This window comes from Paractinoplanes toevensis, assembly GCF_018332695.1.
Classification (GTDB): Bacteria; Actinomycetota; Actinomycetes; order Mycobacteriales; family Micromonosporaceae; genus Actinoplanes; species Actinoplanes toevensis.
Genome location: NZ_BOQN01000021.1, coordinates 1 through 56059, shown reverse-complemented (window position 1 = coordinate 56059; position 56059 = coordinate 1). Strand labels below are relative to the sequence as shown.

General features: G+C 70.2%; 49 protein-coding genes and 2 pseudogenes (1 of these 51 cut by a window edge). 35 read left to right on the top strand and 16 right to left on the bottom strand.

Annotated elements, in window-relative coordinates:
* Positions 1-486, bottom strand: the beginning of a protein-coding gene (locus tag Ato02nite_RS08480) for a sensor histidine kinase (RefSeq protein ID WP_213005858.1). 792 nt of this gene lie to the left of the window's left edge; 486 of the gene's 1278 nt are visible here — the first part of the coding sequence; it begins with the start codon at positions 484-486; its stop codon lies off the left edge, out of view.
* A 209-nt stretch (positions 487-695) separates the two neighbouring features.
* Here Ato02nite_RS08480 and Ato02nite_RS08475 point away from each other — a divergent pair, with 209 nt between their 5' ends.
* Both Ato02nite_RS08475 and Ato02nite_RS08470 read left to right on the top strand, forming a co-directional pair.
* Complete coding sequence (locus Ato02nite_RS08475) at positions 696-1460, top strand: histidine phosphatase family protein (protein ID WP_213005857.1); 765 nt, start codon at positions 696-698, stop codon at positions 1458-1460.
* Positions 1444-2292, top strand: coding sequence for an NAD(P)H-hydrate dehydratase (locus Ato02nite_RS08470; protein WP_213005856.1), 849 nt, complete (start codon positions 1444-1446; stop codon positions 2290-2292). The genes Ato02nite_RS08475 and Ato02nite_RS08470 overlap by 17 nt, the downstream gene beginning before the upstream one ends.
* On the opposite strand, the gene Ato02nite_RS08465 is transcribed toward Ato02nite_RS08470, so the two are convergent.
* From Ato02nite_RS08465 to Ato02nite_RS08455, 3 genes and pseudogenes are all read right to left on the bottom strand, one after another.
* Positions 2282-3973 (bottom strand): ThuA domain-containing protein, encoded by a 1692-nt coding sequence (locus Ato02nite_RS08465; protein ID WP_213005855.1) that lies wholly within the window; start codon positions 3971-3973, stop codon positions 2282-2284. The two genes, Ato02nite_RS08470 and Ato02nite_RS08465, sit on opposite strands and share 11 nt — an antisense overlap.
* Positions 3974-3993: 20 nt before the next feature.
* Positions 3994-6734 (bottom strand): annotated as a pseudogene (locus tag Ato02nite_RS08460) (PQQ-dependent sugar dehydrogenase).
* A 250-nt stretch (positions 6735-6984) separates the two neighbouring features.
* On the bottom strand, positions 6985-8724 hold the full coding sequence (locus tag Ato02nite_RS08455; protein ID WP_213005854.1) for a helix-turn-helix domain-containing protein: 1740 nt from the start codon (positions 8722-8724) through the stop codon (positions 6985-6987).
* A 155-nt stretch (positions 8725-8879) separates the two neighbouring features.
* Between Ato02nite_RS08455 and Ato02nite_RS08450 the strand changes: the two genes are divergently transcribed.
* The 16 genes and pseudogenes from Ato02nite_RS08450 (at position 8880) to Ato02nite_RS08370 (ending at position 25948) form a co-directional block, all read left to right on the top strand.
* Positions 8880-9914: a sugar ABC transporter substrate-binding protein gene (locus Ato02nite_RS08450; protein WP_213005853.1), complete on the top strand. Its 1035-nt coding sequence runs from the start codon at positions 8880-8882 to the stop codon at positions 9912-9914.
* Complete coding sequence (locus Ato02nite_RS08445; RefSeq protein ID WP_213005852.1) at positions 9911-11437, top strand: sugar ABC transporter ATP-binding protein; 1527 nt, start codon at positions 9911-9913, stop codon at positions 11435-11437. The genes Ato02nite_RS08450 and Ato02nite_RS08445 overlap by 4 nt, the downstream gene beginning before the upstream one ends.
* Positions 11438-11442: 5 nt before the next feature.
* Positions 11443-12423 (top strand): ABC transporter permease, encoded by a 981-nt coding sequence (locus Ato02nite_RS08440; RefSeq protein ID WP_213005851.1) that lies wholly within the window; start codon positions 11443-11445, stop codon positions 12421-12423.
* Entirely contained in the window at positions 12420-13418 is a 999-nt protein-coding gene (locus tag Ato02nite_RS08435) for an ABC transporter permease (RefSeq protein ID WP_213005850.1), read from the top strand. The genes Ato02nite_RS08440 and Ato02nite_RS08435 overlap by 4 nt, the downstream gene beginning before the upstream one ends.
* Positions 13419-13428: 10 nt before the next feature.
* Positions 13429-14271, top strand: a complete 843-nt coding sequence (locus Ato02nite_RS08430) for an SMP-30/gluconolactonase/LRE family protein (protein ID WP_213005849.1) — start codon at positions 13429-13431, stop codon at positions 14269-14271.
* Positions 14271-15893, top strand: coding sequence for a long-chain fatty acid--CoA ligase (locus Ato02nite_RS08425; RefSeq protein ID WP_213005848.1), 1623 nt, complete (start codon positions 14271-14273; stop codon positions 15891-15893). Before Ato02nite_RS08430 ends, Ato02nite_RS08425 begins: the two co-directional genes overlap by 1 nt.
* A gap of 19 nt (positions 15894-15912) precedes the next feature.
* On the top strand, positions 15913-16458 hold the full coding sequence (locus tag Ato02nite_RS08420) for a cupin domain-containing protein (RefSeq protein ID WP_213005847.1): 546 nt from the start codon (positions 15913-15915) through the stop codon (positions 16456-16458).
* Between the two features lie 158 nt (positions 16459-16616).
* Complete coding sequence (locus Ato02nite_RS08415; protein WP_213005846.1) at positions 16617-18248, top strand: tannase/feruloyl esterase family alpha/beta hydrolase; 1632 nt, start codon at positions 16617-16619, stop codon at positions 18246-18248.
* Positions 18245-19009 (top strand): ABC transporter ATP-binding protein, encoded by a 765-nt coding sequence (locus tag Ato02nite_RS08410; RefSeq protein WP_246606294.1) that lies wholly within the window; start codon positions 18245-18247, stop codon positions 19007-19009. The genes Ato02nite_RS08415 and Ato02nite_RS08410 overlap by 4 nt, the downstream gene beginning before the upstream one ends.
* Positions 19002-19694 carry an ABC transporter ATP-binding protein gene (locus tag Ato02nite_RS08405; protein ID WP_213005845.1) on the top strand — a complete coding sequence of 231 codons (693 nt, stop codon included), beginning with the start codon at positions 19002-19004 and terminating at the stop codon, positions 19692-19694. The genes Ato02nite_RS08410 and Ato02nite_RS08405 overlap by 8 nt, the downstream gene beginning before the upstream one ends.
* Before the next feature lie 19 nt (positions 19695-19713).
* Positions 19714-20964: an ABC transporter substrate-binding protein gene (locus Ato02nite_RS08400; RefSeq protein WP_213005844.1), complete on the top strand. Its 1251-nt coding sequence runs from the start codon at positions 19714-19716 to the stop codon at positions 20962-20964.
* Entirely contained in the window at positions 20961-21833 is an 873-nt protein-coding gene (locus Ato02nite_RS08395) for a branched-chain amino acid ABC transporter permease (protein WP_213005843.1), read from the top strand. Before Ato02nite_RS08400 ends, Ato02nite_RS08395 begins: the two co-directional genes overlap by 4 nt.
* A complete protein-coding gene (locus tag Ato02nite_RS08390) occupies positions 21830-22849 on the top strand; it encodes a branched-chain amino acid ABC transporter permease (protein WP_213005842.1) in 1020 nt (339 codons plus the stop codon). The genes Ato02nite_RS08395 and Ato02nite_RS08390 overlap by 4 nt, the downstream gene beginning before the upstream one ends.
* Positions 22850-22906: 57 nt before the next feature.
* The gene (locus tag Ato02nite_RS08385; RefSeq protein ID WP_213005841.1) at positions 22907-23587 is read left to right on the top strand and encodes a TetR/AcrR family transcriptional regulator; all 681 of its coding nucleotides are present in this window, start codon (positions 22907-22909) and stop codon (positions 23585-23587) included.
* A 72-nt stretch (positions 23588-23659) separates the two neighbouring features.
* Positions 23660-25021, top strand: a complete 1362-nt coding sequence (locus Ato02nite_RS08380) for a DNA polymerase IV (protein ID WP_213005840.1) — start codon at positions 23660-23662, stop codon at positions 25019-25021.
* A 76-nt stretch (positions 25022-25097) separates the two neighbouring features.
* Positions 25098-25948 (top strand): annotated as a pseudogene (locus tag Ato02nite_RS08370) (LLM class flavin-dependent oxidoreductase).
* Here the strand turns inward: Ato02nite_RS08370 and Ato02nite_RS08365 are convergent.
* Entirely contained in the window at positions 25941-27263 is a 1323-nt protein-coding gene (locus Ato02nite_RS08365) for a PLP-dependent cysteine synthase family protein (protein WP_213005837.1), read from the bottom strand. The pseudogene Ato02nite_RS08370 and the gene Ato02nite_RS08365 overlap by 8 nt on opposite strands.
* A gap of 35 nt (positions 27264-27298) precedes the next feature.
* Complete coding sequence (locus Ato02nite_RS08360; protein WP_246606293.1) at positions 27299-27676, bottom strand: winged helix-turn-helix transcriptional regulator; 378 nt, start codon at positions 27674-27676, stop codon at positions 27299-27301.
* A gap of 95 nt (positions 27677-27771) precedes the next feature.
* Here Ato02nite_RS08360 and Ato02nite_RS08355 point away from each other — a divergent pair, with 95 nt between their 5' ends.
* The 3 genes from Ato02nite_RS08355 (at position 27772) to Ato02nite_RS08345 (ending at position 29994) form a co-directional block, all read left to right on the top strand.
* Positions 27772-28563, top strand: coding sequence for an alpha/beta fold hydrolase (locus Ato02nite_RS08355; protein ID WP_213005836.1), 792 nt, complete (start codon positions 27772-27774; stop codon positions 28561-28563).
* 67 nt (positions 28564-28630) lie between these two features.
* Positions 28631-28978 (top strand): PadR family transcriptional regulator, encoded by a 348-nt coding sequence (locus Ato02nite_RS08350; RefSeq protein WP_213005835.1) that lies wholly within the window; start codon positions 28631-28633, stop codon positions 28976-28978.
* The gene (locus Ato02nite_RS08345; RefSeq protein ID WP_213005834.1) at positions 28975-29994 is read left to right on the top strand and encodes a hypothetical protein; all 1020 of its coding nucleotides are present in this window, start codon (positions 28975-28977) and stop codon (positions 29992-29994) included. The genes Ato02nite_RS08350 and Ato02nite_RS08345 overlap by 4 nt, the downstream gene beginning before the upstream one ends.
* Positions 29995-30001: 7 nt before the next feature.
* Here the strand turns inward: Ato02nite_RS08345 and Ato02nite_RS08340 are convergent, their stop codons facing one another.
* Positions 30002-32095 (bottom strand): sensor histidine kinase, encoded by a 2094-nt coding sequence (locus tag Ato02nite_RS08340; RefSeq protein ID WP_213005833.1) that lies wholly within the window; start codon positions 32093-32095, stop codon positions 30002-30004.
* Between the two features lie 419 nt (positions 32096-32514).
* On the opposite strand from Ato02nite_RS08340, the gene Ato02nite_RS08335 reads away from it, so the two are divergent.
* Positions 32515-34374, top strand: coding sequence for a PHB depolymerase family esterase (locus Ato02nite_RS08335; protein WP_213005832.1), 1860 nt, complete (start codon positions 32515-32517; stop codon positions 34372-34374).
* Between the two features lie 26 nt (positions 34375-34400).
* On the opposite strand, the gene Ato02nite_RS08330 is transcribed toward Ato02nite_RS08335, so the two are convergent.
* Complete coding sequence (locus Ato02nite_RS08330; protein ID WP_213005831.1) at positions 34401-35276, bottom strand: helix-turn-helix transcriptional regulator; 876 nt, start codon at positions 35274-35276, stop codon at positions 34401-34403.
* A gap of 133 nt (positions 35277-35409) precedes the next feature.
* Between Ato02nite_RS08330 and Ato02nite_RS08325 the strand changes: the two genes are divergently transcribed.
* The 5 genes from Ato02nite_RS08325 (at position 35410) to Ato02nite_RS08305 (ending at position 40483) form a co-directional block, all read left to right on the top strand.
* Entirely contained in the window at positions 35410-36363 is a 954-nt protein-coding gene (locus Ato02nite_RS08325) for a quinone oxidoreductase family protein (RefSeq protein ID WP_213005830.1), read from the top strand.
* Between the two features lie 131 nt (positions 36364-36494).
* Positions 36495-38123, top strand: a complete 1629-nt coding sequence (locus tag Ato02nite_RS08320) for a methyl-accepting chemotaxis protein (protein WP_438873024.1) — start codon at positions 36495-36497, stop codon at positions 38121-38123.
* A 38-nt stretch (positions 38124-38161) separates the two neighbouring features.
* Complete coding sequence (locus tag Ato02nite_RS08315; RefSeq protein WP_213005828.1) at positions 38162-38560, top strand: hypothetical protein; 399 nt, start codon at positions 38162-38164, stop codon at positions 38558-38560.
* A 172-nt stretch (positions 38561-38732) separates the two neighbouring features.
* Positions 38733-40268 carry a cellulase family glycosylhydrolase gene (locus Ato02nite_RS08310; RefSeq protein WP_213005827.1) on the top strand — a complete coding sequence of 512 codons (1536 nt, stop codon included), beginning with the start codon at positions 38733-38735 and terminating at the stop codon, positions 40266-40268.
* A 53-nt stretch (positions 40269-40321) separates the two neighbouring features.
* Entirely contained in the window at positions 40322-40483 is a 162-nt protein-coding gene (locus Ato02nite_RS08305; RefSeq protein ID WP_213005826.1) for a hypothetical protein, read from the top strand.
* Here Ato02nite_RS08305 and Ato02nite_RS08300 read toward each other — a convergent pair.
* Genes Ato02nite_RS08300 through Ato02nite_RS08290 form a run of 3 tightly spaced genes read right to left on the bottom strand, consistent with a single transcriptional unit; the run spans position 40468 to position 41899 of the window.
* Entirely contained in the window at positions 40468-40788 is a 321-nt protein-coding gene (locus Ato02nite_RS08300) for a TraR/DksA family transcriptional regulator (protein WP_213005825.1), read from the bottom strand. The two genes, Ato02nite_RS08305 and Ato02nite_RS08300, sit on opposite strands and share 16 nt — an antisense overlap.
* Before the next feature lie 32 nt (positions 40789-40820).
* A complete protein-coding gene (locus tag Ato02nite_RS08295) occupies positions 40821-41654 on the bottom strand; it encodes a CBS domain-containing protein (protein ID WP_213005824.1) in 834 nt (277 codons plus the stop codon).
* A complete protein-coding gene (locus Ato02nite_RS08290; protein WP_213005823.1) occupies positions 41651-41899 on the bottom strand; it encodes a hypothetical protein in 249 nt (82 codons plus the stop codon). Before Ato02nite_RS08290 ends, Ato02nite_RS08295 begins: the two co-directional genes overlap by 4 nt.
* Positions 41900-42050: 151 nt before the next feature.
* Here Ato02nite_RS08290 and Ato02nite_RS08285 point away from each other — a divergent pair, with 151 nt between their 5' ends.
* Both Ato02nite_RS08285 and Ato02nite_RS08280 read left to right on the top strand, forming a co-directional pair.
* Entirely contained in the window at positions 42051-43295 is a 1245-nt protein-coding gene (locus Ato02nite_RS08285; RefSeq protein WP_213005822.1) for a PucR family transcriptional regulator, read from the top strand.
* Between the two features lie 144 nt (positions 43296-43439).
* Complete coding sequence (locus tag Ato02nite_RS08280) at positions 43440-44108, top strand: CBS domain-containing protein (RefSeq protein WP_213005821.1); 669 nt, start codon at positions 43440-43442, stop codon at positions 44106-44108.
* Between the two features lie 109 nt (positions 44109-44217).
* Here the strand turns inward: Ato02nite_RS08280 and Ato02nite_RS08275 are convergent, their stop codons facing one another.
* The gene (locus tag Ato02nite_RS08275; RefSeq protein ID WP_213005820.1) at positions 44218-44664 is read right to left on the bottom strand and encodes a MarR family winged helix-turn-helix transcriptional regulator; all 447 of its coding nucleotides are present in this window, start codon (positions 44662-44664) and stop codon (positions 44218-44220) included.
* An 86-nt stretch (positions 44665-44750) separates the two neighbouring features.
* Between Ato02nite_RS08275 and Ato02nite_RS08270 the strand changes: the two genes are divergently transcribed.
* The 4 genes from Ato02nite_RS08270 (at position 44751) to Ato02nite_RS08255 (ending at position 49357) form a co-directional block, all read left to right on the top strand.
* Positions 44751-45467, top strand: a complete 717-nt coding sequence (locus tag Ato02nite_RS08270; protein WP_213005819.1) for an SDR family NAD(P)-dependent oxidoreductase — start codon at positions 44751-44753, stop codon at positions 45465-45467.
* 5 nt (positions 45468-45472) lie between these two features.
* Positions 45473-46090 carry an NAD(P)H-binding protein gene (locus Ato02nite_RS08265; protein WP_213005818.1) on the top strand — a complete coding sequence of 206 codons (618 nt, stop codon included), beginning with the start codon at positions 45473-45475 and terminating at the stop codon, positions 46088-46090.
* Between the two features lie 148 nt (positions 46091-46238).
* On the top strand, positions 46239-46700 hold the full coding sequence (locus Ato02nite_RS08260) for a hypothetical protein (RefSeq protein ID WP_213005817.1): 462 nt from the start codon (positions 46239-46241) through the stop codon (positions 46698-46700).
* A gap of 26 nt (positions 46701-46726) precedes the next feature.
* On the top strand, positions 46727-49357 hold the full coding sequence (locus tag Ato02nite_RS08255; RefSeq protein WP_213005816.1) for a M48 family metallopeptidase: 2631 nt from the start codon (positions 46727-46729) through the stop codon (positions 49355-49357).
* A 72-nt stretch (positions 49358-49429) separates the two neighbouring features.
* On the opposite strand, the gene Ato02nite_RS08250 is transcribed toward Ato02nite_RS08255, so the two are convergent.
* Together Ato02nite_RS08250 and Ato02nite_RS08245 are read right to left on the bottom strand one after the other, a co-directional pair.
* Positions 49430-50647, bottom strand: a complete 1218-nt coding sequence (locus Ato02nite_RS08250) for a pectate lyase family protein (RefSeq protein WP_213005815.1) — start codon at positions 50645-50647, stop codon at positions 49430-49432.
* A gap of 224 nt (positions 50648-50871) precedes the next feature.
* Positions 50872-52461, bottom strand: a complete 1590-nt coding sequence (locus Ato02nite_RS08245) for a tannase/feruloyl esterase family alpha/beta hydrolase (RefSeq protein WP_213005814.1) — start codon at positions 52459-52461, stop codon at positions 50872-50874.
* Between the two features lie 382 nt (positions 52462-52843).
* On the opposite strand from Ato02nite_RS08245, the gene Ato02nite_RS52455 reads away from it, so the two are divergent.
* The gene (locus tag Ato02nite_RS52455; RefSeq protein ID WP_281419707.1) at positions 52844-52966 is read left to right on the top strand and encodes a hypothetical protein; all 123 of its coding nucleotides are present in this window, start codon (positions 52844-52846) and stop codon (positions 52964-52966) included.
* A gap of 21 nt (positions 52967-52987) precedes the next feature.
* Here Ato02nite_RS52455 and Ato02nite_RS08240 read toward each other — a convergent pair whose 3' ends face one another.
* Together Ato02nite_RS08240 and Ato02nite_RS08235 are read right to left on the bottom strand one after the other, a co-directional pair.
* Entirely contained in the window at positions 52988-54496 is a 1509-nt protein-coding gene (locus Ato02nite_RS08240) for a hypothetical protein (RefSeq protein ID WP_213005813.1), read from the bottom strand.
* 86 nt (positions 54497-54582) lie between these two features.
* Positions 54583-55497 carry an EamA family transporter gene (locus tag Ato02nite_RS08235; RefSeq protein WP_213005812.1) on the bottom strand — a complete coding sequence of 305 codons (915 nt, stop codon included), beginning with the start codon at positions 55495-55497 and terminating at the stop codon, positions 54583-54585.
* A 69-nt stretch (positions 55498-55566) separates the two neighbouring features.
* Between Ato02nite_RS08235 and Ato02nite_RS08230 the strand changes: the two genes are divergently transcribed.
* Positions 55567-56059: LysR family transcriptional regulator (locus Ato02nite_RS08230; protein ID WP_213005811.1), on the top strand; the 493-nt coding region annotated here is incomplete at its 3' end.

Below are 56059 nucleotides of genomic sequence, written 5' to 3'. Positions count from 1 at the left end.
CGGCAGCTCACCGGAGGCGCCCGGATGCCGGCCGGCCATGATCTCATCGTGCGACATCACGAACGCGACGTTGAGCCAGAGGAACATCGCCGCGATGATCCCCAGGCGCAGGACGCGGGAGCGGCGCCGGTTCCGGCCCCAGGCGCCGAGGGTGTAGATGGCGGCGAAGAGCGCACCGGAGGCGATCTGCTGCTCCTGGGCCAGCCGGAGCTGCCCGCCGATGAAGGCGAGGGCGACCACGACGGCCACCAGCTCGGGGTGTTTGCGGCGCCAGGCGAGCGGCAGGGTGGTGGCGATCGACCACGCGATCTGCTCGGCGACGCCGGGAGCCCGCTCGGTCGCCAGCACGCCCGCGCTGCGGGTGACGACGACGTTGAGCATGGCAACGGCGACCACGCCGAGACCGATCCAGAGGTCCGCCCGGCGCTGCTCGGCCGTCGGCCTGGGCCGTTCCCATTCCTCCGCGTTCATGGTTGGACGGGTCATGCGCTGAGGAAAGCACGGCCGGACGACCCTTGTCAGTCCTGGGGTGCGGCCGGCGATCGATGCGGCGAGCACCCGAGCGAACACTTTCGTGGCGGGGTCACGGGCCATGGTCAGTTTGTGGGGAAACGAGATGGGCAATGTCTGGCGGACCCTACTTCGTGAGGAGTGAATTTCCGTGGCTGCCATGATTCGCGGGACCGGTGATCGCCATGCGACCTGATCAGAAGCTTGCGGGCGCTCCGATCCAGGACCCGCTGAGGTGGCTGGCCGTGGTGCGGCACGGGCAGAGCACCGGAAACGTGGCCGCTGAGGCCGCGGAGGCCGCCGGCGCCGAGCTGATCGACATCCCGGAGCGGGACGCCGACGTGCCGCTGTCCGACACGGGTCGCGAGCAGGCGACGGCGTTGAAGGGCTACTTCGACCGGATGCTGGCCGACCGCCGCCCCACCATCGCCGTGCTGTCGCCCTACCTGCGGGCCCGCGAGACCGCGCAGATCGCGCTGGCCGACCTGCCGGTCCAGGTGCGCGTCGACGAGCGGTTGCGCGACCGGGAACTCGGCGTTCTCGACCTGCTGACGGCCCGCGGCGTCGCGGCCCGGCTGCCGGACGAGGCTCGGCGGCGGGCCCGGCTCGGCAAGTTCTACTACCGGCCGCCGGGCGGCGAGTCCTGGTCCGATGTGCTGCTGCGGCTCCGCTCGCTGTTGCGTGATCTGCGCGCGGATCAGCCGGACGGCCGGGTGGTGCTGTTCGCCCACGACGCGCTCGTGATGCTGACCAGATACCTGGTGGAGGATCTGGACGAGGCCGCACTGATGGCCATCGCCCGCGAGGTCACCATCGCCAACTGCTCGGTGAGCACGTGGCGGCGGACCGAGGGCAAGCTGATGCCGGAGACCTTCAACGACATCCGGCATCTGGTCGTCGAGGACGCACCGGTGACCCGGCAGGAGGCCGTCGATGCCCGGCGTCACTGACGAGCAGGTGATCACGCCGCACCTGCTGCGGCGCTGGCCGCTGCCCGAGCCGGGCGGCGACAAGCAGTCCCGCGGCACCGTCCTGGTGGTGGGCGGCTCCCGGTTCAACCCGGGCGCCGTCCTGCTGGCCGGGGTGGCCGCACTGCGGGCCGGCGCCGGCCGCCTGCAACTCGTGGTGGCCGACGAGAGCGCCGTCCCGCTGAGCATCGCCGTACCGGAAGCCCGGGTCCTCGGCCTGCCGGCCGAGGACGACGGGCCGCCCGAGGAGGTGCTGGAGCTGGCCCGCGACGCCGACGTCGTCGCGATCGGTCCGGGCCTGGACGACATCGGGCAGACCACCGAACTGATGCGGACGATCCTGGGCGCGGCGGGGGAGGACGCGGCGGTCGTGCTGGACGCGTACGCGCTCGGCGCCCTGAGCAAGGAGCCCGGCCTGCTCCGGCAGCGCCGGGCGGTGCTCACCCCGAACGTGACCGAGGCGGCCCACCTGCTCGGCCGCGACCCCGGCGACGACCTGGCCGCGGCCGCCCGGGAGCTGGCCGGTCGGTACCGGGCGGTGGTCTCGCTTTACGGCCACATCGCGGACCCGGACGGCTCGGCCTGGCGCGAGGAGAGCGGCGACGCCGGGCTGGGCACCTCGGGCAGCGGGGACGCCAGGGCCGGCATCGTCGCCGGCCTGCTCGGCCGCGGCGCCGACCCGGCTCAGGCCGCCTGCTGGGGCGCCTACACGCACGCCGTCAGCGGTCAGCGACTGGCGCCCCGTTTCGGCCGCACCGGCTTCCTCGCCCGCGAACTGGTCGGCGAGGTGGCCTACACGATCGCTACGGTCTGACCGCCGACGGTGGTGGAGACCACTTCTGGTTGGCGGCGCCCAGGCAGTCCCAGATGTGGATCTGCTGGCCGTCGGTGGATTTGACCTCGGAGACGTCCAGGCATCGTCCGGAGCGGGGGTTCTGGACGGTGCCGTCGGCTTGGGCGGTCCAGTTCTGGGCGGCGCTGCCGTTGCAGGTCCACAGCTGGGCCTTGGTGCCGTTGGCGGTGCCGCCGCCGGCGACGTCCAGGCACTTGCCGGAGCTGGGGTTGCGCCACACCTGCCCGCTGACCGACCACCGCTGGGCGCCGGTGTTGTTGCAGGTCCACAGCTGGATCTTGGTGCCGTCGGCGGTGCCGGCCCCGTTCACGTCCAGGCACTTGCCGGCAAAACCGACCACTGGTCCGGCGCCGGTCAGCTCCTTGATCCGCACGTTGCGGAACGACACGTGGTCGGCGTCGCCGTGGTTCTGGAGGCCCACGTAACCGGCCAATGAGCGTACCGGATCGGGGTTGGTGAAATCGTTGATCTTCGATCCGTTGAGGAAAACTTGCAAGTGCTCGCCCTCGACCCGGATCTCGTAGGCGTTCCACTCGCCGGGCGGATTGAGCGCGGCGTCGCGGGCGGCGATGTCGGCGGCCTGGAACCCGTAGATCGAACCGGTGGTGTGGTCCGGGGTGTCGGTCGCGTCGATCTGGATCTCGTAGCCGTTGTCGACCGCCGACCACGGATCGGTAGAGGCGGGGAAGCCGACGTAGACGCCCGAGTTGTCGTCGCCGGTCATCTTCCAGTCCAGCTTGAGCGAGTAGTCGGTGAACTGCCGGGCGCTGTACCAGAACAGGCCCATCCCGCCGGTGGAGGACAAGGTGGCGTCGGCGTTGGTGAAGCTGCCCGGACCGGCCTGCGACCAGCCCGCGGTCGAGCCGTTGTAGAGCGGTGCGTAGCCGGTCTCGGGCCGGCAGTCGGCGTGCGAGCGGCCGGCCGCGTACCGGATGCCGCCCAGCAGCATGCGGCGGAAACCGTCATCGGCGTACGACTCGATGGTGTGACCGGCGCCGGTGTAGAAGGAGCGGCCGGAGTCCAGGGTCTTGCACCAGATGTGCGGATGGTCGGTGCCCATGCCGCCGCCGGAGTACGACGACTCGTCGAGGGTGGCCAGCACGTGCGCGGTGTCGCGGACGTTGGTGCGGAAGTTGTACCACTCGTCGGTGCGGTTCCAGGTCTGTGGCAGATGGGCGGTGGCCGCGGTGGCCCGGTCCTCGATCCGGACCGCGGCCGGCTGGATGGCCGGATGCGAGGCGAACCACGCTCCGACGAGTTGGCCGTAGAACGGCCAGTCGTATTCGGTGTCGGCGGCGGCGTGCACACCGGCAAAACCACCCCCATTCCGGATGTACGCCTCGAAGGCCGTCTGCTGCGTGGCGTCGAGCACGTCGCCGGTGGTGTTGAGGAAGACGACCGCCTCGTACTGGTTCAGACCGGCCGTGGTGAAGGCGGCGGCGTCCTCGGTGGCGGTCACGGTGAAGTTGCCGGCGGCGCCGAGCTCGCGTACGGCCTGGATGCCGGCCGCGATCGAATCGTGCCGGAAGCCGGCGGTCCGGCTGAAGACGAGTACGTCGTAGGCCTGGTCGGCGGCCGACGCGGGAGTGGCGGGGACGATCATGGCGAGGGCGATGAGAGCGGTGCCCAGAAGTTTGCGCATGCGGCGCTCCTCACGGGGGATCACGGCAAGATCCACTTTTGGTTGGCGGCGCCCAGGCAGTCCCAGATGTGGATCTGCTGACCGTCGGTGGATTTGACCTCGGAGACGTCCAGGCATCGCCCGGATGGGGGGTTCTTGACCGTGCCGTCGGCCTGGGCCACCCAGTTCTGGGCGGCGCTGCCGTTGCAGGTCCACAGCTGGGCCTTGGTGCCGTTGGCGGTGCCGCCGCCGGCGACGTCCAGGCACTTGCCGGAGCTGGGGTTGCGCCAGACCTGGCCGCTGATCGTCCAGTTCTGCGCGGCCGTGCTGTTGCAGGTGTACAGCTGGATCTTGGTGCCGTCGGTGGCGCCGCCGCCGGCGATGTCCAGGCACTTACCGGCGAAGCCGGCCACGGAACCGGTGCCCGTGGTGGTGAACGTGAACGCGTCCACGTCGAACAGTGCCCCGGCGCCGCCGGCGAAGGTCAGGTACAGCGTCTGGGTGCCGCCGGGCGGCGCGCTCATCGCACCGCTGACGTCGGTGAACACCTCCCACGAGCCGGTCACCGGCACGGTCGCCGAGCCGAGCACGGTGCCGGTCGGTGAGCCGGCGCGAATCTGGATGGTGCCGCCGGCCCCGGCCGAGGAGACGCGGGCACTGAACCCGGTCGCGTTGACCAGCTGGTACGGATCGAACGAGATCCAGTCGCCGTTGTCGATGTTGCCGACCGTCCGGCCGCCCTCGGCCGGCGCCTTGGCGAAGGTGGCGATGCCGGACGAAGCCTTGAAGTGCTCGGCCTGCCGGTGCCGCGGCTGCAACGTGTGCTGGGTGTGGGTGATCAGGCCGCCGGAATCGGTGTACTCGGCGTCGAAGATCGCGAAGATGTTCGCGGCCGCGTCGTGCTCCCCGTCGACCGGGATGGTGATCGACCCGGTGCAACCGGTGGCCGAGGTGATCTGGTGGCCGTGCTGGTCGTGACCGAGCACGTAGGTCATCTTGACCCGGGTGCAGTCGATCGTCGTGTCCTCCGGGTCGCTCACCACGATCGTGTAGGGCACGGTGTCGCCGAAGCTCACCAGCCGGCCGTTGCCGGGGGTGGTGATCCGTACCGTCGGTGCGGTGTTGCCGACACCGATCTGCACCCCGCCCGTCCCGGTCGCGCCCTGCGGGTCGGTCACGGTCAAGGTCACGGTGTACGCCCCATCGGCGGTGAAAGTGTGCGACGGGTTCGCCGCGGTCGACGTCGAACCGTCGCCGAAGTTCCAGGCGTAGGTCAGCGCCCCGCCCTCGGGGTCGCTGGACCCGGCGGACGAGAACGCCACCGTCAGCGGCGCCTGGCCGGACGTCACGCTCGCACCGGCCACCGCGGTCGGACTGCGGTTGCCGCCGCCGACGTAGTCGTAGCGGTACAGCGCCGAGTTGGCGTCGCCGTTGAAGTAGCCGGTGCCGTAGTCGAGCACGTACAGCGAGCCGTCCGGTCCGAACGCCATGTCCATGACCTGCTTGCCGTTCCACGGGAAGTCGGCGATCTCCTGGATCGAGCCGTTCGCGTTCAGATGGATCGGCTTGATCCAGCCGCGGCCGAACTCGCCGGCGAAGAAGTGCCCGTCGAGTGACTGCGGGAACTTGGTGCCGGCCGGGTTGGCGGCGTCGTAGTGGTAGACCGGGCCGGCCATCGGCGACTCCGACCCGCCGCCGAACTCGGGCGGGCTGCCGGCGTCCCCGGCGTAGCGGATCCAGGCGGGCTGGGCCGGTGGGAGCGTGGCCAGGCCGGTGTTGCGGAACGAGTTGTTGGTGGGGCCGCCCGCGCAGTCGTACTTGGCGCCGGCGGTGTTGCCGGCGAAGTTCCATTCGGCGTACGTCTCGGCGCTGGTGTTGGTGCCGGTGCAGTAGGGCCAGCCGAAGTTGCCGGGTGCGGTGATCCGGTTGAACTCGACCTGCCCGGACGGTCCGCGCCCGGAGCTCGCACCCGCGTCCGGGCCGTAGTCGCCGACGTAGACGGTGCCGGTCGCCCGGTCGACGCTCATCCGGAACGGGTTGCGGAAGCCCATGGCGTAGATCTCGGGGCGGGTCCGGGCGGTGCCGGGCGCGAACAGGTTGCCGGCCGGCACCGCGTACGTTCCGTCGGTGTCGACTTTGATCCTGAGGATCTTGCCGCGCAGATCGTTGGTGTTGCCTGCGCTGCGCTGGGCGTCGAAGGCCGGGTTGCGGTCGGTGCGTTCGTCGATCGGGGAGTACCCGTCGGACTGGAAGGGTTGCTGTCGTCGCCGGTGGACAGGTACAGATTGCCGGCCGCGTCGAAGTCGATGTCGCCGCCGACGTGGCAGCAGATGCCGCGGCTGGCGGGCACGTCGAGGATGGTCTTCTCGGCGCTGAGCTTCCAGTCCGCGGTCAGGGTGAAGCGGGACAGCCGGTTGACGCCCTGCCAGGCCGAGAAGTCGGCGGCGCTGTCCGGCGAGTCACCGGCCGGCGTGCTCAGCGGCGGCGCGTAATAGAGGTAGATGAACCGGTTGGTGGCGAACCCGGGGTCGACCCCGACGCCCTGCAGGCCCTCCTCGTCGTGGTTGTAGACCGGGAGCGTGCCGACGACGCCGGTGGTGCCGGCGGCGTCGGTGCGGCGCAGCGTGCCGTTGCGGGCGGTGTGCAGCACCGACCGGTCGGGCAGCACCGCGAGGCTCATCGGCTCGCCGACCTCCGGCTCGCCTTTGGCCAGCGTGACCTGCTGAAAGTCGCCGGCGTTGATCTCGTGGGCGGCCGCCGGGGCGGCCATGAACACCGACATCGTGACGATCGCCGCCGCGGTGGCGGCAACGGCTTCTCGAAGGACAAACACGATTGTGGAACCCCTTCCTGACTGGGAGAGAAGTCAGGCGGGGCGCGCGCCGTCGCGCCCGCTTCCACCCCGGACCGCACGGCGACGAGTCCGAGATGGATAGACCAAGGTGTATGCACACCGTATGACCTACGCCACATGCTGTCGATATCTTTTGAAGATTCAGTAAGAACTTTTGCCCTGAGGAACAAAAGCCCGCTTACTGGCCCAGTTGAGCGCGCAGATCGTGGAGCCGGAGTGCCACCTGCAGCTGCAGGGCCCGATCGGGATCGCGCCAGCCCTTTCCGAGGATGTTGTCGACCCGGTCGAGTCTCTTGAGCAGGGTGTTCACGTGCACGTGGAGCGAGGCGGCGGTCCGGGTGACGTTGCCGGCGTTGCCGAAGTAGGCCGACAGGGTGGCCACCAGTTGCGTCGACCGTCGGGTGTCGTGGGTCAGGAGCGGTTCCAGCGCGTTGTCGAGGAACCGGTGCAGGTCCGTCGCGCGCTCGGTGTCGAACAGCAGGGCGAACATCGCGTACGACTCGGTCGTGGCCCCCTGGTCGGTCACGCCCAGGATCCGCATGAGGTCACAGCATTTGCCGGCGATGTCGAACGCCGGTCCCCAATGGTGGCCGGTGACCGCCTCGGCCACGACTCGTACCGGCGATCCGAGCTCCCGGCGAAGGCGACCGTGCACCGTTTCGGCGAGCCGGGCCGGATCCGAAGCCGTGGCGAGCAGTGCGGCGCGGCCGAGATGTTCGCCGGCCAGCCCCTTCCATTCCGCGGACAGGGCGTAGAGGCGACGGCTGACCTCCGGCACGGTCCTCGTCTCGGACTGCGCGACGACGATGACGTTCAGCGCGGTGAGGTCGATGCCGCGGGCGTGCGCCCGGGCGCGCTGGGCGGGCGTCACCGGTGGCGCGGAGACGAGCAGTTCGGTCAGCAGCTCGCCGCTGACCCGTTCCTCGGCTTCCGCGACGGCGGTCTCCTTGAGGATGAGCAGGCCCATGATCTGAGCCGCGCGCTCGAGGGTGCGGGTGTCGACCGGGCTGGGCTCCTGGCGCCGGGTGAGCAGGAGCGCGCCGAGGTGGGTGTCGCCGGCCTGGATCGCCGCCGCGCTGTGCCAGAGGCCGGTGCTGTCGGTGGTGGTCGCCCACCGGCCGGACTGACGGGCCTGCTCGACCGCGTCCGGTGACGGCCGCTGCGCGGTGTTCCCGGTTTCCGGGTCGAGCGAGCATCGGGCGGTGACGGCGCCGGCCCGGTCGAAGACCGTGACCGCACCCCGCAGGTGGTCGACCAGCAGCCGGGCGATGTCGTCGGCGCCGCCCCCGGTCAGCACCACCCGGGTGAGCGATTCGTGAACGGCCTGGGCTCGCTCCATCATCGCCACCTGGCGCTCGATGGTGCGAAACGCCGCCCGGCTCTCGTCGTACAGCCGGGCGTTGTTCAAGGCGATGGCCGCGTGGTCGGCGAAGGCGCTGAAGAGCGCGACCTCGTCGGGTTCGAAGGGCCGTTCGGTGCGGTCGGCGGCGAACAGGACGCCGATCACCTCCTCACCGACCAGCAGGGGTACGCCGAGCAGCGCGACCATGCCTTCCGGAATGACCAGGCCGTCGAACGTCCGGTCGTGCGGTACGTCGCCGGCCTCGAGGTAGTTGCTGACCCAGGCCGGGGCGCCGGTGGCGATGACCAGACCGCCGACGCCGGTTCCGGACGGGACGCGGGCATGGTTGAACGCCGAGGAGATGGTGCCCTCCGACGCCTTCAGCGTCAGCTCGCCGTCCGTCCCGAGCAGCGAGAGGTACGTGAAATCGGTGCCGATCAGCTCGTGGGCCTGGTGAACGATCGAGTCCAGGACGGCGTCCAGTTCCCCGAGGGCGGTCAGTGACCGGGCGGTCGCATACAACGAGCTGAGCTCGCGCTCCCGGCGGATCCGGTAGGACGTGAGATCGACGTTCATCGTCGGCCTTCCCCTCTTGGGGTGGATGCCTACCCCACCGATTTGCTCCGAACAGTGTGATGATCTTCCCTCACTGGCGAGTCGCCGCCCTCTTAAGGTTCCCGGAACGGAGGTGTGACAGGCCTCACAAGTAAGGCGCGAATCGGGAGTCGCTCATGATTCATTCAGATTTGATACGTCGCCTGCCGGCCTCGATGAAGCTCGCCGCGGCTCTGGCCGTTGTCCTGCTCGTCACCGCTGCCTGCGGCGGCGGCAGCTCCTCCGGCGGCGGCGACACCGCCGGAGCGGCGGGGCTCGAGGGCAAGACCGTCAACTTCGTCGGCTACGGCAAGGACAACCCCTGGGGCGCCTATTTCAACGGCGTGTTCGTCCCCAAGCTCGAGTCCCAGGGCGTGAAGGTCGTCGACCTCACGACGATGGACCCCGGCACCGCGGTGACCAACTTCAACCAGGCCATCTCCAACAAGCCCGACCTGATCGTCGCCGCTCTCCTCGACACGTCGTCGACGGTGGTGCCGATCAAGAAGGCCAAGCAGGCCGGCATTCCGGTGCTCGTCTTCGACGGGCGTCCGGACCCCTCGGTCGACGCGGACGTCATGCAGGTCCTCTCGGACAGCGAGGCGCTCGGCACGGCCGCCGCGCAGAACCTGGTCGAGGGTCTGAAAGCGCAGGGCCGGAACTCCGGCAACCTCATCGCGATCACCGGCACCAAGTCCGGCTTCGCGGCCCAGGACCGGATGAAGGGCTTCGACGCCGAGTTGGCGAAGACGCCGGAATACAAGGTGGTGGACATCCAGGACGGCAACTGGGACCCGACGCTGTCCGGCAAGATCGCCACGCAGCTCTTCGCCAAGTACGGCTGCTCGGGCATCCAGGGTGCCTACGGCATGGCGGACTACCAGGCGCTTCCGATCGTCGCGGCGGCCAAGCAGGCCGGCTGCCCGGTGGGCGGCAAGACCGGCCTCGTCGTCACCGGCAGCAACTGCTTCAAGGTCGGCATCGACGCGATCAAGGCCGGCACGCTCTACGGCACCGCGACCGAGGACCCGGGCACCATCGCCGAGCAGACCGCCGACTACGTGATCCGGTACTTCAACCAGCAGAACCCTCCCGCGAAGGAACTCGTCAAGGAGGAGCGGGTGACCGCCGAGAACGTCGCGCAGTTCGCGGAACAGTGCAGCAAGGCATGAGTGCGACCGGCGAGGAGCTGGTCCGCGTGGACGACCTCACCAAGAGCTTCGGCAGCACGCGGGCCGTGCACGGGGCGTCGTTCGGCATCGCCGCCGGCGAGATCCACGCGCTGTGCGGGCACAACGGCGCCGGCAAGAGCACGGTCGTCAAGATGCTGTCCGGCCAGGAGACGCCGGACGCGGGGGCGATCCGGATCGGAGGCGACCGGCTCGACCTGCACAGCCGGCAGGTGGCGCAGCGCAGCGGAGTCGCCCTGGTCGACCAGGAACTGAGCGTCGTGGCGTCGCTCACCGTCGCCGAGAACCTCATGCTCGGAGACCTCCGGGCGGGCTGGCTCAACCGGCGGCGTGCCGCCGGCCCCCGGTTGCGCGCGCTGCTCGACAACGTCGGGCTGGGCCACGTCGACCTCGATCAGCCACTGTCCGAGCTCGGCATCGGCGAGCGCCAGCTCGTCGAGATCGCCCGGGCGCTCGGCCAGGACGCCCGGCTGCTCATCCTCGACGAACCGACGGCCACGCTCAGCGACGTCGAGAGTGAGTACGTCTACGCGGCGGTCCGCGCCGTGGCCGCTACCGGCCGCGCCATCCTCTTCGTCTCGCACCGGCTCGGCGAGGTGCTCGGTCTCTGCGACCGGGTCACCGTCATGCGCGACGGCGCGGTGGTGGCGACCACCGCGGTGGCCGGCCTGACCATCGACTCCCTCATCGTCCAGATGCTCGGCGAAGCGCCGCACCGCCTCCGCAAGCGAACCGGACGGGAGGCCGAGGGGCCGGCCGAGGTGCTGAACGTCAGCGGGTTGTCGGTTGCCGGCCGGGTCGACGACTTCAGCATCGGGCTCCGGCCGGGCCGGGTGTACGCCCTGGCCGGCCAGCTCGGGTCCGGAGCCTCCGAGGTGCTGCGCGCGATCGCGGGCCTCGTCCCGGCGGCGACCGGCGACATCGAGGTCGACGGGGTCACGGTTCGTCCCGGCCACCCGATCGCCGCGACCCGGGCCGGCATCGCGTTCGTCTCCAACGACCGCAAGTCCGAAGGGCTGTTCCTCGACAAACCGATCAGCTGGAACCTGCTCGCCACCCGCTTGCCGGCGGTGACCCGGTGGGGCGTGATCGACCGGCAACGATGGTCGACCGCACTGACCCGTCTCGTCGGTCTGTGCGGTCTCGACGGCAAGCGGTCCGCCGACAGCGTGCGTTCGTTGAGCGGCGGCAACCAGCAGAAGGTCTTCGTCGGGCGCGGTCTCGGCCGCTCCGACGTCCGCGTGCTGCTGCTCGACGACCCGACCCGCGGCGTCGACGTCGGCGGCCGCGCCGCGATCCACGTGCTGCTGCGTGACGCCGCCGACCGGGGCATGACCGTGCTGTTCAGCTCGACCGAGCTGGAGGAGCTGCTCGACCTCGCCGACGTCGTGATCACCATGCACAAGGGCGTGGTCGTGCGGCGGCACGACGGCGACGTGGCCGGCCCCGTCCTGCTGCGGGAGATGACGCACGGCGCCGCGACCCCGGCCGAGGAACGACGGTGAACGTCATGTCCGCCCCGCCCCGTTCCGATGCGCCGATCCGCCGGCCCGGACGGTCCCGGTCGCGGGCCGAGCTCGTCATCGACGCGGTCCTTCTCCTCGCCGTGCTGGCGGCGATCGTGCTGGCCCTGACCACCCACCGGTTCGCGACGGTGGCCAACGCCAAGGCCATCCTCACCTCGGCCAGCCTGGTCGGCATCGCGGCACTCGGGCTGACCCTGATCACCATCGGCGGATCCGCGGTCTCGCTGGCCATCTCGCCCAGCGTGGCCGCCGTCGGGATGATCTTCCTGTCGGCGCAGTCGTTCGGCCTGGTTCCGGCCCTGGCCCTCGCCGTGCTGTGCGGAATTCTGATCACCGGCGTCCAGGGCGCCATCGTCGGCTACGCCGCGGCGAACCCGGTGGTGCTGACCATCGCGGCCAGCTTCGCCATCACCGGCATCGCGACCGGCGTCAGCGGCGGCTCGACGGTCTCGCCCACCGGAGGCGGGTACGACCGGCTGAACGCGACGCCCGGCGGCGTGGCGCTCAGCGTCTACGTCCTGATCGGGCTGGCCCTGATCGTGCAGTGGACGCTGCGGCGGACCGGCTTCGGGCGATCGCTCTACCTCATCGGGGAGAACCGCCGCGCCGCCCGGGCCGCCGGCCTGCCGGTCGGCCGGACGACCGCGGTGGCCTGGCTCGCCGCGGGTGCGTTGTTCGCCGTCACCGCGGCGTTCACCGCCGCCTTCAACACCTCCGCGAACGTGAACCTCGGCGGCACGCTCACCTTCGACGCCATCGCGGCGGTCCTGGCCGGCGGTACGCCGATCGCCGGTGGGCGTGGCTCCGCGCTGCGCACGCTCGCGGGCGCGGTCCTCATCGCCGCCGCGTCCGACATCCTGCTGCTGCGCGGCTCTTCGACCGGCGTCCAGATCCTGGTCAAGGGAGTCATCGTCCTGGTCGTGGTCGTCCTCGTGCACCTGCGTACCGAAGGGAGTCGCGCATGAAACCACCGTCCTTCCGGCGGCCCGAGGCCTCGCTGCCGGTGGCCGCGCTGGTCCTCACGATCATCGCGTTCGTGCTGATCCCGACGTACACCGACACGGCCCTCAGCTCGTTCGACGTCTACAACACACTGCAGATCTTCGCCCGGCTGGGCCTGCTCACCCTCGCGCTGGGGCTGACGATGATCGCCGGCGAGTTCGACCTGTCGGTGGTCGGAACGTACGCGCTCGGCGGGATGCTGACCGTGCAGGCGGGCCAGCAGCACTGGGCGTGGGGGCTGCTGGCGGCGCTGGGTGCCGGCGCGGCCGTCGGCCTGCTCCAGGGCGGGTTGATCGCACGCCTGAAGATCCCGTCGATGCCGGTGACGCTGGCGACCTACATCGCGCTGCTGGGGCTCACCAGCGCCCTGTCCGGCGGACTCACCAAGACCTACGCCAACGTGACGGTGACCCTCTGGGTCGACCAGCCCGTCCTCACGTACTTCTCGCCGCGGAGCCTGATCACGCTGGGCCTGTTCGCCGCCGCGGCGGCCGTCCTGTCGCTGAGCCGCTGGGGCCGCGAACTGCGCGCGATCGGCGGCGACCGGCGGGCCGGTCGCGTCGCCGGGGTCCGGGTCGACCGGCTGATCGTGGGCACCTTCGCGGCCTCCGGCGTGTTGTCCGCGCTCGGCGGGTCGCTGCTGAGCTTCAGCCTCGGATCGGCGAACCCCGATCCCGGCGTCCAGCCACTGATCGTGGCGGCCGCCGCGGCCCTGCTCGGCGGCGTCTCCCTGGCCGGTGGCCGGGGCCACCCGCTGGGACTGCTCGGCGGGATCCTGGCCGTCGCGTTGCTCGCCGAGATCGTGGCGGTCGCCGCTGTACCGCAGTACGTATCGCAGCTCTTCTTCGCGGGCCTGCTCGGGATCATCGTCGTCATCGACGCCCCTGATCTGCACAGCGCGCTCGTCCGGCAACGAACCCGCCTGCGGCCGTCCCACCACCCTCGTACCTCGATCTAAGAGAGCGCCGATGTCCGAACTCACCCTGCTCTACTCCGACCTACGGTTCCCCGAGGGCGCCCGCTGGCACGACGGCCGCCTCTGGTTCTCCGACATGCACACCGGGCAGGTCTTCCGGGCCGACCCGGCCGCGCGGACGCTCGAGGAGGTGACGGTCGTCGCGGACCAGCCCTCCGGGCTCGGCTGGTTACCGGACGGCTCCCTGCTGGTGAGCTGCATGATCGACCGCAAGGTCCGCCGGCTGGACCCGGACGGGAAGCTCAGCGTCTTCGCCGACGTCTCGGATCTCACCGACGCACCCGTCAACGATCTGGTCACCGACGACCGGGGCCGCACCTTTCTGGGCGGCTTCGGGTACGACCTCTACGGCGACGCGCTGCAGCGACCCGGTCCGATCTTCCGGATCGACGCCGGCGGCCGAGTGACCCGGGTCGAGAACGACATGGTCTTCCCGAACGGCATGGTCGTTCTGCCGGGCACCTCGACCCTGGTGGTGGCCGAGACCTGGGCGGCCCGGCTGACCGCGTTCGACGTCGGCGAGCACGGCGAGCTGACCGGCAAACGCACGTGGGCCGACCTGCCGCCCGGGTCGACACCCGACGGGATCTGCGTGGACCGGACCGGGGCGATCTGGGTCTCCTCCATCGCGACCGCGCAGTTCCTGCGGGTCGAGGCGGGCGGCCGGGTCACCCGGACGATCGACGTCGGGGGGCGGTGCGCCACCGACTGCGTGCTCGGCGGACCGGACGGGACGACGCTCTTCCTCCTCACCTCGAACAGCTGGCAACCGTCCGAGACCACCGGGCGGGCGGGGCGGATCGAGGCGGTCGAGACCGGCGGGGAGCTTTCCTGATGCGCGGGCTGATGCAGGATCGCCCACTGACCATCCCGACGCTGCTGTCGCGGGTCGAGACCCAGTTCGGCCACAAGCGGATCATCACCGGCGGCACCACCGAGACGGTGGCGACGTGGCGTGCGGTGGCGCCGCGCGTCCGCCGGCTGGTGCGAGCCCTGGAGAGCCTGGGGGTGCCGGCCGGGGCGTGCGTCGGCACCTTCGCCTGGAACAGCCAGCGTCACGTCGAGCTCTACCTGGGGATTCCCAGCTCGGGACGGATCCTGCACACGGTCAACCACCGGCTCTACCGCGAGCAGATCAGGTTCATCGTCAATGACGCCGCCGACGACGTGCTGTTCGTCGACCGGACGATCCTGCCGGTGATCTGGCCGTTGGTCGCGTCGTTCGACTCGGTGCGGCACGTCATCGTCATGGACGACGGCGGCGACATGCCGCTGCCGGACGACCCGCGCGTGCTCGACTACGAGGAACTCCTGGCCGGGCAGGCCGACGGCCCGCTGGAGACGGTGATCGAGGACGAGAACCTCGCCGCCTCGCTCTGCTACACCTCGGGAACGACGGGTGATCCCAAGGGCGTCCTCTACAGCCACCGTTCGATCGTGCTGCACAGCCTGCTGCTGCTCGGCGCGGACGTCTTCGCGCTGAGCGAACGGGACGTGGTGGCGCCGATCGTGCCGATGTTCCACGTGAACGCGTGGGGACTTCCGTACGCCGCCATGCAGAGCGGTTCCGACCTGGTGCTGCCCGGACCGCTGCGGGCTCCGGAGGAATTGGTCTCGCTCCTGTCCCGGCACCGGGTCACGTTCAGCGCGGGCGTCGCGACCGTGTGGCGCGATCTGGTCCCGGTGCTGGGCGGCCACGACCTCAGCAGCCTGCGCCACATCGCGTGCGGGGGCGGCGCGGTCGACGACGCGCTGTCCGGCGCCTACCAGCGAGCGGTCGGGATACCGCTGATCAACGCGTGGGGGATGACCGAGACCAGTCCCGTCGTCACCACCTCCCGGCTGGCGACCCACCACGACGGGCTCGACGGTGAGGCGCGCCGGCTGTTGCTCGGCAGCCCGGGCCCGGCCGTGCCGCTGACCGAGATCCGGGTCGTCGCCGACGACGGCGTGGAGCAGCCCCGGGACGGGCAGAGCCAGGGCGAGCTCCAGGTCGCCGGGCCGACGATCGCCAGTGCCTACGTGGGCTCGGACGCCGGGGCGGACGCGTTCACCGCGGACGGGTGGCTGCGGACCGGAGACGTGGCGACGATCGACGCCTGGGGCTACCTGCGGATCGTGGATCGCTCCAAGGACCTGGTGAAGTCCGGCGGTGAGTGGATCTCCTCGGTCGCGCTCGAGAACGCGGTCCTGTCCGACCCGCGGGTCAGGGAGGCGGCCGTGATCGGCGTGACCCACCCACGGTGGGGGGAGCGGCCGGTGGCCTGCGTCGTGCCGTCCGAAGGAGTGAATCTGACCCCGGACGACGTACGGGCCTATCTGCGCGGCCGTGTCGCGTCGTGGTGGATCCCCGAACGCGTCGAAATGATGACCGAGATCCCCAAGACCGCCACCGGCAAGTGGTCGAAACAGAAGCTCCGTCAACGGTTCGCCGACACGGCGACCGAAGAGGACTGAACCATCGAAAGGATCCGCGATGCCCATCGAACCGCGCCTGATCGTGACGGGCCACAACCGCGCCGGCGAGGCGGTCTTCGTCGAGGACCGCCACCCGGACCCGGTGAACGTCCAGGCTCTGCCGGGAGCCGACTTCTATCTCCTCTGGGGAACCCCGGACGGGGAGGCGAGGGTCGGCGAGCGGGACGCCGAGCCCGTCCTGCGGCCCTACTTTCCCGGCCTCGGCGGCAGCCGGGCCCTGTTCCTCCGATGGGCGGCACACTCGTCCGAGCCGCAGCCGATGCCGGACCCCGTCCGCGTCGCCGATGAGGTCGCTGAGAAGCTGCCCGGGCTGACCGACCCGTTCGAGGAAAAGGGGGACGGCATGCACACGACGGACACCGTCGACTACGCCATCTGTCTGGAAGGCGAGCTGTGCCTCGAGCTCGACAACGGGGCGGAGGTGACCCTGACGCCCGGCACGTGCGTGGTGCAGCTCGGCACCCGGCACGCGTGGAAGAACCGGTCCGATCAGCCGGCGCTGATGTGTTACGTGCAGATCGGAGCCGCACGCACCGCCGGCTAGTCCAGGTCCCCGGCGGTTGGCCAAGATCGTCTGTCCATTGCGGACATTTCCTTGGCGTTTCCCTTGCGAGTCCATTGTGACCCATGGCACAGTCGGTGGCACTCAGTGCCGCTCATCAATCTCTTGGTGGCACAGCGTGCTCGTCTGGAGGTTCGCAAATGGGTCGAATACTGGCGTTCGCGACCGCGTTGGTGAGTGCGGGGGTGGTCTTCGGGCCTGGTCCGGCCGCAGCCGCGGTGAGCACCGCCCCGAGATGCGCGGAGCTGGCCGGAACGACGATTCCGGCCTCGGCGATCAGCCTGCCGACCCGGGGCGGCCGGGTCGAGTCGGCATCCCGGCTGACGCAGGTGGTGAGCGGCCGGACCGTGGAGTACTGCAGTGTCCGCGCGTCGCTCTTCCCGAAGGACCCGTCCGCCCCGGACATCCGGCTGCAGCTCGGGATGCCCACCGGCTGGAACCGCGACACGATGATGTTCGGTGGCGGCGGCTACAACGGGACGATCCCCGACATCACCCAGAACGTGCCGTTCGGCCGTCCCGACTCGCCGGCGCCGCTGGCTCGGGGATATGCGACGTACGCCAGCGATTCCGGCCATCAGGCCGGGCCCGCCGGGTCCCTGGACGGGTCCTTCGGCCAGAACGACGAGGCCCTGCGGAACTTCGCCGCCGGCGATGCGCTCCGGAAGACCCACGACGCCGCCCTGTACCTCGTCCGCCGTGGCTACGGCACCGGACCCGGCCGGACGTACTTCGCGGGCGGCTCGACCGGCGGCCGCGAGGCTCTGGTCGTCGCGCAGCGGTGGCCGGACGCGTTCGACGGCGTCATCTCCGCCTACCCCGCCTGGAACAACATGGCCGAAGCCCTGGACCTGGGGTACCTGGCACAGGTGATGTCCCGGCCCGGCGCGTTCCCCGGGCCGGCTGAGCAGACTCTGCTCTACAACAGCGTCATGGCGGCCTGCGACGGGCGCGACGGCGTCGAGGACCGGATCATCTCGGATGTCGGCGGCTGCCACTTCGACCCCCGGGTGCTCCGCTGCCCGGCCGGCGCCGACACCGGGCCGACCTGCCTCTCCGACCCGCAGATCGCCTCCGTGACGGTGGCGTCCACACCGTTCCGGTGGCCGTACCGCATCGCCAGCGGTGAGCGGTACTACCCGGGATTCCCGTTCCTGTCGGGCGCTGACATGCGGACGCCGTATCTCGGGTTCGGCACCACCGCGCCCGCCGATCCCATGCCGACCACCAGCGGGTACGGATTCCAGTACTGGGATCAGTGGGTGAAGTACTTCCTGACCCGGGACCCCGCCCACAACTGGATGGCGGTGGACCCGCGGCGACCCGGGAAGTGGCTCTCCCGGATCAGCTACCTCTCCACCATCCAGGACCGCAACGACGCAGACCTCCGTCCCTTCGCGCGGTCCGGCGGACGACTGATCCTGATGCACGGCTCCGCCGACGAGCTCGTCTCGCACCGGTCCACGAACGACTACTACCGGCGCGTGCGGGCCACGGTCGGCCCCCGGCGGACCGATGCGTTCCTGCGGTACTACGTCGCGCCGGGCGCGAATCACGCCAACTTCGGTGCGCCCGCGTTCGCCGCCACCTGGGACTCGCTCTCCGCCCTGGAACGCTGGGTGCGGGACGGGCAGCCGCCGGCCCGGCCCGTGGTGCAGGACCCCAGGGACGGCCGGACCCGCCCGCTCTGCGAGTACCCGGGCTGGCCGAGATACCGCTCCGGTGATCCCGCCCGCGCCCAGAGCTTCGTGTGTGCGCGGGGGACCGCGTGACGGCGGGCGGCCGGGTGGCGATCCGTACCCGGGCTCTGACCAAGGTCTTCCGGGGTTTCCGGGCGGTCGACGCGGTCGACCTGGAGGTTCGCGAGGGCAGCGTGCACGCGCTGGTCGGTCCCAACGGTGCCGGCAAGACCACGTTGTTCAACCTGCTGACCGGCTTCCTGGCCCCCACCTCCGGGACGATCACGGTGTTCGGCGAGGACGTCACCGGTCTGCCGCCCGAGCGGGTCGCACGCCGGGGCGTGGCCCGGTCGTTCCAGATCACCAGCCTCTTCGACACCCTCACGAGCCGCGAGCACGTCGAACTGGCCCTGCAGGGCCACAGCCGGCAGGGGTTCCGGTTCTGGCGGTCGGAGAAACTGCTCGGCCGGCCTCGCGCCCGGGTGGACGACCTGCTCACGCAGGTCGGACTGATGCCACTGGCCGACAAGCCGGCCGGACTTCTGGCGTACGGGCAGAAGCGCGCGCTGGAACTGGCCCTGGTGCTGGCCCTGGACCCGCCGGTGATGCTCCTCGACGAGCCGACGGCCGGGATGGGGATCGAGGACGTCGACCGCACCATCGAGCTGGTCCGCCGCCTCGCCGCCGGTCGCACCGTGGTGTTCGTCGACCACAACATGCACGTCGTCGGCAGCCTGGCCGACCGGGTGACGGTGCTGCAGCAGGGCCGGATCCTGGCCGAGGGCGGCTACGACGAGGTCCGCAACGACGACCGGGTGATCACCGCGTACCTGGGTGAGGCCGACCATGCTTGAGGTCACCGGCCTGACGGCGTGGTACGGCCAGGCGCAGGCGCTGCACGGAGTGGACGTCCGGGTGAACGCGGGCGAGGTCGTCTCGCTGGCCGGCCGCAACGGCGCCGGCAAGACCACCCTGGTGCGGTGCCTGATCGGCCTGCACCAGCAGGCCGGCGGCACCGTACGCCTGCACGGCCGCGACATCACCGGCCTGCCGGCGCACCGCCGGGCCCGGGCCGGCATGGGCTGGGTCCAGGACGACCGCGGCATCTACGCGAGCCTCACGGTGGAGGAGAACCTGCTGCTGCCGCCCACGGTCTCCGACCGGGCCTGGGCGCTGGAGCAGGTCTACCAGGCCTTCCCGGTGCTCGCCGAGCGCCGCAAGGCGCCCGGCACCACGCTCTCCGGCGGTGAGCAGCAGATGCTGGCCATCGCCCGGGTGCTGCGCACCGGCGCCCGTCTGCTGCTCATGGACGAGCCCTCCGAAGGCCTGGCCCCGGTGATCGTGGCCCGGATCGGGGCGATCATCCGCGACGTCAAGGCGACCGGCGCCGGCGTGCTGCTGATCGAGCAGAACGTCAAGTTCGCGGCGACCGTGGCCGACCGGCACTACCTGCTCAGCCAGGGCCGCATCGTCGAGACCCTCGACAACGACGAGTTCCGGCGCCGCGAGGGCGACCTGCTCAAACACCTCGGCATCTGACCGACTGGGAGAGAACACCATGGAGAGCAAGCGAAAGTGGGCCGGCGCCTCGGCCATCACGGTGACACTGCTGCTGAGCGCCTGCGGTGGCGGCGGGCCCGCCAGTTCGGGCGGTGACTTCTCGGGGGACAAGCTGGTGCTGGCGGTCCTCAACGACCAGTCCGGGATCTACAAGGACGCGTCCGGGCCGAACTCCGTCAAGGCGGTCGAGATGGCCGTCGCCGACTACCGGACGAAGTACGGCGACCAGGCGGTCGTCAAGAAGATCGAGGTGACCTCGACCGACCACCAGAACAAGCCGGACATCGCCAACACCAAGGCCTCCGAGCTGTACGAGCGGGGCGGCGCGGACGTCATCCTGGACGTGCCGACCTCGTCCGCCGCGCTGGCCGTCGCCACCCAGGCGAAGAACCACAAGAAGCTGTTCCTCGACGTCAGCGCGGCGACCACCGCGCTGACCGGTGCCCAGTGCAACAAGTACACCTTCCAGTGGGCGTACAACACCCACCTGCTCGCCACCGGCACCGGCGCAACGGTCACCCGCAACGGCGGCAAGAAATGGACGATCATCTTCCCCGACTACGAGTTCGGGCAGAACATGACCAAGTCCTTCACCACGGCGGTCACGAAGGCGGGTGGCACGGTTCAGGAGACCATCCCCACGCCGTTCCCGAACGAGAACTTCGCGACCTTCCTCACCAAGGCCGGCAGCAGCAATCCCGATGTGATCGGCACGATGCAGGCCGGCGGTGACCTGATCAACCTGGTCAAGCAGTTCAACGAGTCGGGGCTGAAGGAGAAGGGCGTCGAGCTGGCTGTCGGGCTGATGCTCATCAACGACATCCACTCGCTGGGCGTGGAGCAGTTCGCCGGCACGCTGTTCACCGACCCCTGGTACTGGAACATGGACGCCGAGGCCCGCGCCTGGGCCGACCGGTTCCTGGCCGAGACCGGGGCCCGCCCGAGTTTCGAGCACGCCGGCAACTACTCCGCCGCGCTGCAATATCTGGACGCGGTTCAGGCGGCCGGCACCGACGACGCCGACGCGGTGGTCGCGAAACTCGAGGGCAAGAAGGTCAACGACGTGTTCCTGCGCAACGGCGAGATTCGCGCCCAGGACCACTCGGTCGTCCACGACGCCAACCTCGCCCGGGTCAAGAAGCCGGCCGACGTGAAGGAGGACTGGGACTACGAGGAGATCGTGGCCAAGATCCCGGCGGCCGAAGGGTTCCCACCGGCCGAGGCGTCCGGCTGCTCGATGAAGCCATGAGCGCGGTCCTCCAGTACGCCGTCCAGGGATTGGCGGCCGGCAGCTTCTACGCGCTGGCGGCGCTGGGGCTGGCGGTCATCTTCGGGGTCCTGGGCGTGGTCAATTTCGCCCACGGCGCGTTCTACATGCTCGGCGCGGTCGCCACTGCGGTCCTGCTCGACACCCTCGATCTCCCGCTGTGGTGGTCGCTGCTGGTGGTGCCGGTGCTGATGTTCGGTTTCGGCGTCGTGGTGGAGCGGCTGCTCGTCCAGTGGCTGCTCCGCCTTGATCCGCTCTACAACCTTCTGCTCACCTTCGGCCTCACCCTGGTCCTGGTCGAGCTGGTCAAGCAGCGGTACGGCGTCTCCGGACTGCCGTACCGACTGCCCGGCGGCCTGCGGGGACGGGTCGACCTGGCCGGCGTGGTGCTGCCGCGCTACCAGCTGTTCGTCCTGCTGTTCTCGGTCGCGGTGTGCGTGCTCGTCTGGCTGGTGATGACGCGCACCCGGATCGGCATGATCGTCCGGGCGGCGACGGAGAAACCTGAGCTCGCCCGAGCCCTGGGCATCAACGTGGGACGCTGGGTGACGCCGGTCTTCGGCTTCGGCGTCGCGCTCGCCGGCCTCGCCGGTGTGCTCGCCGCGCCGTTCCGGGCGATCACCGCCGAGATGGGCAACAACTTCGCGATCATTCTGTTCGCGGTCGTGGTCATCGGCGGCCTCGGGTCGATCGTCGGCGCGGTGGTCGCGGGCTTCCTGGTCGGTCTGGTCGAGGCCTTCGGCCAGGCGTACGCCCCGACGTTCGCGCAGATCCTCATCTTCGTCCTGATGGCCCTGGTCATTCTGATCAGGCCGGCCGGGCTGTTCGGACGTCAGGAGGCGACGGCATGACTCAGTCCGTGATCACCGAGGCCCCGCCGGCCGGGGCCGACATCCCGGTGGCCGCGAACAATCCGAGGCTGCGGTGGATCCTGCTGGCCGCCGGCCTGGTGGCGGCGCTCGCCCTGCCCTGGTTCGTCTATCCGCCGGTGGCGATGGACATCGTGGCGCTGGCACTGTTCGCCATCGCCGTGGACATCCTGCTCGGCTACACCGGCCTGCTCTCCTTCGGGCACGCGGCGTTCTGGGGGAGTTCGGCCTACGTGACCGGCCTGATCGCCACGCACTACGGCGTGCCGTTCCCGGTGGCCGTCGCCGGCGGCGCGGTCTTCGCGATGATTCTCGCGCTTCCCATCGGGTACGTGTCGGTGCGCCGCTCCGGGATCTACTTCGCGATGGTCACCCTCGCCTTCGCGCAGATGGTCTACTTCATCGGCTATCAGTGGAGCGACCTGACCGGCGGCGAGAACGGGCTGCAGGGCGTACCCCGGTCGTTCTTCGGCCTCGAACCGGTGGAGACCGAGTCGTTCTACTTCTATTACGCGGCCCTGCCGATCCTGCTGTTCGGCATGTGGGCGGCGTGGCGGATCGTGCACTCGCCGTTCGGGCGGGTTCTGGTGTCGATCCGCGACAACACACCGCGCGCCCGGGCGCTCGGCTATGACGTCGACAAATACAAGGCCGTCGCCTTCGTGCTCTCCGCCGGGCTGACCGGCCTGGCCGGTGGGGTGTTCGCGATCAGCCACGGATTCGTCGCACTGACCGAACTGCACTGGACCACCTCGGGCGACGTCGTGCTGATGACGGTTCTCGGCGGCATCGGCACGCTGTGGGGCGGAGTCGTGGGCGCGTTCCTGAACGTGACGCTCGCCGATTACCTCGCCTCCTCCGGCTTCCACGGCATCGACCTGATCACCGGCTCGGTCTTCATCCTCGTGGTGCTGCTGTTCCGCCGCGGAGTCTGGGGAACCGTCCGCCACCGGTGGCATGTCCGGCGGCTGCGACGTGCGTCGCAGCGCCGCCGGTGATTACAGTTCGCCAGACCGCAGCTTGCGCCACACCACGTCAGGAGAGGGCACCGGTCGGTGACATCGCGGAAAATACTCGACACCAAGTACCGGATCTCGGAAACGGCGATGGCCCTGTTCCTCAAGGACGGGTACGCGAACGTCACGGTCGAAGCCGTCGCCGAGGCGTCCAGCGTGTCCCGCCGCACCGTCTTCCGGCACTTCGAAAGCAAGGACGAACTGGTATTCCCGGACCACACCGAACGCCTCGGGCTGGTCGAGCGGTGTCTCGCGGCGGCTCCGCCCGGCACCGATCCGGTCGATGCCGTCATCACCGCCACCGAGGAGTCGCTCCGCGAATTCATCAGCCGGCCCGAACTCGTCCTCCGGCGCTACAAACTGACCCGCATCGTGCCGGAACTGCGCAAGCGGGAGGTCGTCGAACACGAGCGGTACGTGGCACTGACCCGGTCGTACCTGCGCGATCACCTCCCGCCCGACGCGCCCCCGTTCCAGCCGATGGCCCTCGCCGCCCTCATCGACGCGATCCACCGATCGGCGCTCGGCAACTGGGTACGCGAGGGCGGCGCGACCGATCCCGAAGCCGAACTGGCGGCGGGCATGGAATGGGTGCGCCGCATGATGACCCACCAGTCGGCGTTCTCGTCCGCTCCGCTGCTTCTCGCGCTGCTCCCGGACACGCCGCAGACCCGCCGCATGCTGACCTCGCTGAAGGACACCGCGGAGGAACTGCCCTGACACCCCGGGTTCCGGCGCGGCATTTTTGTCGTACCCCTGGCGGACACTGGAGTCCGTGAAGCGGGGGCATCGATGAGACCGGCGGCGAGCATCGCCCATGTTGACCTCGACGCGATGTTCGCCGCGGTCGAGCAGCGCGACAAGGTGTCGCTGCGCGGCCGGCCGGTCATCGTCGGCGGGGTGGCCGGCCGAGGTGTCGTCGCGACCGCATCGTACGAGGCACGCGCGTACGGGGCACGGTCGGCGATGCCGACCGCCGAGGCGAGACGGCGCTGCCCGCCCGGCACCGCGTTTCTCGCCCCGAGGTTCGCGGCCTACCGCAAGACCAGCGAGGTCGTGATGGCGTTGCTCGCCGACGTGTCGCCGCTGATGGAGCAGGTCTCGATCGACGAGGCCTACCTCGACCTGGCCGCCGCGGGCCGCCACGACCTGTCCGTGCCCGGGGTCACCGCGCTGGCCGAACAGATCAGAACGGCCATCGCCGCGGCTACCGGCGGGGTCACCGCGTCGATCGGCGTGGCCACCTCCAAGCTCGTCGCGAAGATCGGCTCGGACCTGCACAAACCGGACGGGCTGACCGTGTGCGCTCCCGGACAGGAACGGGCGCTGCTGCACCCGCTGCCGGTCACCCGGCTCCCCGGTGTCGGCCCCGCCACCGCCGAACGACTACGCCGCGCCGGGTTGCACACCATCGGTGAGCTCGCCCGGGTCGAGCTGCCGGAGCTGATCGACTGGTTCGGGCAGGCGCACGGGGCCGGCCTCTACCGGCTCGCCCGAGCCGACGACGACCGGCCGATCGTCGGCGAACGCGAAGCGAAATCCGTCTCCGCCGAGGAGACCTTCGACGTCGACCTGACCGACCGCACCCGCCTCAACACCGAGATCGATCTGCTCGCGACCCGGGTCGGCGGCCGGCTGCGCTCCGGTGGACTGTCGGCCCGCACCATCACCATCAAGGTCCGCCACCACGACTTCACCACCATCACCCGCTCGGCGACGCGCGCCCAGCCCACCGACGACCCCCGGCTGGTCGCGCAGTTCGCCCGGCGATTGCTGGCCGAGGTCGACACCTCCGCCGGCATCCGGCTGCTCGGCGTCGGAGCCACGACACTGGCCGGCTTCGTCCAGGACGACCTGTTCGGCTCGATGATCGACAGCCCTCCCGCCGACGATCCGCCGGTCAGCCCGGCGGCGGTCGCAACGGCCGGGCCACCCGAGGCCCCGCCGACCGCCTGGCGGCCGGGCCAGGATCTGCGGCACGACCACCACGGTGCGGGCTGGGTCTGGGGCAGCGGCCACGGGCGGGTGACCGTCCGCTTCGAGGGCCCGGGCACCCCACCCGGCCCGGTCCACACCTTCGCGGCCGACGACCCGGCCCTGCACCCGGCCGACCCACCCGACTGGGATCGAGCCGCAGCGGCGCGCGGCAGCTGAGCCACCACGATCGTGTCCCGGCCACTTTAGTTTTGGTGCTCACTCCGTCGTCGACGACGGCCCGGAGCTGCTGCGCATGGCGCAGCAGGCCGACCAGGACGGCCTCGACCTGATCTCGCTCTCCGACCATCCCTATCTCGGCGAGCGTCTGGACGCGTACGCCGCCATCGCCCTCATCCTCGGCCGCACGTCCCGACTGTCGGGTTTTGCCAACGTCACGAACCTGCCGCTGCGGCCCGCACCCATGCTGGCGCGCACGGTGACGACGCTGTCGCACTGTCCGGCGGCCGCGTGGTGCTGGGTGTCGGCGCCGGCGGGCGGTGGGACCGCATCGCCGACATGGGCGTACCAGGGCTCACTCCCGGGGCGGCCGTCGAGGCCTTCGAAGAGGCGATCCGGCTGGTTCGGCTGCTGTCCGGCGGCGGCCCGCCGGTGACGCACCAGGGGCGCCGTTTCCAGGTGCGAGAGATCGAGCCGGCCGCTGCGCCCACCCCTCCCGTGTGGACCGGATCCGTCGGGCGGAAGTCGCTGGCCGCCACCGGCCGGGTGGCTGACGGCTGGATCCCCGGCCACGCCGCGGACTGGCAGAGCCGGCGATACCAGGAATCGCGCCCGGTCATCGACGAGGCAGCGGCGGCCGCCGGCCGCGATCCCGGCGATATCCGTACGATCTTCAACCTGCCTGGCCGCATGACCACCCAGCCGCCGGCGAAAACCCGGGACCACGACGGCCGGTGGATCGGAGGTTCCGCCGCCCAGTGGGTCGAGGAACTGACCGGAGCCGTGCTGGAGCACGGCGCGGGCGGCTTCATGCTCTTCTCACCCAGCGGCGGCACGCCGGAGCCCGCCGCGCTGGACCGCTGGTCGAACGAGATCGTCCCAGCCGTGCGAGAAGCGACCGGCGGTACGCCGAGGTCGGCTATCTGAAGTAGTCGGCGCGGGCGATCACGCCGGTGATCCGCCCGTCGGTGAGGACGGCGAGCCACCGGGCATCGGCCGGTGTGCGGGCGAGAGCGTCCGCCACCGGCTCGTGCACCCCGGCCGTCGGCGGCGCGGGCTCGGCCAGGGCCGCGAGCGGAGTGTCCGCCGCCGCGGCCCCGCCGAGCGGCACCGAGCCGGCCACGTCACCGGGCGCCGGGCCGGTGCCCGCCCGCTGCGTGCGGGGCAGCAGCAACAGCGCGACCCCCGGTCCGGCGGGCAGGTCGCCCGCCCGGCCGGTGATCGGCGCGAGGACCGCCGGCCGCACCGGGCCGTCCCCGATCAGCGGCCCCGGCACCGCCGGCGCGGGAAAACCGGTCCGGCGCAGCCAGCCGTCGTCGAAGTATTTCGACAGGTAGGCCCGCCCGGAGTCCGGCGCGAGGACGACCACGAGCCCGTCCGGCCCGAGCTCGCGAGCCACCCGCAGCGCCGCCACCACCGCCGTCCCGGTGGAGGCGCCCACCAGGATCCCCTCCTCGCGGGCCAGCCGGCGGGTCATCTCGATCGACTCCCGGTCGCCGACCCGCTCGATGCGGTCGGCCACCTTCGGGTCGTAGGACTGCGGCCACACGTCCTCGGTGGTGTCCGGGTGGACGTAGTGCCCGATGCTCTCCACGTAGTACGGACTGCCGTCGCCGCCGCCGTACACCGAGTTCTCCGGATCGGCGCCGACGACGGTCACCGCGCCGGTCTCCCGCAGGTAGGCGCCCGCGCCGCTGATCGTGCCGCCGGTGCCGACCCCGGCCACGAAGTGGGTGACCCGGCCGCCGGTCTGCCGCCAGATCTCCGGGCCGGTGGTGGCGTAATGGGCGCCGGGGTTGGCGGGATTGTCGTACTGCCCGGCCAGCCATCCGCCCGGAGTCTCGGCGGCGAGCCGCGCGGCGATCTGCGAGACGTGCCGAGGGTCCTCGCGGGTGACCCCGCCGGTGGTGACGATCACCTCGGCGCCGTACGCCCGAAGTGCCGCGAGTTTCTCGCCGCTGCTCTTGTCGGGCACCACGACCAGCGCCCGGTAGCCGCGCTGCGCGGCGATCATCGCCAGCCCGATGCCGGTGTTGCCGGACGTGCCCTCGACGATCACCCCACCGGGACGAAGCTCGCCGGTGGCCTCGGCGGCGTCGACCATCGAGAGCGCGGCCCGGTCCTTGACGCTGCCGCCCGGGTTGAGGAACTCGGCCTTGAGGTGCACGGCGGCGTCGATGCCGGCGGTGACGCGGGTGAGCCGGATCAGCGGTGTGTTGCCAACGGCATCGAGCACACTCATGAATAGTAATCCTATAGGTGAAATAGATATTGCCGCTACGGAGATGTGCCGCCCCGCCGGGCGAAGTCATCGATGTCCGGCATGTGGCGTTCGGCCCACTCGCGCAGGGCGGCGAGCGGCTCGTCGAGCGAGCGGCCCAGGTCGGTGAGCCGGTAATGCACCCGGGGTGGGGTGGAGGGCTCCACCCGCCGATCGGCCAGGCCGTCGGCGGTCAGCGATCGCAGGGTCTGGGCCAGCATCTTGTGCGAGATGCCGGGGACGCGGCGCCGGAGCTCGGCGAAGCCCAACTCGTCCGGCTCGGCCTCGGCCAGCACCTTCACGATCATGGCGACCCACTTGCCGCCGACCCGGTCGAGCAGACGCCGGGTGGGGCAGGCCGGATCGAACAGGTCACCCCGGCGGGCAGGCACCACGGAGTTACCACCTTCCGGCGAAGTGCGTTCTTCCGCCCGATCCTAGCCGTCCTTACGGTAATCAGGTAACTGATGGTTACCAACCCGGGAGTGACATGCGCGTCGCGGCCAACGGCATCGAGATCAACGTGACGGTCGCCGGTGACGGCCCGGCGATCCTTCTGCTGCACGGGTTTCCGCACACCTGGCAGGTCTGGTCCGCGGTCATCCCCGAGCTGGCCCGCACCCGGCGGGTGATCGCGCCGGATCTGCGCGGGCTCGGCGGCACCACGCGGGCATCCGGCGGGTACGACGCGGGCACGCTCGCGGAGGACGCCCGGGCACTGCTCGACGCCCTGGACATCCCCGCCGCCGAGGTGATGGCCCTCGACCTGGGGGCGCCGCCGGCGGTGCTGCTCGCTCTGCGCCATCCCGAACGGGTCACCCGGCTGGTGGTGATGGAGGCGGTGCTCGGCGGGCTGCCGGGGGCCGAAGGCTTCACCCCGCCGTGGTGGTTCGGCTTCCACCAGGTCCCGGGCCTGGCCGAACAGGTTCTGGCCGGCCGCGAGGGGGAGTACCTCGACTTCTTCCTGCGCGCCGGCACGTTCGACGGGTCAGGTGTCGGCGGCGACCTGCGGGATGCGTTCGTCACGGCGTACACCGGGATGGAAAGCCTGCGCTGCGCCTTCGCGCACTATCGCGCGATGAGCGTGACCGCCGGCCAGATCGCGTCGGAGGCGCCGCGGCGCCTGCCGATGCCGGTGACGGCGATCGGCGCCCGGCCGGTCGGCGACGCGTTGCACCGCCAGCTGCAGCCGATCGCCGACGACCTCGACGGGCATCTCATTCCGGGGTGCGGTCACATCGTGCCGCTGGATCGCCCGCGGGCGCTGCTCGCACACCTGTAGGCGCCTGCTAGTCTGGATTCGGACTAGTAACCGATGGCGACTAGTCGGGACCGGGAGGAGCTGAGCGGTGGTGGAGGCTGATCCGGCCGGGGGATGGCTGCGCGGGGCACTGGACCTCGCGATCCTGGCCGTCCTGTCCGAGGGCGACCGCCACGGGTACGCACTGGCCCAGCGCCTGGCCGAGCACGGAGTCGGTCAGATCAAGGGCGGCGCGCTCTACCCGGTGCTCGGCCGGCTCGAGGCGGCCGGGGCGGTGGCCGCCGACTGGCAGCCGGGCGAGGGCGGCCCGGGCCGGAAGGTCTACGCCATCACCCCCGCCGGCCGCGACCGCCTCACCGCCGAGCGCGACCGGTGGCGCGCCTTCGCCGCCGCGTTCGATCGCATGCTCACCACGTCGACCGAGGAGAGCTCATGATGGCCAAGACCGAGCCGTTCGAGGGCTGGGAACTGAAGGCACGGATAGCTCTGGGTGACGAGGGCCTGGGCTACCACGCCGCAAACCCGATCATCGCGGACGTGCGCGCCCACTGCGAATACACCGGCGAGTCCCCGTACGAAGCGTTCGGTGACCCGAAGGAGTTCGCCGCGACGACGGCCGCCGAGCAGCCGCCGGAGCTGCTGGAGAAGGTCGACCGCGACGGCCTGACCCCGATGGGCCACCTGACCGGCCAGCTGTTCGTGCTGTCGCTGGCCGCCACCGTGCTGCCGCTGTTCTTCGCCGCAAAGGAACACACCTGGTCGTTCCCGGCCACCGCCGCGGCCCTCACCGGCACCGCACTGCTGATCGTGGCGTTGTTCGCGGTCCGGGGTGTCCCGCAGGCCCTGCGTGCGTCCGGCCGGCCCCACCTGGCGAAGTTCAGCTACATCGCGGCCGTGGTCTTCGGGGCGGGTGCGGCAGCGGCCTACACGGGGCTGTCCCGCGAACACCTCTTCCCCGTCCCGGCACCGGCGATCGTCGCGGTCGCGCTGGTCGGTCTTTATCTGCTGACGCGCGCCCCGAAAAAGCCCACCGAGCTCGTGCCGCACGTCGCACCCACCCCGCGGACGGCTCGGCCGACCGGCGCCGAGGCGTGGCTGACCCGCCTGACCGGCCTGCTGATCGGCCGCTACGACCTCGCCCCGGAGCGCGCCGGTGACCTCGCCCGCGAGGCCCGCGCACATGTGGCCGAGTCGGGCCGCACACCGGAGGAGGAGTTCGGCCCGGTCGAGGACTACGCGCTCGCGGTCTCCCGGCACGAGCCGATCCGCAAGGAGCCGTTCTACCGCACCCGCCCGGGCCGGATCCTCGGCGGCGCCGTGAGCGTACTGATCTGCGGCGGCGCCTTCGTGCAGTGGCTCGGTGACGGCCCCTGGTGGGCAACCTGGCTGCTGGCCTTCCCCGCCACCCTGGCGTCCCTCTGGATGCTGACCCGGACCATCCGGAGGCGTTGAGGAGCCGTCAGCCCTTCGTCGTGGCGGGGTCGATCCGATCCCGGTGCAGTGTCGTGGTGCCGCTGATGGTGTTGGGTGCGGCGGTGCGCGGAACGGTGAGTACGAAGGTGGAGCCGTGCGGGCGGTGCGGCCGGTAGGCGACGGTGATCCCGCCGGCCTGGGCGAGTCGCTGGACGAGATAGAGGCCGAGGCCGGTGCCTCGCTTGGTGAGAGCGACACCGGTGTCGGCGCGGGCGAACCTTTCGAACAGGTGCGCTACGAACGCGGGTGGCACGCCTTCGCCGTTGTCGGTGACCCGAATCTCGACGTGGCCGCGGTGGTGGGTGGCGGTGACGGTGACCGGTGGGGCGCCGTACTTGAGCGCGTTGCCGAGCAGGTTGGCGAGGATCAGCTGGAGATGGGCCGGGTCCGCGAGGGCGATTGCCTGGTCGGGGGCCAACACCTTGATGGGCTGAGCGGAGCCCGCGGCGTGCGCGGTGGCGGCTTCGGCGACAAGGTGGCTGAGGTCGACCGGTTTGGGGCGGGCGATGAGGGCGCCGGCGTCGAGTTGGGCGAGGGTGAGGATTTCGTCGACGAGTTGGTCGGCGCGGTGCCCGGCGGCGGTCATCTGCCGCACGTACCGGATCCGGTCGTCGTCGGACAGGTCGGCCCACTCCTCGATCAGCAGCTCGCCCCGGCCGATGATGCCGGTCAGCGGCTGGCGTACGTCGTGGGTCAGCATGGCCATGAAGTCGGCCATCTGAGCGTTGACCTGCTGCAGCTGTTCGGCGCGTTCGGTGAGTTCGGCCTGCTGGCGGTCGCGGGCGCGTTGCAGCGCGTGGCGTTCGGTCACGTCGATGATCTGGGTCGCGAAGAACTGCGGGCTGCCACCCGGCTCGCGGAGCAGGGCACTGGTCACCACGGCTTCGATCAGGTGCCCGTCGGCGTGCCGATAGCGTTTGTGGAGTTCGAAGCTGTCGAGCCGGCCGGCGAGGCAGTCACGCAGCACTTCCAGGCCGGTGTCTTTGTCGTCGGGATGGGTGATGTCGGCGAAGTGTTTGCCGACGAGTTCGTCGACCGGGCGGCCGAGCATCTGCGCGAATGCCGGGTTGATCCGCAGGAACCGACCGCGCGGGTCGGTGATGATCATGCCGATCCGGGAGTGGTCGAACACCTTGCGGAAGCGCTGTTCGCTGATCTGCAGCTCGCGGCGGTGCCGTCGGGCACGGGCGGCGGCCGCGACGACCAGCAGCCCCACCCCGGCGGCGGTAGCCAGCGCGGCTTGCCCGGCGATCTCGTTGCCGCGCACGGAGGCGAACAGGACGTCCTCCGGGACGGTCGCCGACAGCCGCCACGGTGTTGCGGGAATGGGCAGTGACACGTACCGCCACCACCGTCCACCGGCCTGATACCGGCCACGGTCATGGTGGGTCAGCGCGCGGGCCAGGTCCGGGTTGTCGGCGGACAGCGACGGTGTGCTGGTCCGGATGGTGTGGTTGCTGGCCGCGACCGCCCCGGCGGAGTCGGTCAGCTGCACCTGGATGCCGGCCAGCGTCCAGGCGCTGGACAGATACGCCGACAGCGGGCTGCGGGCGATCGTGACCGCGCCGGAGAACACCCGCCGTCCCGAGGTCGTGTCGAAGGGGACGGCGAACGCCACGACGAAGTCTTTCCGTACCGCCGACCGGACCACCTGCGACACCGCCGGCCGCCCGTCGTACACGGCGGTCCGCAGGTGCGCGTAGCGGCCGGTCAGGTCTCGCCCGCGCTGCGACGGATCGGGCGGCACGGCGTGCAGCAGCCGGCCGCGGGCATCCAGCAGCACGGCGGCGGGGTAGCCGAACCCGGCCACCGAGCGGGTGAAGTCCCGCTGGCTCACCACGGAATCGGCCAGCAGAGCCTGCGCCTGAACCCGCTCACGGTCGATCAGATCCGCGACGTAGCTGGCCACGAAGTCCGCCATCAGGTCCAGCCGCAGGTCGAACCGCTGCACCACGGCGGCCCGGCCCCGATTCTGCGCCCACAGCAGCGCCGCCGCGCCGCCGGCGGTCAGCAGCAACCAGATCGCCAGCGGAGCGGCCACGAACCGCCACCACACCCGCGGCAGCCAGCCAATCCGCATCCCTCAACCATCAACCGGCCCGACCATAACCGCAGCCCAATCCCGTAACCGCAACCATCGCTGGCACGGGTTGCGGTGCCGGCCGGAAGCCTCGGGAACGCTCGGCGGTGTGACATGATCGGCGGCCCCGTCGGGCGAGGGGAGGGCGAGTGCGGAGCGCACGATTGATCATCCGCCGGTTCGCCGTCAGCGACCTGGCCGACTTCCTGACGTCCCAGGCTGATCCGGTGGTGCGTCGGTACCTGCGGGGCAAGCTGCTACGAACTGGTGGTCCACCAGGCGGACCTGCGGGACCGCCTGTAGGTCCACTGTCCATGTAAAAACTTCGTTTCCGTAAGCACAAGGGTTGACTTTTCTGCCTGACGCCCCATCAGGCGGTTCTCATGGACCGTGCAGTGGGCCACATTTACGGTCGCGTCATGACTCACATCGATCGACGTCGTCTTCTGCGGGGCAGTGTCGCGCTCGCTGGTGCAGCCGCGCTCACGCCGCTGAGCAGCCCGGCGTACGCGATGGCTCCGCTCGGCGAGGCTCAACCCCTCGACGGCCGCCCTTTCCCGGCCTACGACTACACCCGCGCGAACAAGCTGCCGCGCGAGATGACCGGCTACTGGACCAAGTCGTTCGACGTCGGCGGCACGACCCGGACCGCCAAGGTGTACATCTCTCCCGCGACCCCCATCCGCGCCTACTACACGGTGATCGCGGTGCCCGACGGCACCGACACCGCCGATTTCCTTCAGTCGTCGGGCTGGCGAGACGTCGCCGACCAACGGCAGGAGGGCCTGTTCGTCCTGGAACCCGGCCCCGCCGGGTGGACCGCTGCCGAGGCGGAAGCCGACTACCTCGCCGCCGCGCTGGGCTTCTACCAGAGCAACAACTACTTCTCGATCTTCGGAGAGAACTACCTCGTCGGATACGGCGGCGGCGCCCCCGCGCTCGAGGCGTGGGCGGTCGCCAACCCCCTCAAGGTCATCGCGCAGGTGTACGTGGACTCCGCCGGCCTCAGTGCCGCCTACCTCGAGTCGTACGGGTCGCGTGAATACGACGGCCGGACGCAGTACTCACCGGTCGACTTCCCCGCCGGCTTCCGGCTCATCCGGTACGACGAGACCGTCCTGCCGACCTGGTACATCCGCCCCGACACGCGCCGAGCCGCGGCCAGCCTCGCCTATTGGAAACGTTCCAACGACACCGTGCCGTCCGGACACCACGACGACGTCCTCGGCACCGTGTATCGGCAGCGCCGCGGCTCGGACCGATGGATGACCTCACACGCCGGTCCGATCTCGAAGGTCGCCGTCCGGAAGGACCGGGCTTCCACCCGCCGGATCGTCGAGTTCCTCACCGCGTACACCCGCTACGAGAACTCCTTCGCGTACGGCAACCAGCTCTACCCGAGGGCCGACTTCCGCCGCCTCGGCATCGAGGTCCACACCATGCAGGTGGCCGGCTTCGTCCGGGAGTACCTTGTCTACCGGCCCCGCTCCGCGCGTCGCAAGGCGCCCGTCGTGTTCGTGTGGCCCGGCGACAGCCAGACCGACAAGGTCTTCGTGGACGCCACCCAATGGTGGAAGGTCGCCGACCGCGAAGGAATCATCCTCGTCATCGTCTGCGAGCAGTACAGCCGCACGTCGGTGGTGGTCAGTCACCGTGACTCGCTGGCCTTCTACCGCCAACTCCGCGACGTGATCGCGGCCCGCCACGACGTTGACACCACCCGCTTCTACTCCACCGGACAGTCCGCCGGCAGTGGCGTCACGCAGAACCTCGCCATCGCGTTTCCCGAGTACTTCGCCGCGGTCGCGTCCAGTTCCTTCCCCGCCGCCCCGAATGCCGCGGGCACGGTCACCCTTGACGGCGTGGCCTACCCCGCCCGCAGGCAGAAGATTCCCAACTACCTGATCTACGGGTACGGCGACATCCAAGGCTTCGTCGGCACCCTCTGGGACGACACGCAGAACCAGACGGACAGCTGGGCGCAGTACCACCTGGGCGTGGACGGCCTCACCCTCGCCGATGTCGACACGGTCGCCGGCCGGCGCAGCGGATTCCGCGACCGTTTCCAGACCTGGACCTGGTACGACAAGAACACTCACGCACCGATCCTCAAGCTGACCAGAAACGTCTACCGGTCGCACAACACGACCGCCGAGGAGCCACCCTTGCTCTGGGACTTCCTCAAGCACTACAGCCGAGAGATCGCCGCCGACGGCACCGTCGCCCGTTACTACAGCCCCTCCGCGTTCCGCCGCCCCGGCGACCGACGCCGCATCTGAACCACAGCACCCTTCGGGGGGAAGAGTCAGGATTGCCCGACGGGCACCGCTACCGGGGAGGGAGTGTCGATCAGCCGGGCGAGCAGTTGGAGGCGTTCACTGTCGGGGCTGTCCTCCTCGGCGGTGTAGGCGACGATCATCGGCCCGGGTGACGCGCCGGGCAGCCGGTAGGCGTCCCAGTCCAGGCTGAGTTCGCCGACGAGCGGGTGAATGATGCGCATCCGGCCGCGGGTGGTCTCCTCGATGTCGTGCCGGCCCCAGAGCGTACGGAACTCGTCGCTGTTCACCGCGAGTTCGCCGACCAGCTCCAGGGCTCGCGGGTGGTTGGGGTCGGAGGCCACCGCGGTACGCAGCATCGCGGTCAGCTCACCGACGGTCGCCGCGCGGTCGGGACAGGTCAAGTCGGCGCCCGGCTGCAGGAGCAACCACAGCATGTTCCGTGCCGGCGCCGGCAGCGCGGTGAGCTCGCCGAGCAGGGCACCGGCCAGCGGATTCCAGGCCAGCACGTCGAGGTGCCGGCCGACGACCAGCGTCGGTGCGGTCATCGTGCGCAGCAGCCGCAGGGTAGTGGCGGGCACCACCTCGGGCGTGCGACGCCGGCGTCGGTTGACCGGTCTGCGGGCGGCGGCGGCGAGCGTGTGCAGATGCCGGGTTTCCTCGGCGGAGAAGTTCAGGGCCCGCGCGAGCGCCTCGAGCACCTGCTCGGAGGGCCGCACGTCGCGACCCTGCTCCATCCGCTGGTAGTAGTCGGAGCTGACGCCGGCCAGCAGGGCGATCTCCTCCCGCCGCAGTCCGGAGACCCGGCGGCGCGGCCCGGGTTCCAGTCCCACGTCCTCCGGTCGTATCCGGGTCCGCCTGGCCTTCAGGAACTCCGCAAGCTCGCGGCGGGGATCGTCGTCCATGCCGGCCAGTATGCATCCGGTTGCCGGCCGGAAGGTGGGTCCCGTTGTCCCAGGAAACACCGGCCGACCATGTTCGCGGCGCGGCCCGTCAAGCTCGGTGCGGCAGACGTTGACGACCGAGAGGACCAGAACCATGAAAGCCGCCCAGATCTTTTCGTACGGCACACCGGACGTTCTCGCGGTGACCGACGTCGAGCGGCCCGAGCCGGGCCCGGGTCAGGTGCTGGTCGCCGTCGCGGCGTCCAGCGTGAACGGGCACGACGCACTGGTCCGCGCGGGTGCCGCGAAGATAATCTCGGGTCGCCGGTTCCCGGTCGGTGTCGGTCTGGACTTCGCCGGTTCCGTCGCCGCCACCGGCCCGGGCGTCGACAGCGTTCGGGCCGGCGATCCGGTGTGGGGCACCGTGCACCCGAGGGAGAAGCACACCATCGCGGGCGCCGCCGAGTACGTCGTCGTCGCGGCGGACCGCGTCGGCCCCATCCCCGCCGGGATGTCATCGGTGCAGGCCGCGGCGCTGGTCGTGCCCGGCATCACCGCCTTGACCGCGCTTCGCGGTGCCACTCACCTGAAAGCCGGCGAAAGTGTCCTCGTGCGTGGTGCGGCCGGCGGGGTCGGCATGGCCGCGGTCCAACTTGCTCACGCGTTCGGCGGCCGGGTCACCGCCCTGGCCCGAGACCGGCACGCCGCCGCACTCACCGATCGGGGCGCCGAACGCGTCCACGACTACCGGCACACCGCGCCGGACGAGATCGGCCTGTTCGACGTCATCGTCGACACCGTCGGCACCGACCTCGCCCGCTACCGCCGCCGACTCACCAAGAGCGGCCGGATGGTCACGGTGGGGCTGTCCGGCCCCGCCATCGCCGCGATCGCCGCGTCCACGGTCTTCGGTTCCCGCCGCATCCGCACCTTCAGTGCGGATCCACGGACTGCGCAGCTCGCCGAACTCGCCGAACAGTTCGCTGCCGGCGCGGTCGTACCGGTGATCGACGGCGTCTACCCGCTCGCCGACATCGCCTCGGCGCACCGCGCCTTCGGGAAAGGCGGCGCCCAGGGTCGGCAGATCGTGCAGATCGCAAGCTCCTGAAGTTCAGTGGAATCGATCGAAACGGAACACATCAACCGCCAGATGCTCGGATAGTGATGGGCGGTAAGAGGACGCCCGGCGGGGGCAGAAACTCTGACTTTTAGTCGAAAAGAGGGACTGTTATGGCAGCGATGACTCTTTCTGCACAGGCCGAGACCGGGGCAGGTTCCCGGCGGCGATCTCTCGCTGATCTGAGTGTCAGCGTGAAGGTTGTCGCCGCGGTCGGAACCGCCGCTCTGGTCGCGTTGATCATTGGAATTCTCGGACTGACAGCGTTGAGCAAGGCCAGCAACTCGGCCGAGCTGATCTACAGCAGCAACGTCGCCAGCATCAAGGCGGTCGGTCAGGTGAAGGCGGTCATCTTGCAGGCCCGGGTGGACACCGCGAACCAGGCATTGTCCGTGGATGCGGCTTCGACGAAGAAGTTCACCGACGCCTTCACCGCCGACCTGCAGAACTTCACCACCGCGATGGCCGCCTACCGGGCCAGCCACCCGGCGTCGGACGCCGCCCTGATCGACGAGCTGCAAACCGACTGGGACGCCTACGCCGACATCGCCACCAACAAGCTGATCCCGGCCGGCAACCGCAGCGATCTGGCCGGATGGGCCAAGGTCCGCGACTCTTCCGTGTTGCCGATCTTGACGAGACTGTTCGACAAGCTCGCCACCATGGACGGTCTGGAGACCGCGGACGCGGCGAAGAACGCCGCCGCCGCGAAGTCCGGGTACGAGTCCAGCCGGACCACCTCGATCATCACCCTGACCGTCGGCCTCGTTCTCGCGCTGGCGATCGGTGTCATCGTTGCCCGTAAGATCGTGCAGTCGCTGACCAAGGTCACCTACGTGTGTGACGGGCTCGCTGACGGTGACCTGACCCGCCATACCGGCCTCGACACCGACGACGAGCCCGGCCGGATGGCCCGTGCCCTGGACACCGCCCTGAGCCGGCTGCGGCAGACGATCGCCACCATCGAGGGATCAGCTACCTCACTGGCCGGCGCATCGGAGCAGATGAGTAGCACCGCGGCGAACATCGCCGCCTCGGCGGAGCAAACCTCGGCGCAGGCCCTCGCGGTCTCGGCTGCCGCGGAAGAGGTTTCCCGCAGCGTCGAAACGGTGTCCTCGGGCAGTGAGCAGATGGGGGCGTCGATCCGGGAGATCTCCCAGAACGCCGCCGAGGCCGCCCGGGTCGCCTCGGAGGCGGTCACGATCACCGCGAACACGTCGGCCACGATGAACAAACTCGGTGATTCGTCGGCGGAGATCGGCAACGTCATCAAGGTGATCACCGCGATCGCCGAGCAGACCAACCTGCTGGCTTTGAACGCCACTATCGAAGCGGCTCGTGCCGGGGAGATGGGTAAAGGCTTCGCGGTGGTCGCTTCCGAGGTCAAGGATCTGGCTCAGGAGACCGCCCGGGCCACCGAGGACATCTCGCGGCGGGTGCAGGCGATCCAGTCCGATACCAGCGGCGCGGTGGCCGCGATCGATGAGATCTCGACGGTGATCGAGCGGATCAGCGAGTTCCAGACCACGATCGCGTCGGCCGTGGAGGAACAGACGGCTACCACCGCGGAGATGAACCGCAGCGTCGCCGAAGCGGCCGGCGGGGCGGGGGAGATCGCGCAGAATATTACCGGGGTGGCCGAGGCTGCCCGGATGACCAGCCAGGGCGTCACCGAAACCCAGCAGGCCACCACCGAACTCGCCCGCATGTCCACCGAGCTGAGCAGCCTGGTCGCCACCTTCCGGGTCTGAGCGCGGAAAATGTCATACGCGGCCGTCATCCTGGATTCATGGCAGCCTCGGCCGCGACTCCAGCACCCGCCCGCATTGACTTGGCGATCAACGAAGCGCGTTCCAGGTTCGTTCAGCTGGTGCGGCTGACCCGCCTGAATCGCCAGGTCACGGTGATTGTCGAGCAGGGGCAGGCGGTGGCCGCCATCGTCCCCGTGGACCTCCTTGATCCCCGGCGCGACGAGCCGGACCCTGCTGCCGGCAACGCCGCCGGGTGGCTGCAGCGACTCGAGAAGGTCCGGCACGACCTGAGGGGTCAGCACGCCGCCCGGACCGCTGAGCTTCGCCAAGCACTCGACGAAGCGTGGGGCATCGTCGATCAGCTCCGACCGGCAGGGGCCGACCGGCAGATCGACATTCAACGAGCCGCCCATGCGCATCTACGCCGCAAGGACTAGGAGGTCTATCCAAGTGACAGCCCCTCGGTGATCACCCGTGTCTCCGGCCGGCATCCGGCCACCGAGGACATTCGGCTGCCTGCGACGTCTTTGACATCTTGACTTCACAAAGACCGTGGCTAACCATGTGGGAGCGCTCCCAGACATTGACGCTCTTGAAAGGGTTGTTGCCATGAGACACCGCATCGCAATAGTGGCGGCGGCCTCCGGCCTGCTTCTCGCCTGCGGGGTGGCCGCGGTGTCCACCGCATCGGCCGCCGCTGCCGGCTGTTCGGCGACCTACACGGTGGCCAGTCAGTGGCCGGGCGGATTCCAGGGCGGTGTGTCCTTCACCAATCTGGGCGATCCGCTGAGCAACTGGAAGCTCGAGTTCGACTTCCCCGCCGCCGGTCAATCGGTCGGCCAGGGCTGGAACGCGACCTTTGCCCAGTCCGGCGCCCATGTCACCGCCTCGAACATGAGCTGGAACGGTGCGGTCGCCACCGGCGGCTCCGTCTCGGTCGGTTTCATCGGCTCGTTCAGCGGCAGCAACTCGTCGCCCACCGCGTTCAGCGTCAACGGCATCGCCTGCACCGGCAGCTCCACGACCACGCCGCCGACGACCGCACCGACCACGCCGCCCACCACCGCGCCGACGACGCCGCCCACCACCGCGCCGACCACGCCGCCCACCACCGCACCGCCCGGCGGTGCCGCACCGGCCCTGCACGTGAACGGCAACAAACTCGTCACCGCCGCCGGCGCGACCTACCGGCTGCTGGGCGTCAACCGGTCCAGCGCCGAGTTCGCCTGTGTCCAGGGCAAGGGCGTCTTCGACAGCCCGCAGCCCGACCAGGCCACGGTCGACGCCATGAAGGCGTGGAACATCCACGCGGTCCGGATCCCGCTCAACGAGGACTGCTGGCTCGGCACCTACGGCACCCCGAGCGGCGCCGAATACCAGACGGCCGTGCAGGACTACGTCAACCTGCTGGTGGCCAACGGGATCAACGTGATCCTGGACCTGCACTGGAGTCACGGCGCCTACACCGGCACCACCAGCGCGTGTGCCGATGTCAACGCGACCTGCCAGAAGCCGATGCCCGACGCCCAGTACGCGCCGAAGTTCTGGTCCAGCGTGGCGACCATGTTCAAGGGCAATGACGCGGTGCTGTTCGACCTGTTCAACGAGCCCTACCCGGACGCGGCCAACAACTGGTCGGACATGACCGCGGCGTGGACGTGCCTGCGTGACGGCGGCACCTGCACCGGCATCACCTACGAGGTGGCCGGCATGCAGGACCTGGTCGACGCCGTCCGCGCCACCGGCGCCACGAACGTGCTGCTGGTTCCCGGTCTCACCTGGACCAACGATCTGACCCAGTGGCTGGCCTACAAGCCGGTCGACCCGAAGAACAACATCGTGGCGTCCTGGCACTCGTACAACTTCAACGCCTGCGTCACCACGGCCTGCTGGGACAGCCAGATCGGCTCGGTGGCCGCGCAGGTTCCGGTGCAGGCCGGTGAGATCGGCCAGGACACCTGCGCCCACGACTACATCGACAAGGTGATGGCCTGGGCGGACGCGAACGGCGTCGGCTACACCGCCTGGACGTGGAACCCATGGGGCTGCACCGGCGGCAACGTCCTGATCCAGGACTACACCGGCACCCCGACCGAGACGTACGGCTCGGGCTTCAAGGCGCACCTGCTCACCGTCCACCCGTAACGGTCAACCGGGATCCCGGCCCACGCCGGGATCCCGGCCTCCGAAGGGGCACCATGCCGCGAGGATTCCGCGTCCTCGATGGGCTTCGACCGCGCACCACCGAGACCGCGAGCAGCCGCATCCTGCGTCGCCCGGACAACTATGACGACGGCCTGACGCCCGGCGGCAACCTGCACGCGGGTCTGATACGGGCGCTGCGTCATCCGGTCTGCTGACGCTGGCACGGCACGCAGAACTGGGCGTACGGCCGGATCTCCAGCCGTTCCAGCGGGATGCCGGCGCCACAGCGTTGGCACGTCCCGTAGCTGCCCTCGGCGATGCGCCGTAGCGCCTGAGCGGTTTCGGCCACCGCTCGGCGGGTTGATTCGATCCGTGCCGTCATGGTGTCGCGGTCGTGGCCGCCCAGGTCCGGCTGTCGGCTGGAGACGGTGAGTTGGGTGAGTTCCTGGGTGTGCAGCAGGAACTGCTCTTCCAGGCTGACCCGGAGGCGGTCCAGCGGGTCGTGGACGGTGCTGGTCATGTGACGGGTCCTTTCACGGTTTGACGCCGGGTTCATCGCAGCGCCGCCGACCTCGCGGTGCTCTGTTCGGCGTGGACCGGCCGGCGCCCGATCCACCGGCCGTGCGCCGGGTCGCGCCGGGTCGCCGGGGCCGCGTCCCGGACGGTGTGGTCCGGAATTACAACCAGCCGGTCGACGATGCCGGTGACACCGGGGACCGCCTCGGTCAACCGGGCGGCCGCGACGGCCGTCGTCCTGTCTGCGACCCGCCCGGTGAGCATGACGACACCGTCGTCGACGGTGGCCTGGACCGTGCCGGGTGGGATCGTCAGCGTGTGACCGAGGACGCGGTGCATCACCTCATCACGGATGACGGCGTCGAGCCGGGCGTGGATCTTCAGAAGGTCCGATCGGGTGATGATGCCCCGCAGCCGATGGTTGCCGTCGACCACCAGCAGCCGGCCGACGTCGCCGCGGTACATCATTCTGGCCGCCGCGGGCAGCGACGCGTCGACGGCGATGGTCAGCGGTGGGCCGCTCATCACCTCGGCCGCGGTGCCCTCCGGCCAGCGCACGCTCGGTGGCACCCACCGGCGCCACCGAGCGCTGCGGGGCGAGGCTTCCGGCGTACCGATCTCGATCTTCTTGTGCAGGTCGGTCCACGAGACCACGCCGAGCACGACGTCGAAGGTGTCGACGATCGGCACGGCGCTGATCTCGCGCTCGGCGAGCAGGGTGACGATTTCCGCGACCGAGGCGTCGACGGGGGCGGTGGTCACCTCGGTGGTCATCACGTCGCGTACGCGCCACTGGGGCATGGTGCTCCTCTCCTGCAGCGACCGGGTCGCACCGTGGAACGGCAGCCGGTCGGCGGTGACAGCGGTCATGATCTGACCCGCTCGGAACGGTCGCCGGCCGGCGACGTCGGCCCCCGCGGTTCGGCGCGGTGGCGGTAGATCAGTTCGGCCCGGGCATACCGGCGCAGCCGGTACATGCCGGCCAACGCGGCGACGACCAGAACGAACACCAGCGCCTCGATCACGCCCCGACTCACCAGCAGCGTCACCGCCGACAGGACGACGGCGGCGCCCGCGGCGAGCGCCCATGACACTCGGAGATTGCGGAATCGCATGTCTTTCCTCCCATCCGATCGACCTCAATGCTCACCCGGCGCGACCGGACCGTGACAGGGGCGCGGTGGACGAAGTTGGCGGGTCTACACTGCCGACCATCGGCAAAGAACGTGTACGGGCGGCCGTGGTGCCGAACGATGGGGGAGGCAGATGCCTGACAGCTCCCGGCAACGCGGCGGGCGCCGGCCGGCGGCACCCGAGCCGGACGATGCCTGGCTCGTAGGGGTCGCCGAAGGGGCTAGCCGGGACGCCGGCGGCGTTCCGGTCGAGTTGCTCGGTGACTACTTGACGTTGCTCGCCGACGCGGCCACCTACGGGCGTACGGCCAAACGCCGCGAGTTGGACGCGGTCGGTCTGCTCGGCCGGCAGGCGGCCGAGCAGGGCATCTCCGCGGGACGGGTGGTGCAGCTCTACCTGTCGGCGGCGCGTCGGCTCTGGCAGGACCTGCCGATGGTGGTGCGCTCCCGTGACCGTGAGGAGGTCCGCGCGGCTGCCGCCGCGGTGCTGCAGGTCGTCGACAAGGCGGTGGCGACCCTTGCCGAAGGCTATGCGGTGGCACGTCGTGACCTGGTCCGGCGGGAGGAGGCCCTGCGCCGGGAACTGATCGACGACCTGCTGCGCGGCGACTCCGACCTGGGAACGCTGGTGGAACGGGCCGAACCGTTCGGGCTCGACCTCGCCCGGGTCCATCAGGTGGCATTGGCTGCCCCCAGCCGGCGGCTGCCGGACGCCGACGCGGCGATCAGCGCACTCGAGGCGGTCATCTTCGACCGGCTCGGCGACCGCGACGTTCTCGTCGCGACCAAGGACGGCCTACTCGTGGTGCTGGCACCGGCCGATTCCCCGGCGGCAGGCCGGCTGTCGCCGTCGATGGACGCCGGCAACGAGCTGGGCCGGCTCGTGCATCAGGAGCTCGACCGCCTGCCCCGCGGACGACCGTGGCGGGTGGCGGTCGGGCGCGCCCACCCCGGTCTGTACGGCATCGCCCGCTCCTACGAGGAGGCTCGTGAGGCGCTCACCATGGCCGGCCGGATCCACACCGACACGGCCGTCCTCAACGCTCACGACTTGCTCGTCTACCGGGTCCTGCTGCGCGACCAGCCCGCCATCGTGGACCTCGTCCAAGCGGTGCTCAGCCCGCTGAGCCAGGCGCGCGGCGGCGCCGGGCCGCTGCTGGACACGCTGGACGCCTACTTCGCCACCGGCACCGTGGCCACCGAGTCGGCGAAACGGCTGCACGTCTCGGTGCGCACGGTCACCTACCGGTTGGACCGGATCAAGACGCTGACCGGTTACGACCCGGCCGACCCCGCGCACCGGTTCACCCTGCAGGCGGCGGTGCTCGGCGCCAAGATGCTCAACTGGCCGCAGGAACCGATGCCGGGCCCGGCATGACGGTCATCGCCGGCACGGCTTGCCGACCGTCGGCAAACAGCCGCTCGCAAGCTCGCCGTCGCCGACCCTGACGGTTCACGCCTCACCCGGCCACGATGGACAGGTCAGATCAGGCCATCGACAGGGAAGATGAGGTGTACGACCATGCAACCGTGGCGGGTCAGCGACGTCATGACCGCCCCCGTGATCACTACTGCCGAGGACACGCCGCTCAGGGAACTCGCCGGCATCCTCACCAGCCGCCGGCTGAGTGCCGTGCCGATCGTTGGTCACGACGAGCGGCCGGTGGGTCTGGTGTCGGAAGCCGATCTGCTGGCGACCCTCGCCCCCCGCAAGACCCGGGCGACCAGGGCCGCCGCAGCTGTGGACGTGATGAGCAAACCCGTGCTGAGCATCGCGCCGGACGCACCGCTGTCCGAAGCGGCGACGAAGATGCGAGCCAAGAACGTGAAACGGTTGCTGGTCACCGACGGGTCCGGCCGGCTGGTCGGCATCGTCTCCCGCGCCGACCTGTTGCGCCCCTACTCCCGCTCCGACGCGGCCATCCGCCAGGACGTGACCGATCGCGTCCTACGACGCACCCTGTGGATCGACAGCAGCCAGGTGCGGGCCGACGTCTACGCGGGGGTGGTCACGCTCACCGGCACCGTCGGCCGCCGAACCACCGCCGCCATCGCGACACGGCTGACCGCACAGATACCCGGAGTCGTCCGCGTCGTGAACGAGATCCGTGACAGCTTCGACGACACCGCACTGGCCCGCTCACGGATCCACAAGACGCATCCGTTCAGCGCCGAACCGTTCCGGCCCTGATGCGCGGCGTTCGCCGGTGCCGGCGGCTCCGCCCGGTGAGCCGGCGGGCCACGCGGTCGCGGCTTTCGGCGCAGGCCCGGAACCAAGTGTGGTCGGCGACTGACCTTTGTCAGGCCGGCTGGGCCGGATGGCTGGTCAGGACCTTTTCCAGCAGGACGCGCAACTGGTGACGTTCGTCAGGATCAAGGGCGACGAGCAATTCATTTTGTACGTCGAGGGCGAGCGCGTGCAGGTCGTCCAGGTGCTGCAGGCCGGCTGCGGTGGAGGCGACGATGTTGCGCCGCCGGTCGGCCGGGTCGGTGCGCCGTTCGACGTGTCCGTTGTTCTCCAGGCGCGTGACGATGCCGTTGACGTTGTTGCGGTCCAGTCCCAGCCGCCGGCCCAGTTCGGTCTGGCTGAGCTCGCCGTACTCCCGCAGGGTGGCGAGGACGGCGAAGTCGGAGCGCGCTTCGAGCGGCATCCGCGCCGCGGTGAATCGGGCCCCGAGGGTCGAGACCCGCCCCGCCTGCCAGCTGGCCAGATTGCGCAGGAGGGCCGGCGCTCCAGGGTCGGTCATGTCGTCATCCTAACCGATTTGTTGGTACGGCCAACAGAGTCGTGATACGTTGGTGAGACCAACATTGGTTTCACCAAGGAGTTTCGATGACGAACCAAGCGGCTCGGCGGGTCCTCATCCCTGGCGGCAACGGCGCAGTGGGCGAGGGCGCGGTCCGCGCCTATCTCGCAACCGGCGCCGAGGTCGTCGTGCCGACCCGGACCGAGCAGCGCGCGGACGAGTTCCGCGAGCTGCTCGGCGACGCGGCGACCGGCCACCTGCACCTGTTCGCCCACGACTACTCGACCTTCGAGGGCGCCGAGGCGCTCGCCGTGACGATGCAGGACCGGCTCGGCGGCATCGACGACGTGGTAGCGCCCATCGGCGGCTGGTGGGCCGGCAAGCGACTGTGGGAGATTGACGCCGCCGACTGGGACGACGCTTTCACCGGGCTTGCCACGACCCACATGGCGGTCGCCCGGGCCGTCATGCCACGGCTGAGCGGGCGCGGCGCGTACGCGATCGTCGTGGGCGAGTCCGCGGCCTACCCCGTTCCCGGCAGCGGGCTGGTCAGCATGGAGCAGGCCGCCGTACTGATGATGCAGCGGGTTCTCGCCGCCGAGGCCGGGGACGAGAAGCGGATCCACGCGCTCGTGCTCGGCCCGGTCCGGACCCGTCTGGTGGCGGGCGAGGCCTCCTGGGTCAGTGCCGAGCAGGTCGGCGCCGTCGCTGTCGCGCTCTCCCGGTCACCCGGCGAGTCGAGTCGCGAAGTGTCACTGCGTACCGGCGCCGACGCCGAGCTGATCCTGGCGAGGCTCGCATGATCCTCATGACGACAGCCGGCAAGGTGGGCGCCGAGGCGGCGCGGTCGCTGGCCCAGCACGAAACGCCGGCCCGCGTCCTGGTGCGCGACCCGCGGAAAGCCGCCGCGCCGGCGCAGGCCGGCGTGGACGTCGTCATCGGTGACCTTGATGATCGGGACACCGTCGACGCGGCGATGCGCGACGTCTCGGCCGTGATCCTGGTGAGTCCGGCGATCCCGGCCCAGGAGATCACCGTCATCGACAGCGCCGTCGCCGCGGGCGTGTCGCACGTCGTGAAGGTCACCAGCAAGGTGTCGTCCGACTCACCCTCACCCGCAGGGCACGCGGGCAAGACCTACTGGCCGACCGGTCCGGCGAGCCTCTCCTACGCCGAGGCGGCCGAGGAGCTCTCCGCGGTGCTCGGCCGGCCCATCACCTTCCGCTCGCTCACCTTCGAGGAGCAGAAACAGGACATGGTCGATGCCGGCGTTCCGGAGCGCATCGCGGAGATGAATGCTCAGGCCATCAGACTGTTCGCCGAGGGCGACTCGGACTGGGTCACGGACGACGTGCCCGCGATACTCGGCCGGCCGGCGGGCACCTTCCGCCAATTCGTCGTGGACCACGTGGCCGCCTTCAGGTGACGCGGTGACGGTCCGCTGTGGATTCCATATCGGGGGAATCTTCGGCCCGCCCGCCGTGCGCGGACCTACCATGGTCCAACCGGTGGAGATGACGGTTCATGTGCGGGCGATCTCGTGATACCGCGCCACCCACGGGGGAGGAGACGGCATGACGCAGCCTGTCAGCGGCACGGAGTTCGTGGTCGGCTTCGGACGCGATATCGTCGCCGAACTGGCCCCGGCCGAGCTGTCGGTGTTCGAGGCCGTGAGCGCCGCCTTTCTGCGAGATCCCAAGCGGGTGCTGAGCCGGCGTTCCGGTCCTGGTGTGGTGCTCGGGTCCGGCATCGACGTTGTGGTGCTGACCGTGTCGCCCGTGGCCCTGGCCGTGGCTACGGCGGTCTACCAGCAACTCGTCGACAAGACCGCCGAGTCCACGGTGAAGCATGCCGTCCGGATGGTGAACCGGCTACGGCGCGGCAAGCAGCCGGAGCCGCTGCCGGAGATCACCGCGGAGGTGCGGGACACCGCGGCAGAGGGAACCCGTACGCTCGTCGAGAACCTGACCGAGGATCCTGACCTGGCCCGGCAGTGCGCCGACGTGGTCCGGGTGCTGCTCGATCGCCGCCGGTGATCGCCGCCGGGTCGGGGTCGCGGCCCGTGGCCGGTGCTCCACCGCCCGACCGGCAGAGCACCGAGGTGCCGTCCTCCGGCGCCGCCGAGATTCTCGCAGTGCCGTCGGGGACCACCCTGCGCTTCGGCACCGTGGTCACGCTCGCGGTCGCCTCCACCGTGTTCGTCTACACCGAGATCGGGGCCATCTGGCCGGGTTCGACCAGTTACGGCGACGAACGCTGCCAGGTCCGGGCCGGCCTGTACCTGACGAGTGACGGCATAACCGATCCGAACGAGTCGAAATGGGCGGCGTACCGGGGATGCATGTCCGGGGTCTTCCTGCCCCGGCTGGGCTGGCTCGTGTCGGGTTTGCTGCTCCTGGCCGCGGTCGCCACGATCATCTACTACGTGCAGCCGATCTGGCGCGTCCGCCGATCCCGGCTGCTTCGCCTCGACGAGGTTCCGACGCTCGAAGCCCGGCTGAGAGGTCCGCTCGCGGACCTCGTAGCCACCGCAGGACTCCGCCGTGCGCCGACCTTCCTGCTCGACGCGAGCAGCACCCGGGCCGGCGGCTTCGCGTTCGGGCGGCGAAGGCGTCCGTTGGTGTGCCTCGACGCTGGGCTTGTCGCGCTTCTCGACCAGGACCGCCGGGCCTTCGACGCCGTCGTGCTGCACGAGTTGGCCCACGCCCGCAACAACGACGTGACCACCACCTACGCCACTCTCTCCGTTTGGCGGTCGTTCCTGCTGGTAGCGGCCGCCCCGTACGCAATGGTCTACGTTCTGCCGGTGTCGGGCTGGCCGTTGCGGTGGACGGAGATGTCACCCACGCAGGAGGGGGCGGTGATCCGGCTGGTCGCCATGGGGGCTCTGGTCTACCTGGCCCGAACCGCGGTGCTCCGCTCGCGCGAACGGTACGCCGACGCGATGGTGGTGCTGTGGACGGGACACACCGATCCGTACTCGTCCCTGGCCCACCGGAAACGCCTCCGCGTTCCGAGTTGGATCGCCACCCACCCCAGCCGGTCGGCCCGCGCCGCGGCGATGCGTGAGCCCCGGCAACTGTTGCGGCCCGGCGTTGCCGAATCCGTGCTGGCCGGTGCCGCGGTTCAGCTGGCCTGGTCCAATCTCGGGTACGGACTGGCCAAGATCGCCTGGTACCGCGAAGGCAATCACTCCCAGACGATCATGCGGGTCGTTCTGGCGTTCATGATCGGTGTCGTGGTCTGCCTCATCGCCCGCCGTGGAGCGGCCTATCGCCGGGCCGGCGGCGGACGGCCGCTGGTGTTCGTCCTTCCCGGTTGTGCGCTCGGGTTCGGTCTGGTCCTGAGCATGCTGATGACCCTGCAGGAAAGCGGGCTGACCGCGGCGCAGAGCATCGCGCCGGCCCGGGTCGTGCTCGGGGTGACGGTGGTGGTCGCCGGCGCGACGGTGTGCGGGTGGGCTGGCTACTGCGCCCGTCTGATCGGCCCGCAGGTCCTCGGCCGGCGTGGGCTGCTGACCGCCGCCGCCGTCGTGCTCGTCTGTTTCAGCGGCCTGAGCTGGTTCGCTGACTCCACGGCGGCGGAGCAGGTGTGGCGCGAGCTGCTACACCCGGCCTTCGAGTTTCTGGCCACCTATGCGCGCGAAGCGCAGTGGAGTCCGGCGGATCGGCCGATCCTGTCGGTAGTCGTGGGCGTGTTCGTACTCAACACCCACCGCGTCGTCACCGCCATGGCGCTGGCCGTGGTGTGGCTCGTCCCGCTGCTGCTCGCGCCCGACGCCGGCCGGCGCCTGCGGTGTGGCCTGCTCGCCGGCGCCGCCGGAGCCGCCGGGTGGGCGATGACGGTCGCCGGACTGCGGGTAGCCGCGACCGGACACGACGGCGCGGCGTTCGCTCTCGTACTGACCGCCTGGGAGATCGCCGCCGCCGGTGTCGTCCAATTCGTCGTGGCCTGCCTGGTGGTGCGGCGGGCGGACGGGATCACGGCGGCCATCGCCGTCTGGATACTGAGTGTCTGCGCCGGCGCCGGCGTGTGGATCACGCATTGGCAGCACGGTCACGTCGACAGCGCGCTCGCGACCCGTCCGTTGCAGGTCCTGCCGATCCTCGGCACCGCCATGACGCTCGTCGCCCTGACAGTTCGCCGGTCACCTCGGGCCACGCCGGCGGCGACCGATACGACGCGCTCTCCTCGCGTCGTCGCCCCCGTCGTCGCCGGGCTGCTCGCCGTTTCGGCTGCCGGGGTGGTGTGGTGGCCGCACGCACCCACCGTGGTCCCGCTACTGCCTCCGGCCCAGGCCGGGTCGTACGACCTGAACCAGGCCGTCACCATCTGGATCTACGGCGGCGGCTGGGACACTGCGCAGACCGTGGACATCGCCCGAGACAAGGCGGTGCGCGCCTTCGGCACCGCTGACACCTCGGCCATCGAAGCTGCCTGCAAGCAGCTGCAGACGGTGGTGGGCGACGCGGCGGGGTTCCCGCTCCCGCCGGCGCCCGAGGTCCGCGATACGTGGACCGCGGAAATCGACGACACGGCGATCGCCGCGTCGGAATGCGTACGGGCTATGCGTTCAGGTATCGGGTCGGATCTTATGGTGGCGAAGTTCGAGAGCAGCATCGCGCACGCCGGCCGTCTGATCGAGCAGTTGGACCAGGCGCTGCGGCATACGTCGCGCATCGGCCCGGACTGAGCAGAGCATCCTGACCGGTCTCGAAAGGGGGCCATGGGACCGGGGAAGCCTGCCTCCCCGATCCCATCGGGATCAGATTTTGCCGGTGCCGGCGTTTGCGAGGACGGATGCCTTTACCTGCGACGCCGGGAGCTTCGGGAACGGGTAACCGCTCGGTAGGGTCCAGCCGACCGCGGTGGGTGCGGTGCAGCCGGTCAGAGGGGCGCCGTTGATGAGCGAGCCGCTGTCGGTGAAGTTGCCCTCGGGGTTGTCCATGTTCGGGTTGCGCACGACGTCGGTGCAGGCTCCGGCCTTGGCTCCGGTGATCTCGAAGACGTTGTTCTCCGAAATAATCTTGGATTTGAGCCCGGTGCCGATGCTGTACAGGTGCGGGTAGGCGGGGTCGGTCTTACTGCCCTTGAAGTAGTTGCCGGCCATATGCACCATGCCGAAGCGAACTCGGGGCGCCCGCTGGCCGATGTTGTCGAACAGGTTGCCGATGAAGCTGATCGTCTGGTGGCCCTCGTCGCCCGTGTTGGAGTCCGACGATCCCACCAGGGTGTTCTTGTCGTGTTGCGCGAAGATGCTGTTCGAAACGGTGACGTAGTCCGATGCTTTCTTGATGTCCAGCGAACCGTCGTGGCATTGGATGTGCTTGACGACGCCGTTCTTGTCGGTGTTGCCGAGCGGTTCCATGTCGTCGGTGTAGGGGGCGTCGGTAAACCACATGTGATCGATCCACACGTGGGTGGAGTGGTCTACCGTCATGCCGTCGAACTCGGAGTTGTAGTTGCCCGCCCCGTCGCCGGAGTCCCACTTCGGCTCCAGGTCGCACGGGTTGCTCACCTTGATATTGCGGATGATGACGTTGTCCACCGAGGACAGCTTGAAAAAGCCGTTCGGCAGGTACGCGGTCGAGCCGACACCGATGATGGTGGTGTTCGGGCGGACCTTGATCTCGGCTCGTTTCGCCTGGTCGCTGTGGTTGGCGAAGGGCGTACCCTCGGTCATGTCGATCGTGCCGAGCCACTTGATGATCTTTGGCGCGGTCTTGTTGGTCTTGCCTGTCACCGGATCGGTGCCGTCCAGTGCCTTCACCAGGTCCGCCTTGGTGGAGACGGTATAGATCTGCGCGGTGGCCGCCTGCGAGCCGCCGGTCGTTCCGCCCGACTGGGTGGCCCAGCCCAGGTCGGCGGCGGCGGTCGAGGCGTCGGCGGCGGTCGAGGCGGAGGCGTTGGTGGTGGTCACGATGCCGGCGGCGGCCAACAGCACCGCACTGCCCGTGATCACCGCGAAGGGCTTGAGTTTCATCACTGTCTCCAGGGGTGCGGCGACGGCGGGGCGGCCCCGGGATGCCACCCACGAGATGTCGCTTTTACCCGTGTTGTGAGGCCGGGAGCGGGCCTGAGCCAATACATCGATTAATTGCGATGTTAGGGAAAGCGCTTACCTGCCTTCAAGGCTCGGCGTGTGCAGCTTTGTTGCAGAAGTCGCCGAGGCCGACGGCAAGAAGTCAGAATGAGTCATCAGGCAAGCTAGCTCGGCCGTCGCGCCGGGGTGCAGGTCCAGTGGCCGTCGTGCCAGCTGCAGGTCTGCTCGTAGCCGGAGCGGAAGGACCCGAGCCAGGCGATGTCGTCCTGGTAGCGCGTGGGCGGCGGTGCCGGTGCGAAGTTCGTCGCGTCGTCGACGCTGCCGCTGCCGTCGTAGCGTGCGACGGTCGGATAGGGGTAGACCGGCCGGGTCCGTACGACGGTGTCGTCCTGGCGCTTGGTGGCCACGAGCCGATCGGGTGCGACGCCGTTCTCGACCCACGCGAGGGTGGGGGTGAGCGCGTCGATCGCATCCGGCCCCTGACCGTCACCGCAGTGGGAGACGCCTGGCAGCATGAACAGACGGGCGAACCGCTGCGTGGCGGCCGTTCCGCCCATGCGCTCGGTGAGGGCGCGGTAGTAGGCGATCGTCCCGTAGGGCGAGATCGCCGGGTCGGCCCAGCCGTGCCAGAGCAGGAGCTTCCCGCCCGCGGCACGGAAGGCCGTCAGGTCGGGGTCGCTCGCGTCGTAGATGCCGGCCTGCTGGGAGATCTCGCGGAAGGTCGCCGAGTCGTAGTGCAGGTCGCGCAGTGTCGCCGACGGCCGGACGGACGGGTACGCGAGGTACTTCAGAGCGTTCGTCGCGTTGCCCTCGGCCACGGCCGGGTTGCCGGCGGCGGTCGGGGTGACCCAGCGGGCCCAATTCGCTTCCGAGCCCAAGGGCTCACCGCCCGGGTACATCAGCCGGCCCCGCTCGTCGCGTGGCCCGGCGTACAGCTTGCGTACGGCATCGGCCTGCGCGTCGGTGAGGCAGCTCGCGCTGTCGGTTCCCGTCGGGCAGCGCAGGCTCCGCGGATCGAACGAGCAGGCCCGCGGGTCGTCGATCTGGCCGTCGGCCAGGCCGTCCCGGGCGTCGCACTCGCGCAGGACGGCGGCGTGCAGCGCGGGAAGCTTGGCGGCGGTCAGGATGGGCCGGCCCTGCGCGTCGGTGTTCGCCGTGGCGTGCCAGCCCGTGGACCACACGATGAGCGAGGAAAACAACGACGCCGGGGCGCCGGCGACGATGCCGTCGAAGTCGTGCGGGTAGCGCTGCGCCTCGGTGAGTCCCTCGTGGCCGCCCTGCGAGCAGCCGTCGAAATAGGAATAGCGCGGGCCTTGTCCGTAGTAGAGCGCGATGAGCCGCTTGGCGACGAGTGCCACGACGTGGTCGGCCCGGTAGCCGAAGTCGACCCGGAGCTGCGGGTCGGCACCGAAGGTGCCGTCGAAGCCGGAGACGCCGACGTGCCCCTGGTTGTTGGTGGCCAGGACGAAGTCGCCGCGGTTCAGCGGCACGCACCCGTCCGTCGCGTCGGCGTAGAAGTCGATGTTTCCGCAGAGCGACGCGCACCCGAGCTGCAGATAGCGCTGTCGCCACGTCGTGGTGGGGAGGAACACGTCGAACTGGATCTGCGGCGCCACGATTCCCTTGACCTCGCAGGCCGCCGAGCCGTCCGGCGAGGTCGCCGCGGTCGCGGACCCGATGACCGCCGCAGCGCCGGGCGTGCCCGACAGGTCCTGCCCGGCGAGGGCCGCGCAGTCGATTTTCGGCAGTACCACGGGAGGGCTGGTGGACGAACCGTCAGCCTCGGCGAGCACCACGGCTGCGGCCGTAGGGGGCGCGGATTGGCCCCCGCCGGCCATCACCAGGACGGCCAGGACGGAGAGTACGGCCGGTAGTGCCCGGACTCTGACGGTGCGGATGGCGCGTCCCGGTGTCCCGTCCCATCCATGAGCGCGCATGCCTGTCCTCACCGTTTCCTGACGTACGCGTGGTCGGAACCTCGCGTGTTACCGGCGACCCCGTGAAACGAATACGGAAAACAAACTTCCGAGTACGGAAGGCTAAATATGGCCGCGAACAGGTGTCAATACCGACCCGGACATTCAATTGGCGGCCGGGGCCGTGGCGTCTCTCGCAATCATGGTGACGAGGGTGTCGATGAGCTCCTCGGCGGAAGTACGCCACTTGTCGGTCTCGAATTCGCCGGTGACCCGCCTGGGATACCAGCCGCAGGTCACCGTGGAGGACGGGCTGCGCCAGATGGCCGGCACCCGGAACTGAGAGGGCAATCCAGGAAACAGCTCACCACGCGATGGCGGCCAGGCGGATGTGGCCGGCGCCATTGGCGTCCTCCGGGCTGTACCACGAATACCAGAACTGACCGGCGGTGCTCAGCTCGGCGTGGCCGCTGAGCGCGTAGCAGGCGTAGACGCCCTGGGTGCACGGGTCCGGGACCCGGCCGGAGGCGCTCAGCGTCCACGGGCCGGCCGGGGTGGTGGCCTGCAGCACCTGGAACTCGGCGCTGCCGAAGCCGGTCTGCACGATCATGGCGGAGCGGTGCGAGCCGGCGCCGGCGTAGTCGGCCACGTGCACCGAGCCGGCGAACGGCACGGACGCCACCGAGGTGGCCAGTGCCGGGTTGCTCTGCCAGGAGCCGTTCCACCAGCGGTAGTTGCCGCGGTTGCCCCACGCCGACGGGGTGGCGGACACGCGTGCGGCGATGATGCGGTTGGTGGTGACGTCGGTGGCGTACAGGTAGAGGTAGCCGTCGCCGCCGAAGACCGGGGAACCCAGGCGCTCGGCCGCAGGGATGCCCGCCGACAGCGGTGACGCGACGAACGGGGTGGCGGTGCCGAGGAACCGGTTGGTGGCCGGGTCGTAGCGGACCATCGAGAAGCGTTCCTCCGGCAGCTGCCCCGCGGAGATCACGCACGTCTCGGCGTACGTGATGAGCAGGGTCGCCGTGCCGGGGATGGCGGTCACGCCGGAGGGCCAGGATGCTGCGTAGGTCGTGCCGCCGGTCCCGCACGGCGTTTCGGCCGGCTGGCCGGGTGGGGCGCCGGACGGCATCTGCAGGCCCTGGGGGACCGGCAGGAAAAGCGCGGGGCTGGTCCGGCCGGACGCCGGTGGTGCCGGCGGGGTGGGCAGCTCCTGCAGCGTCGTGGGGACCTGGCCGCGCGTGTACGGGCCGGCCGCCGCCGTGGTGCCGGGCAGGAATGCCGGTCCGTTCTTCTGCACGGTGTCGCCGAACAACCACAGCGCCTGGCTGCCCGACCAGGCGGCGCTCAGACCGGCGTCGCGCGGGATGCGGTTGGCGGCGGTGTCCGCGACCGACAGTGGGCGGCCCAGGTCCACCGTGGCCAGTGTCCCCGGGCCGGCGGTGCGGAAATTCTGGGTGGCGCTGAACTCGCCCGGGTCGGGCTGCCAGCCGGGCTGGGTGATCGGGTTGCTGGGTTGGCCGATGCAGGCGCCCGGCTGCGCGACGTCGGTGTCGCCGTAACCACAGAACTGGCTGCGGTACAGGGTGTTCGGCGTCAGACCGGTGATCGTCTCGGCCACGTCGTAGAAGGCTCCGCCGGTGTTGGTGTTGCCGTCGCGGTGCGGGGTGCTCAGCACCGTCGCGGAGCCGTCCACCCAATACTGGAACCAGTAGGTGCACGGGTTGGCGGCGTTGTCGGCCCGGCAGGACGCCTGCGCGTGCAGGGTCGCCGATGTCGCGGAAACCGCGGTCGGGGCGGTCGACCAGCCGACGCAGCCGGCGAGCAGCAGGCAGAGAACACACATCGCGGCGAGCAACGGACGGCGCGTCATAAGGTGCCTCCTCGAACCCGGTCACTCGGACCGTATGCGTTGGGGCCGCACCCGTCCATGCCAGTTTCGATCCGGTCGGTCCGGCTTCAGGTCTGGCCGTCAGCCAACCACCTCACCTGGTACCGGGGCGGCGTCCGTACGGCGCCGACGTTGGCGGCGATGACCAGCGCGATGGCCAGCCCTTCGAGAGGGGTGAGTTGCTGGTGCAGGACGACATAGCCGGCGATCGCAGCGACGGCGGGCCCGAGACTCATGAGGACGGCGAAGGTCGAGGTGGGCATGCGGCGTAGTGCCAGCAACTCCAGGGTGTAGGGCAGCACGGAGGACAACAGCGCCACTGCGGCGCCCATCGCCAGGATGTAAGGGTTCAACAGCGTGGTTCCTGCCGTGCCGGCGCCGAAGGGAAGAGTGAGGACCGCGGCGGCGGTCATGGCCAGGGCCAGGCCGTCAGCCTTGGGAAAACGCTGCCCGACCCGCGCACTGGCCATGATGTATCCGGCCCACACAGCGCCTGCTGCGGCCGCGAAGCCGATCCCGGCCGGGTTGAACCGATCGGATCCGGTGCTGCTCAGCAGCGCGACCCCGGCGGCGGCCAGGCCGGCCCACAGCCAACTCGCCGCGCGGCGGGCGGTCACCACCGACAGCACGAGCGGCCCCAGCACCTCCAGCATCACCACGGGACCGAGCGGGATCAGCGCGATCGCTTGGTAGGCCAGCGTGTTCATGCCGGCGAGCGCCGCACCGAATCCGCCGATCAACAACCAGTCGGCTCGCCGATATCCCCGCACGCTGGGCCGGCACACCGCCAGCAGCAGGAGCGCCGCGATCGTCAGCCGCAACGTCACGACTCCGTCCACCCCAACCCGGGGGAACAGCAGCGCGGCGATCGCGCCGCCGAACGGACCGGACAGCAGGGCTCCCAGTACCAGCGTTACCGCCCCGGCGCGCCGGGGCGAGGGCACCGCCACATCAGCAGGGGTGGAGTTGAGAGCGTGGGCCATGCGCTCGACGTTAAGAGTCACCTTTCGGCGCGGGAAATGCCGATTTGGCTGCGGTTATGCTCTGTGGTTATGACCGTAGAGCTGCGGCATTTGCGCGCCTTCCTCGCCATCGCCGCCGAAGGCAGCATCACCCGGGCTGCGGCCCGGCTGCATGTGACGCAACCCGCGCTCTCCCGCACACTGCGCCAGCTGGAGGAGCACCTCGGTGCCCGCCTGATCGACCGGTCCACCCATCATCTACAGCTCACCGCCGCCGGACACGCGTTCCAGACGCGGGCCGCCGCCGCGGTCACGGCCGTCGACGAGGCACTCGACCCCGCACGCGCCGGAACATGGCCCTTACGCCTCGGCCACGCCTGGTCAGCACTGGGCGAACACACCACGCCACTACTGCGACGCTGGAAGCAGGAACACCCGGACACGCCCTTGCGGCTCCTGCGCGTCGACGATCGCACCGCCGGACTCGACCACGGCACCGCCGACGTCGCCGTCATCCGGGGCGAGGTCGACCTACCCGCCCAGGTGAACACCGTGGTCCTACTGCTCGAGCCGCGCGTCGCCG

Excerpts from the sequence above, each read along its gene's own strand:
- Ato02nite_RS08475 (WP_213005857.1), top strand. The coding sequence starts at position 696 with ATGCGACCTGATCAGAAGCTTGCGGGCGCTCCGATCCAGGACCCGCTG.
- Ato02nite_RS08470 (WP_213005856.1), top strand. The coding sequence starts at position 1,444 with ATGCCCGGCGTCACTGACGAGCAGGTGATCACGCCGCACCTGCTGCGG.
- Ato02nite_RS08465 (WP_213005855.1), bottom strand. The coding sequence starts at position 3,973 with ATGCGCAAACTTCTGGGCACCGCTCTCATCGCCCTCGCCATGATCGTC.
- Ato02nite_RS08455 (WP_213005854.1), bottom strand. The coding sequence starts at position 8,724 with ATGAACGTCGATCTCACGTCCTACCGGATCCGCCGGGAGCGCGAGCTC.
- Ato02nite_RS08450 (WP_213005853.1), top strand. The coding sequence starts at position 8,880 with ATGATTCATTCAGATTTGATACGTCGCCTGCCGGCCTCGATGAAGCTC.
- Ato02nite_RS08445 (WP_213005852.1), top strand. The coding sequence starts at position 9,911 with ATGAGTGCGACCGGCGAGGAGCTGGTCCGCGTGGACGACCTCACCAAG.
- Ato02nite_RS08440 (WP_213005851.1), top strand. The coding sequence starts at position 11,443 with ATGTCCGCCCCGCCCCGTTCCGATGCGCCGATCCGCCGGCCCGGACGG.
- Ato02nite_RS08435 (WP_213005850.1), top strand. The coding sequence starts at position 12,420 with ATGAAACCACCGTCCTTCCGGCGGCCCGAGGCCTCGCTGCCGGTGGCC.
- Ato02nite_RS08430 (WP_213005849.1), top strand. The coding sequence starts at position 13,429 with ATGTCCGAACTCACCCTGCTCTACTCCGACCTACGGTTCCCCGAGGGC.
- Ato02nite_RS08425 (WP_213005848.1), top strand. The coding sequence starts at position 14,271 with ATGCGCGGGCTGATGCAGGATCGCCCACTGACCATCCCGACGCTGCTG.
- Ato02nite_RS08420 (WP_213005847.1), top strand. The coding sequence starts at position 15,913 with ATGCCCATCGAACCGCGCCTGATCGTGACGGGCCACAACCGCGCCGGC.
- Ato02nite_RS08415 (WP_213005846.1), top strand. The coding sequence starts at position 16,617 with ATGGGTCGAATACTGGCGTTCGCGACCGCGTTGGTGAGTGCGGGGGTG.
- Ato02nite_RS08405 (WP_213005845.1), top strand. The coding sequence starts at position 19,002 with ATGCTTGAGGTCACCGGCCTGACGGCGTGGTACGGCCAGGCGCAGGCG.
- Ato02nite_RS08400 (WP_213005844.1), top strand. The coding sequence starts at position 19,714 with ATGGAGAGCAAGCGAAAGTGGGCCGGCGCCTCGGCCATCACGGTGACA.
- Ato02nite_RS08395 (WP_213005843.1), top strand. The coding sequence starts at position 20,961 with ATGAGCGCGGTCCTCCAGTACGCCGTCCAGGGATTGGCGGCCGGCAGC.
- Ato02nite_RS08390 (WP_213005842.1), top strand. The coding sequence starts at position 21,830 with ATGACTCAGTCCGTGATCACCGAGGCCCCGCCGGCCGGGGCCGACATC.
- Ato02nite_RS08380 (WP_213005840.1), top strand. The coding sequence starts at position 23,660 with ATGAGACCGGCGGCGAGCATCGCCCATGTTGACCTCGACGCGATGTTC.
- Ato02nite_RS08365 (WP_213005837.1), bottom strand. The coding sequence starts at position 27,263 with ATGAGTGTGCTCGATGCCGTTGGCAACACACCGCTGATCCGGCTCACC.
- Ato02nite_RS08355 (WP_213005836.1), top strand. The coding sequence starts at position 27,772 with ATGCGCGTCGCGGCCAACGGCATCGAGATCAACGTGACGGTCGCCGGT.
- Ato02nite_RS08345 (WP_213005834.1), top strand. The coding sequence starts at position 28,975 with ATGATGGCCAAGACCGAGCCGTTCGAGGGCTGGGAACTGAAGGCACGG.
- Ato02nite_RS08340 (WP_213005833.1), bottom strand. The coding sequence starts at position 32,095 with ATGCGGATTGGCTGGCTGCCGCGGGTGTGGTGGCGGTTCGTGGCCGCT.
- Ato02nite_RS08335 (WP_213005832.1), top strand. The coding sequence starts at position 32,515 with ATGACTCACATCGATCGACGTCGTCTTCTGCGGGGCAGTGTCGCGCTC.
- Ato02nite_RS08330 (WP_213005831.1), bottom strand. The coding sequence starts at position 35,276 with ATGGACGACGATCCCCGCCGCGAGCTTGCGGAGTTCCTGAAGGCCAGG.
- Ato02nite_RS08325 (WP_213005830.1), top strand. The coding sequence starts at position 35,410 with ATGAAAGCCGCCCAGATCTTTTCGTACGGCACACCGGACGTTCTCGCG.
- Ato02nite_RS08320 (WP_438873024.1), top strand. The coding sequence starts at position 36,495 with ATGACTCTTTCTGCACAGGCCGAGACCGGGGCAGGTTCCCGGCGGCGA.
- Ato02nite_RS08315 (WP_213005828.1), top strand. The coding sequence starts at position 38,162 with ATGGCAGCCTCGGCCGCGACTCCAGCACCCGCCCGCATTGACTTGGCG.
- Ato02nite_RS08310 (WP_213005827.1), top strand. The coding sequence starts at position 38,733 with ATGAGACACCGCATCGCAATAGTGGCGGCGGCCTCCGGCCTGCTTCTC.
- Ato02nite_RS08305 (WP_213005826.1), top strand. The coding sequence starts at position 40,322 with ATGCCGCGAGGATTCCGCGTCCTCGATGGGCTTCGACCGCGCACCACC.
- Ato02nite_RS08300 (WP_213005825.1), bottom strand. The coding sequence starts at position 40,788 with ATGACCAGCACCGTCCACGACCCGCTGGACCGCCTCCGGGTCAGCCTG.
- Ato02nite_RS08295 (WP_213005824.1), bottom strand. The coding sequence starts at position 41,654 with ATGACCGCTGTCACCGCCGACCGGCTGCCGTTCCACGGTGCGACCCGG.
- Ato02nite_RS08290 (WP_213005823.1), bottom strand. The coding sequence starts at position 41,899 with ATGCGATTCCGCAATCTCCGAGTGTCATGGGCGCTCGCCGCGGGCGCC.
- Ato02nite_RS08285 (WP_213005822.1), top strand. The coding sequence starts at position 42,051 with ATGCCTGACAGCTCCCGGCAACGCGGCGGGCGCCGGCCGGCGGCACCC.
- Ato02nite_RS08280 (WP_213005821.1), top strand. The coding sequence starts at position 43,440 with ATGCAACCGTGGCGGGTCAGCGACGTCATGACCGCCCCCGTGATCACT.
- Ato02nite_RS08275 (WP_213005820.1), bottom strand. The coding sequence starts at position 44,664 with ATGACCGACCCTGGAGCGCCGGCCCTCCTGCGCAATCTGGCCAGCTGG.
- Ato02nite_RS08270 (WP_213005819.1), top strand. The coding sequence starts at position 44,751 with ATGACGAACCAAGCGGCTCGGCGGGTCCTCATCCCTGGCGGCAACGGC.
- Ato02nite_RS08265 (WP_213005818.1), top strand. The coding sequence starts at position 45,473 with ATGACGACAGCCGGCAAGGTGGGCGCCGAGGCGGCGCGGTCGCTGGCC.
- Ato02nite_RS08260 (WP_213005817.1), top strand. The coding sequence starts at position 46,239 with ATGACGCAGCCTGTCAGCGGCACGGAGTTCGTGGTCGGCTTCGGACGC.
- Ato02nite_RS08250 (WP_213005815.1), bottom strand. The coding sequence starts at position 50,647 with ATGAAACTCAAGCCCTTCGCGGTGATCACGGGCAGTGCGGTGCTGTTG.
- Ato02nite_RS52455 (WP_281419707.1), top strand. The coding sequence starts at position 52,844 with ATGAGCTCCTCGGCGGAAGTACGCCACTTGTCGGTCTCGAATTCGCCG.
- Ato02nite_RS08240 (WP_213005813.1), bottom strand. The coding sequence starts at position 54,496 with ATGACGCGCCGTCCGTTGCTCGCCGCGATGTGTGTTCTCTGCCTGCTG.
- Ato02nite_RS08235 (WP_213005812.1), bottom strand. The coding sequence starts at position 55,497 with ATGGCCCACGCTCTCAACTCCACCCCTGCTGATGTGGCGGTGCCCTCG.